This is a genomic window from Roseibaca calidilacus (assembly GCF_001517585.1).
Lineage (GTDB): Bacteria > Pseudomonadota > Alphaproteobacteria > Rhodobacterales > Rhodobacteraceae > Roseinatronobacter > Roseinatronobacter calidilacus.
The window spans coordinates 2525204-2579619 of sequence record NZ_FBYC01000004.1 but is presented as its reverse complement, the minus strand read 5'-3'; the positions used below and the strand labels follow the sequence as shown (position 1 = coordinate 2579619).

Genomic DNA, 54416 nt, shown 5'->3' with positions numbered 1-54416 from the left:
TTCAATGCGGAAGCGTTCGGCCCCGCCCAACAGGTTGCGGTGCAGCCAGAAACCGCTCAGCTTGACGCCGCGTTCGGTGTCATACTCCAGCCCGGCCCCGATTCGGCGGGGCGGCGCTTCGACCACCGCGGCAGAAATGTCGAGCGTGCCGTCGGGGTTCGCCGTTTCGGCCTGGCGCATGGCGACAGAAGAAAACGTGCCGGTGGCGCGCAACCGTTCGGTGGCGCGATCCACATCATCGGGGCTGAACACCTCTCCAGTCGGCAGGCCCGCGATTTCGACAATGCGGTCCGCGCGCACGGCTTTTTGCCCCTCTGGCCGCAGCGCCCCGAAGCGCAGGCGCGGCCCGGGGGTAAGCGTGATCGCGACATCCAACGCCTGCGCGCCATGGTTGGCGGTAATCGTCTGCCCGGTTGGCGCGGCCTTGGCGTGGCCCTGCGCGCGCCATTGGTCCAGCGCAGTGGCGGTGGCTGCGCGAATGACGGTGCTGCGCGCTGGTTCACCTGCGGCAAAATCGCCCGGAAGCTCTGTTCCGTCAGCCAGCGGCGCGATCTGCGCGCGCCCGAAAGCGAAGGCCGGACCCGGAACCATGGTTATCGCGATTTCGCCAATCTGGTCTGGTGGCGCCAGTGGCGAGATATCGGCCGCCTCGCGCCCGTCGATCTGGACAGAAATTTGCGGCGCGTAATAGCCCGCCTCGTAGAACACGCCGATCAACCGCCCGTATTCGGCGCGTGCGGTCGCAAACAATTCCAGCGGGTCACCAACGCCCTGTGAATCGGCCTGCGCGATAAGCGATGCACGCCGCAAGCTTTGCTCCAGCGCCGGATTATCACCCACAAGGCGAAACTGGAATGTCTCTAGCGCAGCCGCCGGGCTGGCCAGCGCACAGATCACCGCCAGAACCGTTCCGGCCCCGCATGCAGGGCGCATTGCTATACCCGATTTTCCAAGGGTCACCCAAACCACCGCTATACTGGAAATTCTTTTGCTTTTTATCGGAGTGTCGCAGATCGGGCATGGGCCGACAACTCGAAACTCGGACAAGGTGGCGTGATCTCGCGCAAAGGGTGGGCGCTATTGTCGGACAGGGGCTTGGGTGCTATGTCGCAGCAAAACTTGACATTCCCTCATGCAAGGAGCTTGGGCTTATGGCGCAAGACTACATTGTCCGCGATATCTCGCTGGCCGAATTTGGCCGCAAGGAACTGGATATTGCCGAAACCGAAATGCCGGGCCTGATGGCGCTGCGCGAAGAGTTTGGCGCAGCCAAGCCTTTGAGCGGCGCGCGCATTGTCGGGTCGTTGCACATGACGATCCAAACTGCCGTGCTGATCGAAACCCTGACCGCGCTGGGCGCGGATGTGCGCTGGGCATCTTGCAACATCTATTCCACGCAGGACCACGCAGCGGCAGCCATTGCCGCAGGAGGCACGCCGGTTTTCGCCATAAAGGGCCAGACGCTGGAAGAGCATTGGGATTACCTTGACCGTTCCTTCCAGTTCCCCGAAGGCGCGAATATGATCTTGGATGATGGCGGCGATGCCACGCTCTATGTGCTGCTGGGCGCGCGCGCCGAAGCGGGCGAAGAGATCATCCCCGTGCCACAATCCGAGGAAGAAGCCGTCATCAAGGCGCAAATCAAGAAGCGCATGGAACAAAGCCCCGGCTGGTTCACCAAAACGCGCGACGCGATCAAGGGTGTGTCCGAAGAAACCACCACCGGCGTGCACCGCCTGTATGACCTGCACAAGCAGGGCCAACTGCCCTTCCCTGCGATCAACGTCAACGACAGCGTGACCAAGTCGAAATTCGACAACAAGTATGGGTGCAAGGAAAGCCTTGTCGACGGTATCCGCCGCGCGACCGACACGATGATGGCCGGCAAGGTCGCCGTGGTCTGCGGCTATGGCGATGTGGGCAAAGGTTCCGCCGCCAGCTTGCGCGGCGCAGGTGCCCGCGTGAAAGTGACCGAAATCGACCCCATTTGCGCGCTGCAAGCCGCAATGGACGGGTTCGAGGTGACGACGCTGGAAGACGTGGTTTCGACCGCCGACATCTTCATCACCACCACCGGCAACAGGGACGTGATCCGCATCGAGCATATGCGCGATATGAAGGACATGGCTATTGTCGGCAATATCGGCCATTTCGACAATGAAATTCAGGTCGCGGCCCTGAAAAACCACAAATGGACCAACATCAAGGACCAGGTGGACATGATCGAGATGCCCTCTGGCAACCGCATGATCCTGCTGTCCCAAGGCCGCCTGCTGAACCTTGGCAACGCCACGGGGCACCCGTCTTTCGTGATGTCCGCATCCTTCACCAATCAGGTTCTGGCGCAGATCGAACTGTGGACCAAGGGCGAAGACTACCAGCCCGGCGTTTACCTGCTGCCCAAGCACTTGGATGAGAAGGTCGCGCGCCTGCATCTGGACCGCATTGGCGTGAAGCTGACGGAACTGAAGCCCGAACAGGCCGAGTATATTGGCGTTACGGTCGAAGGCCCGTTCAAGCCGGAACATTACCGCTACTGACAATGTCTGCCCCTTGGCACCAGTTGTCAGGGGGCAGCCCAATGCCTTGACCCGGCGCAGCCCTTGCGCTAACGACACGCACAGCGCGGGCGTTGTGTAATGGTAAGACCTCAGCCTTCCAAGCTGATGATACGGGTTCGATTCCCGTCGCCCGCTCCATCCTCTCCTCTTGCCAATCGCGCCTGTTCGGCATTTGCTGGTGTCTTACCCAGTGAAAGGTGCGCCCATGTCCGTCATTCCAATGCCCCGCGCGGGCGAAGTCAGCGAGTTCCTTGAAAACGGCGCGCCCAAGGCGATACGCGAAGCGGTCGAGGACGCCCGCAAACGCGACACGCTGGCAGGCGACTACCCCTATCCGCGCTGGATGAACAAGGGGGATTACAAGGACGCGCTAAAACCCCTGCAACTGGAATTGATGAAGCTGCAACATTGGCTGACCGCCAGCAGCGCGCGCGTGGTCGTGGTGTTCGAAGGGCGCGATACGGCGGGCAAGGGCGGGTGCATAAACCGCATCGCGGATGTGATGAGCCACCGCATCTTGCGGGTAGAGGCGCTGCCCAAGCCCACCGACCGCGAAGCCCGCGAATGGTATTTCCAGCGCTATGTCGCGCGCCTGCCCGCAGGCGGCGAAATGGTGCTGTTCGACCGTAGCTGGTATAACCGCGCCGTGGTCGAACATGTGTTCGGCTTTTGCACGCCCGCCCAGCGCGCGGCGTTTTTCGACCAATTGCCGGGGTTTGAAAACCTGCTGGTGCAGGACGGTATCCATTTCATCAAGATTTGGCTGAATGTCAGCCGCGCCGAACAGGTGCGCCGCCTTCTGGCGCGCGAGGATGACCCGATGAAGCACTGGAAACTGTCCGGGCTGGACGTGAAGGGCTTGGCCAAATGGGACAGCTACACCCATGCCATTGCCCAGACCTTTGAACGCAGCCACAGCGCGGCGGCACCTTGGACCGTCATCCGCTCAGAGGACAAGTATCGCGCCCGTTTGGCCGTGTTGCAGCATATCCTTGGGCAAATCCCCTATACAGACAAAGATCAGATCGCAGCCCCCGACCCTGCCATCTGCGGCACCCCTGCACTATGGCAGCCCGAACTTTGGGACGACGGAACCTGACCAAACCGAAGGGGCTGTCATCAAACATTCATTAGACTGAATCATATAATTCCGTTATTCAGGAATTATGGAACATAACGACGCAACTCAGGCTTTTGCCACCCTTGGCCAAACTGGCCGCTTGTCGGTTTTCCGGCTGCTCATGCGCTTTGCCCCCCAAGGCGTGCGCCCGACCGATATTGCTCAAAGCCTTGGCCTGAAGCCCAACACGCTGTCGCATTACCTGTCCGACCTGACCGCAAGCGGGCTTGTCGCGCAACGGCGCGAAGGCCGGGCGCTATATTACGCGGTCAATCTGCAAAATGCCCATGCACTTGTGTCTTATCTTGTCCTTGATCTGGGGCGCGCGCGCCCCGACCTTTTTCCAACCGAAAGGCCCGCTCCCATGTCTGATACCGCCTTCAAAGTGCTCTTTATTTGCTCGGGCAATTCCGCCCGCTCCATCTTTGCCGAAGCGCTGATGCGCGACCTTGGCAATGGCCGGTTCACAGCCTTTTCGGCCGGTCTGCACCCCAATTCGCAACTGAACCCTTTCGCGCTTGAAGTGCTGAAGCGCAACGGCCATGCGACCGATGGGATGCGCTCCAAGCATATCTCGGAATTCCAGACCGCCGAAGCCCCGGTGATGGATTTCGTCTTCACCGTCTGCGACACCTCTGCCGCCGAAGAATGCCCGCCTTGGCCGGGCCAGCCCATCACCGGGCATTGGGGGCTGCCTGACCCGGTCAAGGCCACCGGCACCGACGCTGAAAAGGCGCTTGTCTTTGCGCAGACCTATGGCGCACTGCGCCGCCGGATCGCGGCCTTTGTCGAATTGCCCATCGCCAGCCTGTCGCGCCTGTCGCTGCAAGCGCAGATCGACCAGCTTGGGCAGGATGCCGCTGAAAAGGATCGCAGCCAATGATCCGAATCGCGCTTAACGGCCTGGGCCGCATCGGCAAACTCGCGCTGCGCGACCTGATCGATACCGGCGCGGGCGGCCAGATCGTGCTGCTGAATGACCCGGTGGGCGACGCGGAGCAACACGCGCTGTTGATGGAATTCGACAGCGTGCATGGCCGCTGGCCAACCCCGGTTGGCCATGCCGCCGACAGCCTTACGCTGGGCGGCCAGACCATTCGTCTGACGCATGAAAAAACCATCGAAGCCCTGCCGCTGGCAGAGCTTGGCGTCGATCTGGTCATCGACTGCACCGGGGTTTTCAAGACAGAGGAAAAGCTTGCCCCCTATTTCGCAGCAGGCGTCAAGAAAGTGGTCGTCAGCGCCCCGGTCAAGGATGGCGGCGCGCTGAACCTTGTTTATGGCGTGAACCATGATCTGTATGATTCCAGCCAGCACCGCATTATCACGGCGGCAAGCTGCACCACCAACTGCCTTGCCCCGGTGGTCAAGGTCATCCACGAACACCTTGGCATCAAGCACGGCTCGATCACCACGATCCATGACGTGACGAACACGCAAACCATGGTTGACCGCCCCGCCAAGGACATGCGGCGCGCGCGCTCTGCACTGACCAATCTTATTCCCACCACCACGGGCAGCGCCACCGCGATCACGCTTATCTACCCGGAACTGAAGGGGCGGTTGAACGGCCATGCCGTGCGCGTGCCGCTTCTGAATGCCTCGCTCACCGATTGCGTGTTCGAGGTTGAGCGCCCGACAACTGCGCAAGAGGTCAACGACCTGTTCAAAGCCGCCGCCGATGGTCCGCTGCACGGCATCCTCGGCTATGAGGATCGCCCGCTTGTTTCTTCGGACTTCCTCAACGACCCGCGGTCATCCATTGTCGATGCGCTGTCCACGATGGTGGTGAACGGCACGCAGGTCAAGATTTACGCTTGGTATGACAATGAATGGGGCTATGCCTGCCGCTTGGCCGACATCACCCGCATGGTCGCGCAAAGCCTCTGACCTTTACATCCTAGCAAAACCTCTTGGGGAGGCGCGCTTGGCGCGCGCGGGGCAAGCCCCCCTCCCCATCGGCCAAAAGGTGCCCCATGACTGCCAAAGCCAACCCGCTCCGCGCCTATGCCGCCGTCACGGCGGCCTATTGGGCCTTCATGCTCTCGGACGGCGCGTTGCGCATGCTGGTGCTGTTGCATTTCAACACCCTTGGCTTCACGCCGGTGCAGCTGGCTTGGCTGTTCCTGCTATACGAGGTGGCGGGCATCGTGACGAACTTGGCCGCCGGGTGGCTGGCCGCGCGCTTCGGGCTGGCGGCAACGCTTTACGCAGGGCTAAGTTTGCAGATCGTGGCGTTGGCGGCGCTGGCGCAGCTAGACCCGAACTGGACAATCACGCTATCGGTCATTTTTGTTATGCTGGTGCAAGGCGCATCGGGCGTGGCGAAAGACCTGTCCAAGATGTCCTCAAAATCGGCGGTCAAGCTGCTGGCCCCGTCTGAAAACAACGGCCTGTTCCGCTGGGTTGCGGCGCTGACCGGGTCGAAGAACGCGGTAAAGGGGCTGGGGTTCCTGCTGGGTGCCGCACTTTTGGCAACGGCGGGGTTCGAAACCGCAATCTGGTCCATGGCGGCGGTTCTGGCGGTCATCCTTGTGGCCATCGTCCTGTTCCTGCCTGCTGGCCTGCCGGGGCGGATGAAGGCCTCTGACAGTTGGTCGGGCTGGCGGTCGAAAGACGAGCGCGTGAACAAGCTGTCACTGGCGCGCATGTTCCTGTTCGGCGCGCGCGATGTGTGGTTCGTCGTGGGCATCCCGATTTATTTTCAGGCCGTTCTGTCGGACGGCACCGCCGAAGGACGGCGCGAAGCGTTCTTTCTGGTTGGCGGGTTCATGGCGCTGTGGATTATCGCTTATGGCGCAGTGCAAGCCTTCGCGCCAAAGTTTCTAGGCGGCCCGAACCAATCCGAACAGGCAATCACCGCCAAGGCCATTTTCTGGGCCGGGCTTTTGGTGCCAATCCCCTTCGCGCTGGCGCTGGCGGTCTGGTTGGCGGGCAGCCCGGCACCTTGGCTATCTGCGACGCTCGTTGCCGGGTTGCTGCTGTTCGGGTTCGTCTTTGCGATAAATTCGGCGGTGCATTCCTACCTGATCCTAGCCTTCGGCGCGGCAGAGCGGATCACCCGCGACGTGGGGTTCTACTACATGGCCAATGCCAGCGGGCGGCTGGTGGGAACCGCGCTGTCAGGGGTCAGCTACCAATTGGGTGGGCTATCGCTTTGCCTTGCGACCGCCGGGGTCATGGCGCTGGCCAGCTGGCGTGCCGCAAGGCGGCTGTCCGAAGAATAGGCCGCAACCAAAGGGCGCAACGCCACCCGCGCGCGCAGACGCTGGCCCAGCAAATACATGCCCGCGATCTTGCGGTGCAGAAACAACATCTCTGCGGGCGGGACGTGCCAGAAATCGCGCGCCTGGCCGAGGGCTTGCCCCTCGCGCAGGATGTCTTCGATCAGCGTGGCATTGCCGAAATCATAGGGTTCATCCTGCCGCAATGGCCCGCTGGCGCGCATGGCCAGATCGACAATCAGGTCGCGGCGGGCAGGCGGCACATCGCCCCGGAAATAGCCGATTCGCTGCATCAAGGCTGACATGGCGTCACGGTCTTGCGCCAGCAGGGCGCGCAGCAGGGCGCGGTAATTCTGCGCATCCACTGATGCAATGTCGCGGGTCGCGCCGAAATCCAAAAGCACAATCCGCCCATCCGGCGCCAGCCGGTAATTGGCAAAATTCGGGTCAGTCTGCATCTGGCCCAATTCGAACAATTCGTGCAGCGTTAGCCAGACAAGCTGCGCCATGGCGCGATCGCGGGTGGTTTGGGGGTGATCGGCCAGCGCATCAATGGGCTGACTGTCGATGAACTCCATCGCCAGAACCTGCGGGGTGGTCAGATCGTCCCAGACCTGCGGCACGATGAAATCTTCGCCCAGCGCGGCCCGAAAACGGGTCAGCGCCCGCGCCTCGCGCATATAGTCGGCCTCGTCATGCAATTGCGCGCGCGCGGCAGCCAGAAAGGGCGCGATATCGACATCGCGGGGCAAGACACCGGGCAGACGCATAAGGCGGCCCAAAGTGGCAATATCGCTGTCTATGCTGCGCGCGATGCCGGGAAACTGCACCTTGATCGCCAAATCGCGCCCGTCGCGTGTAACCGCGCGGTGCACCTGCCCGATAGAGGCCGCCGCCAAAGGCCGCACCTCGAACCGCTGGAAGCGGGCCAGCCAGTCCGGCCCCCAAGCCCGCGCCAGAACCTGTTTAAGCTGCGCAGGCGGCATGGGCGGCGCATTGGCCTGAAGCTGCGCCAAGGGCGCGCTGAATTCGGGCGGCAGCGCCAGACCGCTATCCATGGACAGCATTTGCCCCAGCTTCATCGCCGCGCCGCGCAGGGCCGACAAACCACCGGCCACCCGCAGCGCATTGGCCGGCGTCAGCGCCGCGCGCCCCAGATCGGCCCCCTGCCCGCGCAAGACCTGATTTGCCAAGCCCATGACCGTTGCCCCGGCGAAGCCCGACGCAACCTGGCCCACCCGAAGTGAGCGGGCAAAGGCAGATTCAGGAACGGGGCGCGCGCGGTCAGTCATGGGGAGTGAGATGGCGCATACCGCCCGAATGTCGAGCAAGACGTTTTCAAATTGTGCTGCGCAAGAGATGCTTTAGGGGGCTTTGCCCCCGTCGCGCTGCCGCGCGACTCCCCCAGGATATTTATGCAAGGATGAACCCAAGAAAAAACCCCCGGCCAAACTGGCGAGGGGTTTTGAAAAGTGGCGCGGTTGACGGGGCTCGAACCCGCGACCCCCGGCGTGACAGGCCGGTACTCTAACCAACTGAGCTACAACCGCGCGATAGGGGGCAATTACGCAATGGCGCGCGCGGCGTCAAGCGCAAAGCCACGGGTTTTTTGCAGCAATGTCACGATTTCTGGCCAAAGGCGCGCCGAAAGCTAAGGCCGCCCAGAACGGCAAGATAAATCAGGTCCGCCACCACCAGCGTGACCCATGTGCGCAAAAACAGCAGCCCTACGAAAGCGCTCGCGCCAACCAGCACCCAAATGGCATGGCGGCGCGCAATGCGGATGGCCTTGAGCGAGGGTGTGGGCAGACGAGAGATCATCAGCAGGCCCACCGCACCCAGATAAAGCGCAACAAGCACGGGAAAGCGGGACGGCTCCAGCCAGCCCGCCAAGCCCAGATAGACCGGCAGCAGGCCAAGCATTGCGCCCGCCGGGGCCGGAACCCCGATGAAATGGCGGATCATGCCGCCATCTGGTGCGCTGCGCGACAGGTTGAACCGTGCCAGCCGCAAACAGGCGCAAACCGCAAAGGTCAGCACAAAGACCCAGCCAAAGCCCGCCGCCTGACCATTCAAGGCATAACCATAGACCAGAATACCCGGCGCCACGCCGAAGCTGACGAAATCGGCAAAGCTGTCCAACTCGGCCCCGAAACTGCTGGCCGCATTCAGCTTGCGGGCCAAAAGCCCATCCAACCCGTCCAGAATGGCGGCAACGATGATAAGCGCTGCCGCAAGTTCATAGCGTTCGGAAAACGTGTAGCGAATCGCGCTCAGCCCCGCGCACATGCCCAGAATCGTGACCACGTTGGGCACAAGCTGGACCAGCGAAAGGCTGTCGCGCCGCATTAGCGCACACCCGCCATGCGGCGCGGTTCTGTGCTGGTCAGGTCAGCAATCACGGTTTCCGCCGAGATCATGGTCTGCCCCAGCGCGACCAAGGGCTCCACCCCGTCCGGCAGGTACACATCCACACGAGAGCCGAAGCGAATCATCCCGAAACGCTCGCCCGTCTGCATCTGCTGGCCTTCCTGCACTTCGCACAATATGCGCCGCGCCACGAGACCGGCGATCTGCACCACGGCAATCTTGCGCCCATCGGCCAGTTCCACCGCCAGACCGTTGCGTTCATTATCGACCGACGCTTTGTCCAGCGACGCATTCAGGAACTTGCCGGGGCGGTAGGCGATCTTGGTGATGCGCCCGGCAATCGGCACGCGGTTTACATGGCAGTTGAACACATTCATGAAGACCGACACGCGGGTCATTGGCTTGTCGCCCATCTCCAGCTCTGCGGGCGGCACGGCGGGTTCAATCAGCGAAATCACGCCATCGGCGGGGCTGACCAGCAGGCCCTCGCGCAGGGGCGTCTGGCGGTCCGGGTCGCGGAAAAAGTAATAACACCACACCGTCAGACCCAACCCGATCCAGCCCAAAGGCTCCCAGAACAGGAACAGCGCCACCGTGACGACACCGAAAACAGCAAGGAACTTGTGGCCCTCGCGGTGAATGGGTTTAACAACGGTCGAAAGCATGTCGGCAGCCATATCGGGCCTTTCCTATATCGGGTCTATATCGCCCTGCGCACGCAAAGCGTGGAAGTCAGCAACAAACGCCTCCAGCCGGGTTTCGGCAATGGCCGCGCGCAACCCGGCCATCAGGCGTTGGTAATAGCGCAGGTTATGCCATGTCAGCAGCATTCCCGCGATCATTTCATCCAGCCGCACAACATGGTGCAGGTAGGCGCGGCTGTATTTGGTGCAGGCGGGGCAATCACAGCCCTCTTCCAACGGCCGCCCGTCATCCCGGTGGCGCGCGTTGCGCAGGTTGACCGATCCGCGTGCGGTCCAGGCTTGCCCGGTGCGGCCCGACCGCGTGGGCAAAACGCAATCGAACATGTCCACGCCACGCTGCACCGCGCCGACAATATCATCGGGCTTGCCCACGCCCATCAGATAGCGCGGCTTGTCGTCGTGCAACTGGCCGGGGGCGTAATCCAGCACATCAAACATCAGCTCTTGCCCCTCGCCCACGGCCAGACCGCCAATCGCGTAGCCGTCAAAGCCAATGCCGCGCAGCGCCTCGGCACTCTCTGCGCGCAAGTCGGGGTAAACTGACCCCTGCTGAATCCCGAACAGCGCATAGCCGGGACGGTCACCAAAAGCCTCGCGCGAGCGCTTTGCCCAGCGCATCGACAATTCCATTGATTGCCGCGCGACAAGCTCATCGGCCGGAAAGGGGGTGCACTCATCAAAGGCCATGACAATGTCGGACCCTAACAGGCGCTGGATCTCCATCGACCGCTCTGGCGTCAGCATGTGGCGCGACCCGTCAACATGGCTGGAAAACTGCACGCCCTCTTCCGTCAGCTTGCGCAGGTTGGCCAAGCTCATTACCTGAAAGCCACCGGAATCCGTCAGGATGGGCCGATCCCAGTTCATAAACCGGTGCAGCCCGCCCAAGGCAGCGATGCGTTCGGCACTGGGGCGCAACATCAGGTGATAGGTGTTGCCCAGCAAAATATCGGCACCCGTCTGGCGCACCTGTTCGGGCATCATGCCTTTTACGGTTGCAGCAGTGCCCACGGGCATGAACGCAGGCGTGCGGATTTCGCCGCGCGGCGTGTCGATCCGACCTTGCCGCGCGCGACCGTCCCGCGCCTCTATCTGGAATGCAAATTTCATGGGCCAACGCTTTGCCGCAAAACCCATGCTTTGCCAAGCGAAAGCGCATCGGCTTCATCCTTGCGCGAATATCTTGGCCCTGCATGGCGCAGCCACGCGGCAGCGAAGCCCCCGGCACGGCCTAACGCATACGCCGCAGGTAAACGTAATAGGCGCCGCCACCGCCATGGCGCGCATGCGCTTCGCGTATTTCCAAAACGCAACCGGCCAAGGGCGCCATGCGCAGCCATTGCGGCACGTCATGTTTCAGCGCGCCCCGTCTGCGCGGGATCGGGCCATCATCATCGGCCTGCCGACCTTTGCCGGTAATCACCAGAACCAGCCGCAACCCATTCGCCTGCGCGCGCAGGATGAACCCGTTAAGCGCAGCATGGGCTTGCGCCAGCGTCATGCCGTGCAGATCAATTCGGGCCTCGGGCTGCAATTTGCCGCGCGTCATGCGCTGAAAGCGGCGCTTGTCCATAGCGACAGGCGCGTCGGCCAGCGCATCGGACAATGGGCGTGTCAGGTCATGGCCGGGGGCGGCACCGCTGCCTGTAGGGCGCAACACGCGCCGCGGTCCAGCCGTGTCAGGCACAGCTTTCGGTGGCGGTGCATCCGGCGGCGCTGGTTTTGGGTCGAACAGATGGGCAAAATCGGTTCGCAGAGGTCGCGCAGTCTGGGCAACCCGCGACCACAGTTCTTTATCTTCGGGGCTGAGCGCAGGACGCTTCTTGCGCGACATGCGCCCCTCCTTCCATCGGGTCAGTCGCCGGTGGCGACCAGTTTCCAGTTCGGACTATCCGATGTCATGTCACGCGCAAAGGTCCAGACATCTTTCTGCGTCTTGACCGTGTTCGGGTCGCCGTCGACAATCTCTCCGCTGTCCGTTTTGCGCACAACCTGCGTCAACTCTCCGACAAAGCGCAGGGTGATTTCGCCTTCCTTGCTGTCCTCGTCAAAGGTCGCTTCCAAAATCTCGATCTCGCGCAGCCCGATGAAAGAGGCATCCACCACCAGCCCTTCGCGCTCGCGCATCTGCACGACCTCGTCGAAGCTGTTGAACACATCGCGCGACAAGAAGGGCAGGATCGATTCCATATCGGCGGATTCGAATGCCATCAGGATCATTTCATACGCGCCGCGCGCGCCTTGCATGAAATCGCCAACCCCGAAATTCGGGTCAACGGCCTTCATGCGTGCCAACGCTTTTGCGCTGTCAGACCCTTCCTTCACATAATCAGTGATGTCCGTATCCGGTCCGCCCTCAATCACCTCGAAGGCCGGCTTGCGCCCTGTCGGGCTTGCGGGGGCATCGCGCTTGACAGGTGTTTTTTCGAACCCGTCGCGGGTGCCCAAAACGGCACGCAACCGCAAAATCAGAAACACGGCGATGCCTGCAAGGACAAGTAATTGAATCACGGCGGGGTCCATTGTTACCTCTGCCAAGGGTTGGTATGGCTATGTCCGTCCCTATGTAAGGTGCCGATACGGGCAAGTCCACCTTAAGCGGCCCGATCCTTTGGGAAAGAGGAAAAGACATGCCGATCCTGCTGGCCTTTCTGGCGATTCCGCTGCTTGAAATCGTGTTATTCGTGCAGTTGGGCGGCGCTCTGGGCGTTCTGGGCACGCTGCTTGAAATTTTCGCGAGCGGTGCCTTGGGCGTGTTCCTGATGCGGTTGGAACCCTATCGCAACGCCGCCGACATACGGTCCGCACTTGCACAAGACCGCAGCCCCGCAAGCCCCATGGCGCATTCTGCCTTGCGCATGATCGGGGCGCTTTTGCTGGTAATCCCGGGGTTTTTCACCGATGCGCTGGGCCTTTTGCTGCTGATCCCGGCGGTGCGGGTGCTTGCCCTGCGCCGCGTGGTCATCCAGACCCGCCCGGCCCCACGGGATGACATTATCGACGGTGATTATACGGCAGAACCCGATGAAGCCCCAAATCCCGACCGCTTGCCGCCACGGCGCGGCCCGACCCAATACCGGGATTGAGGCGCAGGAAGCCTGCTGCTACATAGCTTCGCAACCAACATATCCTTCAGTTAGAGAGCATAGACATGACCGAGACCGAAACAGCCAACCAAGGCAACGGCGCCGCAGAACAGGCCCCCAAGGTGAACATGCGCATTCTGGCGCAATACATGCGCGACCTGTCCTTCGAAAACGTGGCTGCGCAGAAAAAGCTGCAAGGTGCCAATGTGCAGCCCGATATTCAGGTTCAGGTTAGCCTAGATGCGCAAAAGCGCGACGCAGAAAACCAGTATGACGTCGCCACCAAGTTCAAGATTACATCCAAGAACAAGACCGACAACCAGACCCTGTTCCTTGTAGAACTGGATTATGTCGGTGTGTTCCTTGTCGAAGGCGTGCCGCAAGAACAATTGCACCCGTTCTTGCTGATCGAATGCCCGCGCATGATCTTCCCCTTCGCGCGGCGCATTATTTCCGACGTAACCCGCGACGGCGGCTTCCCGCCGCTGAATTTGGACACGGTCGATTTTCTGGCGCTTTACCGTCAGGAATTGCAGCGCCAAGCCGCCGCACAAGCGGCAAACCCTGCGCCCGTGCCGAACTAATCAGGCCCGGCGGGCGCCCATGGCGCCCGCTGCCCCTATCCTAGCCGTAACGCTTCCAGACGGCGGCATCCCCCAGCTTGGCGACAAAAGCGGCGTGAGCGTCTGCCTCTGCGGCTGTCAGCCGGGGCGCAAGCGGGGTAGGGCGTTTGGGCAAAACAGCCCGCGTGACCGCGCCCTCGGCATTGGTGGGTTCCGATGTCAGCGCAAAATCGGGCTGCGCGCCGCCCAACAATTCCAGATACACCTCTGCAAGAATTTCGCTGTCCAGAAGCGCGCCGTGCAGCGTGCGCGATGAATTGTCTATCCCGAAGCGGCGGCACAGCGCATCCAGCGACGCGGGCGAGCCGGGGAATTTCTTGCGCGCAATTGCAAGCGTATCAACCGCGCGGTCCCATGGCAGCGTTGGCAAGCCCATGCGCCCCAATTCGAAATTCAGAAATTTCATGTCGAAGGCGGCGTTATGGATGACCAGTTTCGCATCGCCTATGAAATCAAGAAACTTCTGGCCGACCGCCGCGAATACCGGCTTGTCACGCAAGGTCACTTCACCGTCGCGCGCGGGGCGGGGGGTCGCCAACAGGTCGGGGCCAATGCCATGCACGCCAAACGCGCCATCAGGCATATCGCGTTCTGGGTTGATATAGACGTGAAAACTCTGCCCCGTGGGCCGCAGGTTCACGATTTCCAGCGCCCCGATTTCGACAATCCGGTCGCCCTGTTCCGGCTCAAACCCGGTGGTTTCGGTATCCAGAACGATTTCACGCATGTTCCGCCCCCAGCTTTGCCACCAGATCTTGCACAGCCGTGCGCGTTCTGTCCATATCCAGTGTTTCGATCACGAAATCGGCGCGGGCGCGCTTTTCGGCATCGGGCATCTGCCGCGACAGGATACGGTCGAATTGCGCAGCATCCATTCCGGGCCGCGCCAGCACGCGGGCGCGCTGCACATCGGGCGGGGCGGTCACGACCAGCACGCCATCCACATCGGCCCCGGTTTCATACAAAAGCGGAATGTCCAGAACCACCAAGGGCGCATCGGCCTGCGCGATGAACGCCGCCCTGTCGGCGGCAACCAACGGGTGCACCGCCGCTTCCAGTTGCGACAGCGCATCCGGGTCGCGGGCGATCCAGTCTTTCAGCGCCGCGCGGTCAATCTGGCCATCCTGCACCGCCGCAGGGCAAAGCGCGCCGACAGGGCCGACCGCCGCGCCCTGATACAGGCGGTGCACGGCGGCATCGGCATCCCAGACCGGCACACCAGCTTCGCGAAACATTTGCGCCGTGGTGGATTTGCCCATTCCGATGGACCCGGTCAGCCCCAGCCGATAGGTCATGCCAGCACCGCCGCGCGCAGGGCGTCCGTCACCTCTGGCCTTGTGCCGAACCAGCGCTCAAACCCCGGCACGGCCTGATGCAGCAGCATTCCCAGACCATCGACCACCGCGCAGCCTTGCGCGCGGGCTTGTGCCAAAAGTGGCGTTTTCAGCGGCGCATACACAATATCCGTGACCAAGGCCGACGCGGGCAGGGTGGTAAGATCAATCTCCAGATCCGGTTGTCCCCGCATCCCCAAAGATGTTGTGTTCACGAGGCAGGCCATCTGTGGCAACAACCGCTCCCGGTCTTGCCATGGCAGGGTATTGACCCCGAACTCTGCCGCTAAGGCGTCGGCCCGCGCAGTGGTGCGGTTGGTCAGGTAAATCTGCGGCACACCGGCATCTTGCAAGGCCACGATCACCGCGCGGGCCGCGCCGCCCGCACCCAGCACCAATGCCGGACCGCCCGAAGGCTGCCAGCCCGGCGCATTCTGGCGCAGATTGGCCATGAACCCGTAAGCATCTGTATTATCTGCCTGAATACGCCCATCCGCGCCAAAGGTCAGCGTATTCGCCGCGCCGATCCGTCGCGCCGTTTCGGTCACGTCATCGGCCAGCGCAAGCGCGGCTTCCTTATGCGGCACAGTCACATTCGCGCCCACGAACCCCATACGCGGCATGGCGCGCAACATATCGGCAAGATCATCCGCTTCGACATGCAGCGGCACATAGTGCCCGGCCAGGCCGTATTGGCGCAACCATGTCCCGTGCAAGATGGGCGAACGGCTATGCCCGACAGGGCATCCGATAACGCCAGCCAAAGGTATTTTCATCCGTCAATCTCTCCACGCAGGGCAAGATAGTTCAACAATTCCAGAAGCGGCAACCCAAGGATGGTAAAGTAATCTCCTGTCACTTGGGCAAACAGGCGCACACCTTCGGCTTCCAGCTTGTAGCCCCCGACCGATTCGGCGATATCGGGCCAGTTCCGGGCAACGTACTCATCTAGGTATGTATCGCTGAACTGCCGCATGGTCAGCCGCGCAACGCCCACATGCCGCCAGACAGGTTCGCCGTTTTCATACAGCACCGCCGCCGATAGCAGCTGATGGGTCTGGCCGCGCAATGCGCGCAACTGGTCATGGGCCTGATCGGCCGTCACGGGCTTTTCGAAAATCCGCCCCTTCAGCGACAAAACCTGATCGCACCCCAGAACCAAACCAGCGTGGCGGCCGGAAACCTTGCGCGCCTTGCCCTCTGCCAGCGCATCGGCAATGTCGCGCGGTTGCGCCGCTTCGGCCAGAAGCGCGTCACGGATCGCGCCTTCGTCTATCCGCGCGGGTTGCACCTGAACCGCAACACCCGCGCGGCGCAACATCTCGGCCCGGATGGCAGAGGCAGACGCCAGAACAAGACCCATGTGGATATCCTTGTGCACAGAACCGGGCGAAGCCGGGTGTAAAATGGGCATGACCCCCGCAACTGGCAAGGTGCTGGCATGTTCCCACAAATCTTGCAAGTTCAGGGCACAGGTTATCCACCTGTTGGCGGCACAAACCGGCGGTTGTGGATAAAATGCACCCGCGCTGCCCAGATACGGCGTGTTCTTTTTTTGATCTTTTGTTTTTCTCTTATTTACATATAGTTAACAAGGGTGAAACAAGATCGCAGACTGCGCCCGGCTGTGGATATCACTGTGGGCAAACCTGTAATCCCCATATCCACAGGCTCTATCTACATCATCATTTCCTTTATTCTTTTCTTTTTATATAGAAGGGTCGAAAGGGGCCAAACATGCTCGCCACGCTTTACCCATGGATCAAAGCCCTGCACATCATGGCTGTAATTAGCTGGATGGCAGGTCTGTTCTACTTGCCACGCTTGTTCGTCTACCATGTTGAACGCGGCGCCAGCGCAGAGATGAGCGCAACCTTCAAGGTCATGGAAGACAAGCTTCTGCGGGTTATCATGAACCCGGCCATGATCGTGGCTTGGGCGACAGGGCTGACTATGGCGGCCATGCCTTGGGTATTGGACACTGGTGCGATCTGGCCATACTCGAAATTCGCGGCATTGATCGCGATGACATGGTTTCACATGTGGTGCGCCAAGCGCCGTCGCATCTTTGAAGCTGACGGCAACACCCTGACGGGCCGCCAATACCGCATGATGAACGAAGTTCCGACGCTTATGATGGTGATTATCGTCATCTCTGTCGTGGTGAAGATCTAGACATGATTGACTTCATGCTGCCATTGCGGTAACGCCAAAGTGCTCTGCCGTCCGGCGGAATGCGCTTCCGGTGACACATCGTGACCTTTGACTGACCCGTAATGCCTGCGGGCGAACTGGATTTTTCATGCTCGACACTGACCTTGACCAAATCGAACGGCTGAACCTGTCCGATCTGAAGGCGAAAAGCCCCGCAGAACTGTTGGCCCTCGCCGAAGAGCTGGAGATCGAGAACGCGCCCTCCATGCGCAAGGGCGAGATGATGTTCTCTATCCTGAAGGAACGCGCAGAGGAGGGGTGGGAGGTTTCCGGCGAAGGTGTGCTGGAAGTGCTGCAAGATGGTTTCGGCTTTTTGCGCGCGCCCGAGGCGAACTATCTGCCCGGCCCCGATGACATCTATGTCTCTCCCGATATGATCCGGCAGTATTCGCTGCGCACGGGCGACACGATCGAAGGCGTCATTCAGGCTCCGTCAGAAAATGAACGATATTTTGCGATTACCAAGGTCACGCAGATCAATTTCGATGACCCGGCCAAGTCGCGCCATAAGGTGCATTTCGATAACCTGACGCCGCTTTACCCGGATGAACGTCTGTGGATGGAAACCGACGACCCCGCCACCAAGGACCGTTCTGCCCGGATTATCGACCTTGTGTCGCCCTTGGGTAAAGGCCAGCGCGCGCTGATCGTGGCCCCGCCGCGCACGGGTAAAACCGTGTTGTTGCAGAACATTGCCCACAGCATCGCCAAGAACCACCCTGAATGTTACCTGATCGTGCTGTTGATTGACGAACGCCCGGAAGAGGTGACGGATATGCAGCGCTCGGTGAAGGGGGAGGTGATCGCTTCGACCTTCGACGAACCCGCCACACGCCATGTGGCCGTGGCAGAGATGGTCATCGAAAAAGCCAAGCGCCTTGTAGAACACAAGCGCGATGTGGTGATCTTGCTCGACTCTATCACGCGCCTTGGGCGCGCCTTTAACACCGTTGTGCCGTCGTCGGGCAAAGTGCTGACCGGCGGTGTGGATGCGAACGCCCTGCAACGCCCCAAGCGGTTCTTTGGCGCGGCGCGCAATATCGAAGAAGGTGGGTCGCTGTCGATCATCGCAACCGCGCTTATCGATACCGGCTCTCGCATGGATGAAGTGATCTTCGAAGAATTCAAGGGCACCGGTAACTCTGAAATCGTGCTGGACCGCAAGGTCGCCGACAAGCGCGTGTTCCCGGCCATGGATATTCTGAAATCCGGCACCCGCAAAGAAGACTTGCTGATCGACAAGAACGATCTGCAAAAAACCTTTGTTCTGCGCCGCATTCTGAACCCGATGGGCACCACAGACGCCATCGAATTCCTGATTTCCAAGCTGAAACAGACGAAGACGAACAGCGATTTCTTCGATTCGATGAACGCCTAAGGCCATGGACACGATTTTCGCGCTGGCCTCGGCCCGTGGAAAATCGGGCATTGCTGTTATCCGCATATCCGGCCCGCGCGCGCATGATGTTGCGCGCGCCATGGCAGGCCCGCTGCCACCCCTGCGCGAAGCGGGGTTGCGCATGTTGCGCGACGGCGAAGGCGAACGGCTGGATTCGGCGCTTGTCCTGTGTTTCGCGCGCGGGGCCAGCTTTACAGGCGAAGATGTGGCTGAATTGATGGTCCATGGCAGCATGGCGACCGTTGCCGCGGTGGAACGCTGCCTAGCCACGGATTACGGTTTGCGGCTGGCTCAGCCCGGCGAATTCACCCGCCGCGCGCTGGACAATGGCATGATGGACCTGACCCAGGTCGAGGCGCTGAGCGATCTGCTAGAGGCAGAAACCGAAAGCCAACGCCGCCAGGCGCTGCGTGTGCTGGACGGTGCCATTGGGCGCGTTGTTGCTGGCTGGCGGGCGCATTTGGTCAAGGCGGCTGCGCTGGTCGAAACATCAATCGATTTTGTCGAGGAAGATGTCGGCAATTTTGATGCGCTGATCCTGTCTGAACTGCGCGCCGTTGTGGTGCAGCTGCAAGACGAACTGGCGGGCGGGCGCGCGCGTGAACGCGTGCAATCGGGGTTCGAAGTGGCCTTGGTTGGGCCAGTGAATGCCGGAAAATCTAGCCTTCTCAACGCTTTGGCTGGTCGGGACGCGGCGATCACTTCCGACATTGCCGGCACGACCCGCGATGTTCTGGAAGTGCGTATGGATGTCGGGGGCTTTGCCGTGACCTTTCTGGACACTGCCGGACTGCGTGAGACGACAGAGCAGGTCGAAGCCATCGGCATAGCGCGGGGCAGGGCACGCGCAGAGCAGGCGGATTTGCGGATTATCCTGCACCCTGCCGACGACCCTTCGGCCCCAACAACCCTGTCCGACCAAGATATTGTCGTCCGCAGCAAGGCGGACCTGACAGGCAGCACAGATGGAATTTCGGCGCATACCGGGCAAGGGTTGGATTGGCTGTTGGCGCAGATTACCGAACGGCTTTCCAACATGACGGCGCGCGACGGGGTTACTATTCGTCAACGCCACCATCAGGCCATGCAACAGGCGCTTGTCGCGCTGTCCGACGCGATTGATAAAATCACCCAACAGGATTATATCGCAGAACTGGTGGCGGCGGATATTCGTCTTGCGATTAATGCGCTTGATTCGCTGATTGGCGCGGTCGATGTTGAAGATGTTTTGGGTGATATCTTCAGCAGCTTTTGCATCGGCAAGTAGGAGTGTTTCACGTGAAACAATTTGACGTAATCGTTGTTGGCGGCGGTCATGCTGGTGTGGAAGCGGCATTGGCCGCAGCCCGCATGGGCGCAGCGACCGCTTTGGTTACGTTCCGCAAAGATGACCTTGGCGTGATGTCATGCAACCCGGCCTTTGGCGGTTTGGGTAAGGGCCATCTTGTGCGTGAAATTGACGCGCTTGATGGTGCTATGGGGCGCGCCGCCGATTATGCGGCGATCCAGTATCGCTTGTTGAACCGGTCCAAAGGTCCGGCCGTTCAAGGGCCGCGCGTGCAGGCCGACCGCGCCCGCTACCGCCACGCAATCAGCCGTATCGTGGCTGACCAGCCCAACCTGTCGGTAATCGAGGCTGAGGTGACCGCCTTGGACGTGAAATCCGGCAAGGTTGTCGGTGTTCAGCTTGGCTCTGACAGTGCCTTGAGTGCGAAAGCCGTGGTGCTGACAACCGGCACGTTTCTGGGCGGCAAGGTCTTTATCGGCGATCATAGCTTTGCTGCGGGCCGTATGGGCAATGCGGCATCGACCGTTTTGGCCAAGCAATTGCGCGGGCTTGATTTGCCGATGGGGCGCTTGAAGACCGGGACACCACCGCGTTTGCGGGGGTCCAGCATTGATTGGGACTGTTTGGAACAGCAACCGGGTGATGATGACCCGGCCTATATGTCTTTCCTGACACAGCAGACAATCGCGCCGCAGATTTCCTGCGCGATTACCCATACCAATGAAAACACGCACCAAATTGTGCGCGAGAACCTGTCGCGTTCTGCAATGTATGGTGGCCATATAGAAGGTGTCGGGCCACGGTATTGCCCTTCGATAGAGGACAAGATCACCCGATTTGCCGATAAGGAGTCGCATCAGATCTTCTTGGAACCCGAAGGGTTGGACGATGATACGGTTTATCCCAACGGCATTTCGACATCGCTTCCGGCAGAGGTGCAGGAAGCATATGTCCGCACCATTCGGGGGTTGGAGCACGTTGAAATCCTGCAACCGGGCTATGCGATTGAATATGACTATATCGACCCGCGCGCGCTGGATCTGACATTGCAATTGTCGGCCATGCCCGGATTGTTCTTGGCCGGTCAGATTAACGGAACGACAGGGTATGAAGAGGCGGGCGCCCAAGGGCTTGTTGCCGGACTGAATGCGGCAAGCTTGGCTTTGGAGCAAGACGCACTGAAGTTTAGCCGCGCAGATAGCTATATTGGTGTGATGATCGATGATCTGACAGCGCGCGGTGTGTCAGAGCCGTATCGCATGTTCACGTCGCGTGCCGAATACCGTCTGTCCTTGCGCGCAGATAATGCGGATCAACGGCTTACGCCGCTTGGCTTGGCGCATGGCTGTATTAGTGAGGAGCGGCGCGCTGCGTTTCAGGAAAAGAACGCACGCCTCGAATCTGCCAGAGAGGCCTTGCGTGCCCACAGCTATACCCCCGCGCAGTTGCGGCGCGCTGGCTACAAGATTAGCGAGGACGGCACCCGTCGCACCGCGCTTGACCTGTTGGGGCTGCCGGGCTTTGGCTTTGACGTGCTAGAGGTTCTGGAGCCGGAACTGTCAGCGATTGACGCCGAGACGCGCACCCAGCTTGGTCGAGAGATGATCTACGCTGCCTATTTGCAACGGCAGGAAAACCAGATTGCGTCCCTCCGCGCGGATGAGGCCCGGGCGATCCCCGATGGTATAGATTATCGCACAATCAATGGGTTGTCGCGGGAGCTGGCCGAGAAGTTGTCGCGCGCAAGGCCCAAAACAATGGCGCAGGCCGGCAGAATAGACGGAATGACGCCAGCAGCCTTGGTGCTTGTGTTGGCGCGTGTGCAGTCCCTTCCCAGCCGGGCTAGGGCATGAATCTGCATTCAGCCAGCAGCAATGTTTCACGTGAAACATTGGATAGGCTGCATGCCTATGCTGACCTTGTGCGCCGCTGGAACCCACGGATAAACCTTGTTGCAGCGTCAACCTTGAGTGATCTTTGGGAACGGCATGTTGTTGATTCCATGCAGGTTTTCGACCATGCGGACCGCACTGCAACCACATGGGCTGATCTTGGCTCTGGCGGTGGCTTGCCCGGTATTGTCTGTGCGATTCTTGCGTTAGAGTTGATGCCGGATTGCAGCTTTACGCTGGTTGAAAGCGACAAACGAAAAGCCGCCTTTTTGCTTGTGTGCAAACAGGAATTCGCCCTGAACCTGACCGTGCGCATAGAACGCGCGGAACGGCTTGCCCCGCTTTCTGCTCAGATTGTAAGCGCCCGCGCGCTGGCGCCGTTGCCGCAGCTTTTACCTCTTGTGGCCCGCCACATTGCCCCGGGCGGGTGCGCTTTGTTGCCAAAAGGCAAAAACCACGCGGCAGAGCTTGAAGCGGCGCGCGCAGAGTGGCATTTTCAAGTGACAAGTCATGTTAGCACGACCGATGCATCGGCGCGCATTTTAGCCTTGAAGGATATCCAACGTGTCTAGCCAGCCGAAAACGCGGGTCATTGCGATTGCGAATCAGAAAGGCGGGGTTGGCAAAACCACAACCGCAATCAACCTTGCCGCGGCCTTGGCGGAAGCGGGGCTGAAGACATTGCTGATCGACATTGACCCGCAGGGCAACGCGTCTACCGGGTTGGGGATAGAGGGCAGCACGCGGCGGCACACCACCTATGACCTGATCTTTGGCGATGTGCCAGCGGCAGAAATCATGCGGCAGATTGGGGAAAGCCCGCTTTGGGTGGTGCCTGCGACAACGGATTTGTCCTCTGCGGATATAGAGCTGATGTCGCGCGCGCGGCGCACTTACCTGCTGCAAGACGCGCTGCGCCAACCGGCGATCACCTCGGCAGATTTTGACTATATTCTGATCGACTGCCCACCTTCGCTGAATTTGCTGACCGTCAATGCCATGGTTGCGGCGCACTCCGTGCTAGTGCCTTTGCAGGCAGAGTTTTTTGCGCTGGAAGGGCTGTCGCAGCTTATGCTCAGCATCCGGGAATTGCGGGAAACCGCCAATGCCAATTTGCGGATAGAGGGTATCTTGCTGACCATGTATGACCGCCGTAACAACCTTGCGCAGCAGGTTGAAGCAGATGCGCGCGATAATTTGGGCGATCTGGTGCTGCAAACCATGATCCCGCGCAATGTGCGGGTGTCCGAAGCGCCCTCTTACGCCATTCCGGTGTTGCAATATGATCCGCAGTCAAAAGGCGCGGTCGCGTATAGAGAGCTTGCTGTCGAGTTGATGACAAAGCATGGCAAGCGCCAACAAGAAGGGGCGGCGTTGTAATGGATCGAAAAGCAGAAAAACGCGGTGGCTTGGGGCGCGGATTGTCGGCGCTTATGGCCGATGTTGCCTTGGAACAGCAGGCCAGCGCTGCCGCGGTTGGCCCAATCGTGACCTTGCCGGTCGAATCGCTTGTGCCAAACCCGGACCAGCCACGGCGGTATTTTGACGAAACGGCCTTGGCAGAACTGGCAGCCTCAATCCGCGAGAAGGGCGTGATCCAGCCTTTGGTGGTGCGGAAAAAGGGCGAATCCTACGAGATTGTCGCGGGTGAGCGGCGTTGGCGCGCGGCGCAGCGCGCGCAGGTGCATGAATTGCCGGTTGTTGTGCGCGAGTTTACAGACACGGAAGTGCTGGAAATTGCGATTATCGAAAACATACAGCGCGCTGATCTGAATGCTGTGGAAGAGGCGCAGGGCTACCGTGCGCTGATCGAACGCTTTGGGCACACGCAGGAAAAACTGGCAGAGGTGCTTGGCAAAAGCCGTTCCTACATTGCCAACCTTTTGCGTTTGTTGAACCTGCCGGAAGAGGTGCAAGCCCTTGTTCGTGATGGAAAATTGAGTGCAGGCCACGCGCGCGCGCTGGTTACGGCGGATGATGCCGGCGCTTTGGCGCGCAAGGTCGTGGCAGAGGGTTTGTCGGTCCGTCAGGTGGAAGCCCTGATGAAGCGCCCCGCCAGTGGTGACAAGGCAAAGCCGCGCCCGAAAGGTAAGGATAGCGACACGCAGGCGTTGGAAAATGACCTGTCTGCCGCTTTGGGCATGAAGGTTTCGATCGAATATGATGGCGGCGGCAAGGGTCGGGTGATGGTTGCTTACAAGAATATGGACCAGTTGGATAAGCTCTGTTCCATCCTTGGAACGCCTAGGTAAGCAATTCGCGCAACACGCCATTCAGCACCGCGCGCCCGTGTGGCGTGGCGGTCAGGCGGTTTTCATGGACCGTGACAAGCCCCTGTTCTGCCAGCGAATCGATTCGCGCTTGGGGCAGTGCTGCACCGTTCAGCCGGGTGAAGCGGTCCATATCTAGCCCTTCGTTTAGCCGCAGCCCCATCATAATGTGTTCAAGCGCTTGCTCTTCTGGGGGGATCGCCTCTCGCGCGGCCTCTCCGCAGGCTTGGCTATTCACTTGGTTCAGCCATGTATTCGGCATCAGCGGCGTCTGTGTGGCCCAGCGGGTGCCGTGCAGCGTTAGCCGCCCATGCGCGCCGGGGCCAATTCCGGCATAGTCGCCGTAGCGCCAATAGATCAGATTATGGCGCGACTGTGCGCCGGGCTTTGCGTGGTTCGAGACCTCATAGGCGAGCAGGCCGTGCCGGTCGCAAATGTCTTGCGTGGCCAGATACATATCGGCGGCAATATCATCATCCGGCAGGCCGTGCAGCCCGCCCTTGGCGGCCCGCGCGCCAAAGGCCGTTCCCGGCTCTATCGTCAGTTGGTAAAGCGACAGATGGTCGACGGCCATGGATAGGGCTTCAGTCAGCTCTTGCTCCCATGCCGCAAGGGTCTGGTATTGCCGCGCATAGATCAGATCGAAGCTGACACGCGCAAAGGCGTCGCGCGCAATGTCGAAGGCTTTGCGGCCCTCTGCGACCGAATGCATGCGGCCAAGACGCTTTAGGTCCGCATCATTAAGCGCTTGAATTCCCACAGAAACCCGGTTGACCCCGCCCTGCGCATAGGCGCGGAAGCGGCCCGCTTCCACCGATGTGGGGTTGGCTTCTAGCGTCACTTCCAGATCATTCGCGGCAGGCCAGCGGGCGCGGGCGCGGTCAATGATTGCGGCGACCAGTTCGGGGTTCATCAGCGATGGCGTGCCACCGCCGAAAAAGATGGTGTTCAGAACCCGCGGGCCGGTTTCCGCCGCAAGGCGGTCAATTTCTGACAGGTAGGCGCGCGCCCATGCAGATTGGTCCACATGGGCGCTGACATGGCTGTTGAAGTCGCAATAGGGGCATTTAGCCTGGCAGAAGGGCCAATGAACATACAGGCCGAAGCCGCCATTCTGCCAGTCATCCATCATCAGCCCTTGAAGGCCGTGACTTCGATTTCGATCAGCATTTCCGGCTTTATCAACCCCGCGATGACCATTGTCGCGGCAGGGCGGATGTCGCCCATCGCTTCGCCCAAGGCAGGCAGCAGGTCGTCCAGAAGCGCGGCATCGGTCAGGGTGTATTGCACGCGCACCACGTCATCCATGGAAAAGCCGCCCTCGGCCAGTGCCTTGGCGATGGTGGCAAAGCAGTTGCGCGCTTGGTCGGCGACGGATTCGGGCATGGTCATGGTGGCATAATCGTAGCCGGTCACGCCGCTGACAAAGCACCAATCGCCTTTTACGACGGCGCGGGAATAACCCATGGTTTTTTCGAACGGGGAACCTGTAGAGATGCGTTTCACGTGAAACAGGCTTTCATTAGGGCAGCAATGGCTTTGCCGCGGTGGGAGAGGAGGTTCTTCTCATCTGCCGACATTTCGGCAAAAGTGCGGGTTTCAAAGGCGGGCTGGAACATGGGGTCATAGCCGTGCCCATCCTGTCCACGGCGGGGCCAGACCAATTGGCCGGCCGCATGGCCTTCGACGACTTCGTCATGCCCGTCGGGCCAAGCCAGAACCAGCGTGCAGCAAAAGCGGGCCTGCCACGGTTGGGGGGCACCTGCGGCGATCAGCTTGGCATGGGTTTTTTCCATGGCCATGGAAAAATTGCGCCCGGTCGGGGTTTCGGCCCAATCGGCAGTGTAGACGCCGGGCGCACCATCCAGCGCCATCACTTCCAACCCGGAATCGTCGGCCAGCGCGGGCAGGCCGGTGGCCTTGGCCGCCGCATGGGCCTTGATGCGGGCATTGCCAACAAAGGTGGTTTCCGTTTCTTCGGGCTCCGGCAGGTTATGCTCTGCCGCAGAGGTCACGGTTATGCCCAAAGGCGTCATGATCTGGCGAAACTCTTCCAGCTTGCCCGCGTTATGCGTGGCAATCAGAAGCGTTTTTTCGGTGAACTGCCTCATGCAATTGCGGCTTTCTGCGCGGCGACCAGCGCGCCCACGCCCTTTTCAGCCAGGTTCAGAAGCTGGTCCATTTCCGAACGGCTGAAGGTCGCGCCCTCTGCGCTCATCTGCACTTCGACCATGCGACCGCTGCCCAGCAGGATGAAATTGCCATCCACACCGGCAGTGCTGTCTTCGGCATAATCCAGATCCAGCACGGGCTGGCCCGCATAAATACCACAGCTGACCGCCGCCAGATGGTCGGTGATCGGATCGCTGACCACATCGCCCGCTTTCAGCAGCTTGTTCACGGCCAGACGCAGCGCGACCCAGCCGCCGGTAATGGCGGCGCAGCGGGTGCCGCCATCGGCTTGGATGACATCGCAATCAATGGTGATCTGACGCTCGCCCAGTGCTGAACGATCTACGCAAGCGCGCAAAGACCGCCCGATAAGGCGTTGAATTTCCACGGTGCGGCCCTGTTGCTTGCCAGATGCTGCCTCGCGCCGCATGCGGGTGTTGGTGGAGCGCGGCAACATGCCGTATTCCGCCGTCACCCAGCCCAAGCCGGTGTTGCGCAGGAAGGGCGGCGTGCGATCTTCCAAGGAAGCCGTGCACAGAACCTTGGTGTTGCCCATCGAAATCAGGCACGATCCTTCGGCGTGCATGGTCACATTGGTTTCGATTGAAATTTCGCGGATCGTGTCTAGATCTCGACCAGAGGGGCGCATCACATGTCCTTTCATGGGGTTGCCCTCGGATACAAGGCGGGCACGGCGCAATGCAAGCTGTTTGGGCTTGAAAAAGCGGTGATTTTACAGTGCTGTCAGGCTGTTCCGCCCAAGGGGTTAATAGAATGTCGGACCCACGCGACACCGCGAAACTGTTGGCAGAGATGAACGACCGCTCGCGCGAGGTGTTTCGCCGCGTGGTAGAATCTTATCTGGAAACGGGCGGGCCTGTCGGCTCGCGCACGCTGACACGGGGCCTGAGCGAGAAAGTGTCTGCCGCGACCGTCAGGAACGTGATGCAAGACCTTGAATTTCTTGGATTAGTGGACAGTCCGCATGTGTCTGCGGGGCGCGTGCCAACCAATCTGGGATTGCGGGTGTTTGTGGATTCGCTGCTGGAAGTGTCGCCCTTGGATGAAGGCGACCGCGCCAAGCTGGACCAGACCATGGGCAGCAACGAGCGTGACATGGGCACGATGCTAGAACAGATCGGCGGTGCGCTAAGCGGGGTGACGCAGGGCGCTTCGCTGGTTTTGTCGCCCAAGCATGAAGCGGCGATCAAGCATATCGATTTCGTCAGCTTGTCGGCGGACCGTGCATTGGTCATTCTGGTGTTCACCGATGGCCATGTCGAAAACCGCATTTTCACACCGCCACGGGGGATGACCCCGTCAGCCATGCGCGAGGCGGCAAATTACCTGAATTCCATGACCGAAGGGGCCAGCGTGACGCAGCTTCTGGCGCGGTTCCGGCGTGAGTTGGCGCAGAACCGCCGCGAGATAGACACGCTTGCGCAAACGCTGGTGGAACAGGGTCTGGCGGTTTGGGAAAACGAGGGCGAGCCGCAAGAGCGCCTGATCGTGCGCGGCCGCTCGAACCTGCTGGATGACGCCAGCGCCGAGGATTTTGACCGCATCCGCACCCTGTTCGACGATCTGGAACGCAAGCGCGACATTACCGAATTTCTGGAACTGACTGAACAGGGCGACGGGGTGCGCATTTTTATTGGCGCAGAGAACCGGCTTTTTTCGCTGACGGGTTCAACTTTGGTTGTTTCTCCTTATATGAACACGGACCGAAAGATCATTGGCGCGGTCGGGGTGATCGGCCCGAAACGGCTGAACTATGGACGAATCGTGCCGATTGTGGATTACACCGCGCAACTTGTCGGGCGCTTGCTGACAGACACACACCGCGCAGATTGAGGAAGACGATGGCAGAGCCAGAACAAACGCATATTGACGACACCGAGGAAGCGGCACTCGACGCGGCAGAGGGCTTTGACCCGGTTGCAGAACTGGAAGCGCGACTTGCGCAGGCCGAAGCCGAGCGCGACGAGATGCGTGACCGCATGATCCGCGCCTTGGCGGAGGCCGAAAACAGCCGCAAACGCGCCGAGAAAGACCGTCGCGATGCCCAGCTTTATGGCGGGTCCAAGATCGCGCGCGACATGCTGCCGGTCTATGACAACCTTGCCCGCGCGCTGAATGCCGCCACCGAAGAAACCCGCGCGGCCGCCGGTGGGTTGGTCGAAGGGGTGGAACTGACCCTGCGCGAGCTGACCGCCATTTTGCAAAAACATGGGGTTACGCGCATTTGCCCAGAGGTTGGCGACCGTTTTGACCCGCATTTGCATCAGGCCATGTTCGAAGCCCCTGTGCCCGATTACAAGGCAGGGCAGATCATTCAGGTCATGGCCGAAGGCTTTATGCTGCATGACCAGCTTCTGCGCCCGGCGCATGTGGGTGTTTCGTCTACCCCTGCCTAATTCTTAAACTGCCCAATTTATAACCAAACCCAACGCGCGCCGCCTGTTTCTTGTGCAAACAGGCGGCGCGTTTTGGTCTGCGGCGGGGTCACCCCTGTGCTGGGCGGTGCAGCCTTTATCCATGGGTCGGGTAAAGGGGGCGCCATGCTTGATTCCGGGCAACAGGTGAAGATGCAGCGCAGCGCGGGCGATGCCCGTGTGGCATTCGCCGGCGCGCGGCTTGGCCAGTTGCGGCAGGTTGGGTCGGCCAAGGCGCAATTGCCGCGCATTTCGGGCGCGCCGGAAGTGGTGTTTCTGAACACCTCTGGCGGGCTGACCAGCGGCGACCGGCTGGATTACGCCGTCACGCTGACAGATGGTGCCCGTGTCACCGCCACCACCCAAACCGCCGAACGCGCTTATCGTGCCAATGCTGGCCCCGCCCATGTGCGGGTTGCCCATGATGTGGGCGCGGGCTGCTGGCTGGATTGGTTGCCGCAGGAAACCATTCTGTTCGACCGCAGCGATCTGGACCGCGACACGCATATCCGCCTTGCCCCAGATGCCGGGTGCCTGCTGCTGGAAAGCGTTGTTCTGGGCCGCGCCGCCATGGGCGAGGAGGTGCGCGCGCTGCATTTGCGCGACCACCGCCGCATCACGCGCGGCGGGGTGCCGGTGTTTCTGGAACCCATGGTGTTGGACACGGCCATGTTGGCCCATCCCGGCCAAAGCGCGATCTTGGGCGGCGCGCGCGCCTTTGCAACGCTGGTTTTATGCGCGCAAGGGGCCGGCGACGCGCTTGGCCCCGTGCGGGCCGCGCTGTCGCATGGCACGCAAGCTGCCGCCAGCGCCTATGACGGCAAGCTGGTGATCCGCCTGCTGGCTGCCGATGGCTGGCCCCTGCGCCGTCAGATCCTGTCTTTGCTGCATGTGTTGCGGCGCGGTGCCCCGCCGCCGCGTGTGTGGCAGATGTAACCTGCCGAGGAACCGATGAACCTGTCCCCCCGTGAAAAAGACAAGCTGCTGATTTCCATGGCCGCGATGGTTGCCCGCAACCGCCACGCGCGCGGCGTAAAGCTGAACCACCCCGAAGCGGTGGCGCTGATTTCCGATTTCGTGGTCGAAGGGGCGCGCGACGGTCGTTCTGTGGCCGAGCTGATGGAAGCGGGCGCGCATGTCATCCGCCGCGAGGATTGCATGGAAGGGATCGCAGAGATGATCCATTCGATTCAGGTCGAAGCGACCTTTCCCGACGGCACCAAGCTTGTGACCGTCCATCACCCCATTCGCTAAATAGGAGCGCCCCGTATGAAAATGTCCCGAACGATTGCCTTTGCCGCACCCCTCTTGCTTGCCAGCCCCGCCTTTGCGCATCCGGGCCATGGGAATGAAGGCTCTTTCCTGTCCGGCTTCCTGCATCCAATTGGGGGGCTTGACCATGTTCTTGCCATGGTTGCGGTTGGTCTTTGGGCCGTGGTGCTGGGCGGGCGCGCGCTGTGGGCCTTGCCTGCTGCTTTCGTGGGGGCAATGGTGGTTGGGTTCGTGCTGTCACTGGCCGGGCTGCCCTTGCCGCTGGTTGAACCGATGATCCTTGCGTCAATCCTTGCCTTGGGCGGGTTGACCGCGCTTGCCCGCCCTGTCGCTTTGCCCGTGGCGGCGGCGATTGTCGGCGCTTTGGCGCTGTTCCATGGCCATGCGCATGGGTCCGAAATGGCGGGGGCGAGCGCGCTGGCCTATCTTGCCGGGTTTGCCAGCGCGACCGCGCTGCTGCATGGCACGGGCGTGGCCTTTGGCGTTCTGGCCGCGCGCCCCCTTGGGCTGATCGCCACGCGTGTGGCTGGTGGTCTGATCGCGCTGGGCGGCGCGGCGTTGGTTATAGGGGGCTGATGCATGATCCCCGGAGAGGTCTTTGCAGCGCCCGGCACGATCATCCTGAATGCGGGGGCAGAGGCGATCACGCTAAGCGTGGCCAATACCGGCGACCGCCCCATTCAGGTGGGCAGCCATTACCATTTTGCCGAAACCAACCCCGGCTTGCAGTTCGACCGCGAAGCCGCCACCGGCTACCGGCTGGATATTGCCGCAGGCACCGCCGTGCGGTTTGAACCCGGCCAGACCCGCGATGTGCAGCTTGTGCCCTATGGTGGGGACCGCGTGGTCTATGGATTTAACCAAAAGATCATGGGGGCGCTTTGACATGCCAGCCAGCATAGACCGCAGCACCTATGCCGACATGTTCGGCCCCACCACGGGCGACAAGGTGCGGCTGGCCGATACCGATCTGATCATAGAGGTCGAGCGCGACCTGACCATCTATGGTGAAGAGGTCAAGTTCGGTGGCGGCAAGGTTATCCGCGACGGGATGGGCCAAAGCCAGCGCACTCGCGCCCAAGGGGCGGTGGATACGGTTATTACCAATGCGCTGATCGTGGACCATTCCGGCATATACAAGGCAGATGTGGGCCTGCGTGATGGGCTGATTGCCGCCATCGGCAAAGCAGGCAACCCCGACACGCAACCGGGTGTGACCATCGTGATCGGGCCGGGCACCGAAGTGATCGCGGGCGAGGGCAAGATCCTGACCGCAGGCGGCATGGATGCGCATATCCATTTCATCTGCCCGCAGCAGATAGAGGACGCGCTGGCATCCGGTATCACCACCATGCTGGGCGGTGGCACCGGCCCTGCGCATGGGACGCTCGCCACCACCTGCACGCCGGGGCCGTGGCATATTGGCCGGATGCTGCAAGCGTTCGAGGCGTTTCCGATGAACTTGGCCCTTGCCGGAAAGGGCAACGCGGCGCTGCCTGCCGCTTTGGAAGAACAGGTGTGCGCCGGGGCCTGCGCCATGAAACTGCACGAGGATTGGGGCACCACCCCCGCCGCCATCGACTGTTGTCTAAGCGTGGCCGACGCGATGGATGTGCAGGTCATGATTCATACCGATACGCTGAACGAATCGGGTTTTGTCGAAAACACTCTGGCGGCGATCAACGGGCGCACGATCCATGCGTTTCACACCGAAGGGGCAGGGGGCGGCCATGCGCCGGACATTCTGAAAGTGGTCAGCTCGCAGAACGTCATCCCGTCCTCGACCAACCCGACGCGGCCCTATACGGGCAACACGATCGAAGAACATTTGGATATGCTGATGGTGTGCCACCATCTGGACAACAAGGTGCCCGAAGACGTGGCCTTTGCCGAAAGCCGCATTCGGCGCGAGACGATTGCCGCTGAAGATATCCTGCACGACATGGGCGCGATGTCGATCATCAGTTCGGACAGTCAGGCCATGGGGCGTGTGGGCGAGGTGATTATTCGCACATGGCAAACCGCCGATAAAATGCGCAAACAGCGCGGGCGGTTGCCCGAGGAAACGGGCGACAATGACAATCTGCGCGTGCGCCGCTATGTGGCGAAATACACCATCAACCCGGCCATTGCGCATGGCGTGTCGGAACATATCGGGTCGGTCACGGTCGGCAAACGTGCCGATCTGTGCCTGTGGAATTTCGCCTTCTTTGGCGCGAAGCCCGAAATGGTGCTGATGGGCGGTGTCATTGTTTCGGCTCAGATGGGCGATCCGAACGGGTCCATCCCCGCGCAGCCCTTTTACACCCGCAACATGTGGGGCGCCTATGGGCGGTCGCGGTTGAACAGCGCGGTCACATTCGTGTCCGGCGCGGCGCTGGCCGATGGGATCCGGGGCAGGCTGGGTCTGGAAAAGCAGCTTCTGGCGGTTAGCGGCACGCGCAATATTGGCAAATCCGACATGGTGCTGAACGCGGCCACACCCCAGATAGATGTTCACCCGGAAACCTACGAAGTGCGCGCCGATGGCGAGCTGTTGACATGCGAGCCCGCCCGCGAATTGCCGCTGGCGCAGCGCTATTTCTTGTTCTGAGGGGCCATGATGGACGATTACCCGAATGCCGTGCGCATCCACAGCCATGTGCACCATGCCTGCGATACGGTCGCGCTGGATTATGAAGGCCGCTTCTTGCGCCGCAAGCGCTTGGTCGCGGCTTCTGGCCGGGGCTTTCTGGTGGATCTGCCAGAGGTGACGAACCTGACGGGCGTTGAAGCCTTTGTGTTGGAAGACGGGCGCGAGATTGCGGTGCAGGCCGCGCCCGAACCCGTGCTGGTGGTGCGCGGCGATCTGGCGCGGCTGGCATGGCATATCGGCAACCGGCACACGCCCTGCCAGATTGCCGCCGATTGCCTTGTGATCCGGCAAGACCATGTGCTGGAAGCAATGCTGGCCAAGCTGGGCGCGGATGTCAGCCGCGACACGCGGCCTTTCACCCCCGAAGGCGGCGCTTATGGCATGGGCCGCACGATGGGGCATAGCCACGGGCATGACCATGACCATGCACATGACCACCACCCCTGACGCAACGGCGCTGCTGTCGCTGGTGCAATGGTTGTCCCCGGCCTTTCCGACCGGGGCGTTTGCCTATTCGCACGGGCTGGAACAGGCGGTCAGCGTGGGGGACGTGGCTGACGCCAAGGCATTTGGCGCTTGGCTGTCGGCCATTCTGGACCACGGCACCGGCTGGAATGACGCGGTGCTTTTGGCCTGCGCGTTGCGGCCCGGTTCAGATTTCGACTTGTTAAACCAAACCGCCCGCGCGCTGGCAGGCAGCGCCGAACGGTTGCAAGAGACGACCGAGCAGGGCGCGGCCTTTGCCATGGCGCGCGGGCAGATGGGGCAGGCGGATGCCGTGGCCGAAGCCTTGCCCGTGGCCGTGGGCCGCGCGGCAGGTGCGCTGGGATTGCCTGCGCAAACCGTCATCGCGGTGTATTTGCACGCATTCGCCAGCAACCTGACCTCTGCCGCGGTGCGTTTCGTGCCCTTGGGGCAGGCGGCGGGGCAAAAGGTGCTGGCGGCGCAACACGCCCGCATTGCTGCCTTGTCACAGCGCGCGGCGGGCGCGACACTCGACACCTTGGCAAGCGGTGCGTTTCGCGCTGAATTGCACGCCATGGCGCATGAAACTCTGGATGTAAGGATATTCAAGACATGAGCAACGGACCTTTGCGCGTGGGTATCGGCGGCCCGGTGGGCGTGGGCAAGACGACGCTGACAGAACATCTGTGCCGCGCCCTTGCCGGGCGCTGTTCGATGGCCGTGGTGACGAATGACATCTACACCCGCGAGGATGCGGAGGCGCTGATGCGCGCGCAGGTGCTGCCCGCCGAACGCATTCGCGGGGTCGAAACCGGTGGCTGCCCGCATACCGCGATCCGCGAGGATGCGTCGATCAACCTGTCGGCCATTGCCGATCTGACAGCGCAGTTTCCCGATCTGGATCTGGTCTTGATCGAATCTGGCGGCGACAATCTGGCGGCGACCTTTAGCCCCGAACTGGCTGACCTGACGATCTATGTGATCGACACTGCCGCCGGGCAGGACATACCGCGCAAGCGTGGGCCGGGGGTGACGCGCTCTGACATGCTGGTGGTGAACAAGACCGACCTTGCCCCCCATGTCGGTGTTGACCGCGACCTGCTGGAATCTGACACCCGCGCCGCCCGTGGCGCGCGCCCCTATGTAATGGCGGAGCTGCGACAGGGACGCGGGGTTGATGCCATCGTGGCCTTTTTGGAACGCGAAGGCGGGTTGCGCTTGGCGCCGTGCGCGGCCTGACGGTTCAGGCTACGGCGGTGGCCCGCGCTGTGACAACCTTGTTGCGGCCCGAATGTTTGGCACGCAGCAGCGCCCTGTCGGACCCTTCCAGCAATTGGTTCAACATCTCTCCGGCCAGCGGGTGTTCGGGCGCGCGGTGCACAGAAACGCCGATAGATGCGGTTACACGCAGCCGCAGATCGGAATTGCGCAACTGAAACGGGGCATCGCCAATCCGGGCGCGCAGCCGTTCGGCAACCTCTCTGGCCGTGGCAAGGTCCGTGTTGGGCATGGCCAGCAAGAATTCCTCGCCCCCGTAGCGGCACAGGATGTCAGATTTCCGCAGGTCTTGCTGCATGCGCCGGGCGACCTGCTGCAAAATGTCATCGCCCGCATTATGGCCGTGCCGATCGTTGATTTCCTTGAAATGGTCAAGGTCGATCAAAAGCAAGGCGAAGCTGTCGCTATCGGGGGTGATGGCGCGGTCCAGTTGCATGAGCGCGTGGTTGCGATTGTGCAAGCCAGTCAGCGGGTCGAAGGCGGCAAGGCCAAGCTGGCGTTCCAGCGTGCGGCGCTGGGCATCGGCCAATTGCTTGTGGGCAATGACCTTTTCCAGCCGCAGCCGGGTTTCCGCGCGGTCCAGCGGCAAGGTCAGGACATCTGCCGCGCCCAGATCAAGCGCCATTGCGCCATTGGCACGGTCCGAGGGCGGCAGGATAAGGCAAATCTCGGCATGGCGTGTGGCGGCGCGTGAACGCAATTCGGCAATCACATGCAGGCCTGCATGCTCCAGCGCGTCGGGCGACAGGATGAACAGATCGGGGACTTGGCTTTGCGCGTCAAGCCGCAGCGCGTCTGGAACGGTCGCGGCGGTCAGCCGGGCCTCTGGCCAGATGGCCGACACTGTAGAGCGCCAGACGGCGAAGGTGTTCGGCTGGCCGGTCAAAAGCGCAAGATGGGGCTGCGGCGCAAACAGACCGGCCGGATCGGCAAGCCCGGCTTGCAAGGCGGTATTCGGGTGGCGGCGCCATTCGTCACGATGCGCGACACTGCGCAACAGGCTGCGGATGCGGCCCAGCAAATACGCCTCGTCCAGCGGTTTTGCCAGAAAATCATCTGCGCCGGCGGCCAATGCGCCAAGGCGATGCGCATGATCGGCCGTCGCGGAAAACAGGATGACGGGGATGTCGCGTGTTACCGGGTCGGCCCGCAAAGCTTGGCATACGGCCAGCCCGTCCATGTCGGGCATGTGATAGTCCAGCAACACAAGATCCGGCTTTTCATTGCGCGCAAGTTCTAGCGCTGCGCGGCCGCCGCTGGCCGTGATCGCGTGGTAGCAGGCAGACATCAGTTTGCCCCGCAGAACCGTCCGATTCAGCGATAAATCATCTACAATTAGAATTCGCCCTGCCATTTACTCATATTCCGATGTTAAATTACTATGGCGGAGGATAGCGCCGAATTGGTTAACAAACCCTTTAAGTTTTGGGTCGATTGCTACGGGTGGCAGATGCAGACAGTGCAAGCACAGGATATCGCAACAGAAGTTTTGCTCTGGCTATGCGCGCAGGAAGATCTTCTGGGTGTGTTCTTGGCGGCGACGGGTGCCGATGTCGATGCGTTGCGCGCCGCATTGCAGGGGGGCGCGCCCGATGCCGGGCTTGGTGGGGCCGCGCTTGATTTCGTGATGATGCGCGACGAAACGGCGCTTGAGGCCGCCGCCGCATTGGACCTGCCGCCAGAGCGTCTGACCATGGCACATGCTGTGTTGACGGGTGATGCGGGCATGCATTGGACCTGAGACCCTTGACTTTGCGCGGCGCAAAAGGTGTATCGCGCAGGCCAGAGCAAGGAAGGGTTTCCCATGCACGCCTATCGCAGCCATACCTGCGCCGATTTGACCGCCGCCAATGTGGGTGACACAGTTCGCCTGTCGGGTTGGGTGCATCGTATCCGCGATCATGGCGGCGTGTTGTTTATTGACCTGCGCGACCATTACGGCATCACGCAGGTGCTGGCCGATAGCGACAGCCCGGCCTTTGCCGCCATCGAAAAGCTGCGCGCGGAATATTGCGTGCGCATTGACGGCGTGGTGAAGGCGCGCGATGCGTCCTTGGTCAACACCAAGCTGAAAACCGGCGCGATAGAGGTGTATGCCCGCGACATGGTGGTTCTGGGTGCCGCCGATGACCTGCCGTTGCCGGTGTTTGGCGAACCCGACTACCCCGAAGAAACGCGGCTGTCCTACCGTTTTCTGGACCTGCGGCGCGAGACGATGCAGCGCAACATGGTGCTGCGCTCGGACGTGGTGGCCGAAATGCGCCGTCGCATGTGGGATCAGAATTTCCGCGAGTTTCAGACGCCGATCATCACCGCATCCAGCCCCGAAGGCGCGCGCGATTTCCTTGTGCCCTCGCGCCTGCACCCCGGCAAGTTCTACGCGCTGCCGCAAGCGCCGCAGCAGTTCAAACAGCTTATCATGGTGTCGGGCTATGATCGCTACTTCCAGATCGCGCCCTGTTTCCGCGATGAAGACCCGCGCGCTGACCGCTCGCCCACCGATTTTTACCAGCTTGATCTGGAAATGAGCTTTGTCGAGCAGGATGATGTATTCGCCGCTATTGGCCCTGTGCTGCAAGGCGTGTTCGAAAAGTTCGGCGGCGGTGCCAAGGTCGATGCTTGCGCCGACTGGCCGCAAATTCCCTATGCAGAGGCGCTGCTGAAATACGGCACTGACAAGCCCGATCTGCGCAACCCGATTGAAATGCAGGTCGTGTCCGAGCATTTCCGCGGCTCCGGTTTCGCGATTTTCGCCAAGCTGTTGGAAAATGACGGGACAGAGATTCGCGCCATTCCCGCGCCCGGTGGCGGCAGCCGCAAGTTCTGCGACCGGATGAACGCTTTCGCGCAGGCACAGGGCTTGCCGGGGATGGGATATATTTTCTGGCGCGCGGGAGATGACGGGCTGGAAGCCGCTGGTCCCTTGGCCAAGAATATCGGCCCGGAACGGACAGAAGCCATCCGCCAGCAGTTGGGTCTTGGCGAGGGCGATGCGGCCTTCTTCCTCGGTGGCAAGCCCGCGCAATTCGAGGGTGTGGCCGGGAAAGCGCGTGACGAGATCGGGCGCGAGTTGAAGTTGATCGACGAGAACCGCTTCGCCTTCGCCTGGATCGTCGATTTCCCGATGTACGAGGAAACCGACGATGGACGCGTCGATTTCAGCCATAACCCGTTTTCCATGCCGCAAGGCGGGATGGATGCGCTGTCGGGCGACCCGCTGGCGGTCAAGGGCTACCAGTATGATCTGGCCTGCAACGGGTATGAGCTGCTGTCGGGCGCGATCCGCAACCACAAGCCGGAAATCATGTATCGCGCGTTTGAAATCGCGGGCTACCCGAATTCCGAAGTGGACAAGCGCTTTGGCGGCATGGTCAAGGCGTTTAAATACGGCGCGCCCCCGCATGGTGGCTGCGCGGCTGGGATTGACCGCATCGTGATGTTGCTGGCGGGCGAAGCGAATATCCGTCAGGTCATCATGTTCCCGATGAACCAGCGCGCCGAGGATTTGCTGCTGAACGCGCCATCCGACCCCACGAACGAGCAGTTGCGCGATCTGGGTCTGCGCTTGGCCCCGAAAGACTAAACGCGCAAATTTGCGGCACAGGCGGGCAGTTTCACGGTGGTGAGGCTGCCCGTTTTGCGTAGCCTTCCCCGTCAGATCAGGGGCAGTGCCCGCAAGCGGTTGCGCAGCAGCGTCGTGATTTCTGCGCGATCGCCTGTTTGCGCTGCGTGTTCCAGCGCGGTATCGCCCGTCATGCAGGCCAGTTGTGCGATGAATTGCCCGGCATAAGCAGGTCGCGCATTCACGCCATTCAGCAGGTCGAGTGCCAGATACAGATCGTCGCGCAGCGCGGCATGTGTTGGCGGCTGTGCGCCCTTTATTGCGGGGCGCAGCCCGAGAAAGACCGGGGCCAGCATCTGCGCAAATTGCGCCCCCGTGCCGAAGGGTTTGGGCAAGAAGCGGTCGGCCCCGGCAAGAAGCGCGTCTTCTTCCCTGTCTGGGTCGCCAGAGGTGGCGATGATTAGCTTGGTTCTAGGCAGTCGCCGCGCCATTTCGGAAATCAGGTCCAGCCCAGAGCCATCGGGCAGGCCAAGGTCGATGATCGCGGCATCTGGCGTGTATAGCGCGATATGCCGCCGCGCGCTGAGCAGGCAATCGGCCCGGCGCAAGCGCCCTGCGGCGCCCCGAAACAGCAGACGGATGTAATCGGCGGTCAAACGGCTGTCTTCCACCAGCAGCAGCGTGCCGCCGCGTTGATGCGGCTGCACGGGTGCCAGTTGCGGGGCAACGGTGGTCGATTCGGTATTCATGGCATCCCTCCATGGCAGGGGCTTATTCAAGCGCGGATAGCCTAAGATCGAGTTAAACGGCCGGGGGTTGCGGCGTGCTGTCGCTTCGGATTGGCTTGCCATGGGGGGCGAGCATGCCGCATATGTGGGAAAACGGAGGACACCCCATGATCGGACGCCTGAACCATGTCGCCATTGCTGTGCCCGATTTGCAGGCCGCAGCGGAGCAGTATCGCAATACCTTGGGTGCCGAAGTGGGCGCGCCGCAGGACGAACCCGACCATGGCGTGACGGTAGTGTTCATCACCCTGCCGAATACCAAGATTGAACTGTTATACCCATTGGGAGAGGACAGCCCGATTCAGGGCTTTCTGGACAAGAACCCGGCGGGCGGTATCCACCACATCTGCTACGAGGTCGAGGATATTCTGGCCGCGCGCGACAAGCTGAAGGCGACCGGCGCGCGTGTTCTGGGCACCGGAGAGCCGAAGATCGGCGCGCATGGCAAGCCGGTTCTGTTCCTGCACCCCAAGGATTTTAACGGCTGCCTGGTCGAGTTGGAGCAAGTCTGATGAGCATCATGTCGGCCATCGTGCTATACGCCATGCTGTGGTTTCTGACCCTGTTCATCGTGCTGCCCTTGCGCACGCGCACGCAAGGAGAGGCTGGCGATGTCGTGCCGGGCACGCATTCCTCTGCCCCTGAAAACGCGCAAATGGCAAAGACCGCGCGAATTACCACCTATTGGGCGACCGGCGCTTTCGTGGTGATTTCGGGAATAATCCTGTCGGGCGTGGTCAGCATGAATGTTGTCGAAACCTTCATAGATGTTCGGTAGCCGACGACCCCGGTTTGCGGCCCTGAACCCGATGATACATATGGGTGAAGGCTGCGGCACCCACCACCGGCATCAGCAGGTTGAGGATGGGGATGGACAGCGGCACCGCCAGCCACATCCCAGCAAACCATAGCCGCCAGCGGTGGCGCTGTTGCAGGGCGCGGGCCTCTGCCGCCGGGTGGCGGCGCAGGGCGACCATGGTGAAATATTCGCGCGCCAGCAGCCACGCGTTGATGCCCCAGAACACCACGAAACCCAAGCCCCCCGAAAACACGAATACTACCATGCCCAGCAGGTTCAGCGCGACCAGCAGGCCGAAATAGCGCAGCGAATCGGTCAGTGCCGTGGCAAGGGGCACTGGCGTTGGAGCGGGCAGGCCTGGGTAGTATTTGAGCTCAACCGCGTTGGCCACGTCTTCAAGGAATAGCCCGGTAAAGGCAGAGGCGACCGGCACCATCAAGAACACCGACAGCCCCAGCATGACCAGAAGCGACCCGATAGAGAGCAGTGTTTGCAGGCCCGACACCTCTCCTGCCAAGGGCAGTGTCAGGGTGCCGGGGACGAATATCTGCACTGCCAGCAATACCAGCGCATACATGGCAAACAAAAGCGCCACCGCGAGCGCAACGCCAAACCAGATGACCCGGCGAAACTGCGGGTCGCGCAACTGGCCAATGGCATGGGCGTAAGAGGATAGGATCACGCCTGCACCCATTGCGTGATCGCGTCCATGTCCGGGCGCGGACGGTCGGGGGGCGCGCTGTCTGCCGTGCCGATATGGATGAAGCCCGCGACCCATTCTTGCGGCGCCAGACCAAGGATTTCGGTCATAAGCGCATGGTCATGCGCGGGCCAGCCGGTCAGCCAATTCGCGCCCCACCCGGTGGCCAAGGCCGCATTCACCAGCCCAAGACAGACCGCGCCCACGGACAGGGTCTGTTCCAGTTCTGGGATCTTCTCGGATGGTTTGGGGCTGGCGATGACGGCCACGCAAACCGGGCTGTCCAAAAAGGCGCGGGCGGGTTTTTCGCCCTCTAGCCCCTTGTTATGTGCGTAATTCATGATCTGTTGGGCAACCCGTGCGCCTGCGGGCTGTTGCAGCACGACAAAGCGCCACGGTTCCAGCTTGCCATGGTCAGGCACGCGCGCGGCGGCTTGCAACAGGGGTTCCAGCGCCGCACGGTCAGGGCCGGGGGCGCGCATCAGCTTGGCCGGGCGCGAGCGGCGCGTTAGCATAAATTGCAAGACGGGGTTTTGGGGGTCGGTCATGGGCGCTCCTGCCTTCGGGTGCCCAAGATGTATGCCGCTTTGGCCGTGGAAAAAAGGGGACACGGTTTTTTCTGGGCGGTCGCAGGCGATGTGGTAGAAGGCGGGTATGAAATGGACTGTCCTGATCTTGCCTCTGGTGCTGACCGCCTGTGCCGCGCCATCGCCCTGCGCCCAGCGTCTGGCCGAGGTGACAGCAGAGATTGTCGAGCGCGAGCGTGCCCTCGCGCGCGGCTACCGCATACGCCCGGCGCAGGATGGCAAGACAGTGCTGCGGCTGTGCGATTTGCCCGAATTGCTGTGCACCGACCATGTGCAACAGCCGCGCGCGGCGCGGCGCGTGCCGGTCGATGCTAGCGCGGAACAGGCCGCAGTGCAGCGCCTGCGCGCCGAACAGGCCAGCCTGCGCTGGCAGGGGGACATGTGCTTATAATGCGGGACGGCGAATGACGGTTTATTGCTACGGCTCAATCAATCAGGACCACATCTACACCTTGCCCCACAGGCTGGCCCCGGGCGAAACGCTGGCTGCGGCCAGCTACCGGGTGGAACTGGGCGGCAAGGGCGCAAACCAGTCCGTCGCCGCGGCGCGGGCGGGGGCGAAGGTGCGCCATATCGGGGCCGTTGGCGCTGGCGGGGCCGAAGCGGTGCTTGCGGCATACGGGGTCGATGTTTCGGGCGTGCAGCTGGTGTCAGAGGCCACGGGCCACGCCATTATCCTGCTGGAACCGGGGGGCGAAAACAGCATTGTCATCCATCCCGGCGCGAACCATGCGATTGACCTTGCGCAGGCCAAGGCCGCACTGGACGGGGCAGATGTGGGCGATCTGCTGCTGATCCAGAATGAAACTGCGCATGTGGCCCAGATTGCCGAATATGCAATGGGTCTGGGGATGGAGGTTGTCTATTCCGCCGCCCCGTTTGATGCCGCTGCCGCGCAAGCCGTGCTGGCCTTCACCAATATTCTGGTTCTGAACGCGGTAGAGGCTGCGCAATTGAAAGATGTGCTTGGCCTGCCGTTCGAGGATTTGCCGGTAGAGACCGTAATCGTGACCAAGGGTGCCGAGGGCGCCTGCTGGCACGCTCGCGGCACGCCGGAAATTCATGCGCCCGCCATGGCCAAGCAGGTGCTGGACACCACTGGCGCGGGCGATTGCTTTACCGGCGCTTTGGCCGCCGCGCTGGATGCGGCCATGTCGCCGCCAGATGCGATGCGCTTTGCCTCTGCTGCGGCCGGGTTGCAAGTGGGGCGCGCAGGCACAGCCGGGGCCATGCCCACACGCGCAGAGATAGACGCCGCGCTAGCCTAGCCGCCCACGAACGGCGCGTCGCTGCCCCAGATGCGGCGCACCTGCGCGTCGCGTCCGCAAGCCTCGCGGTAGTTCTTGTAGGCATCCTTGCGGGCGATCCAGCCAAAGCGGGTCAGGGTGCGTTCCTCGCTATTGGCGTAATTCTGGTGGAATTCCTCTGCCTCGTAGAACGTGGCCATATCGCGCACCGGCGTGACGATCGATTTGCCCAGTTCCGCCTCTGCTGCGGCAATGGCGGCCTGCGCGATGGGCTGCTGGTCGGGCGTGGCAAAAATGGCGGTGGAATACTGCATTCCCCGGTCGCAGAACTGGCCGCCCGCATCGAACGGGTCGATCGAGCGTAGGAACAGGTCCAGCACCTGCCGATAGGTGATCTGGCCCGCGTCAAAGGTGATCTGCGTCACCTCCAGATGGTCGGTGCGCCCGCTGGCGACCTCTTTGTATTCCGGGTTGGGCTGGCTGCCGCCCGCAAAACCCACGCGCACATCCGTCACGCCATCGACGCGGCGGAAATCGGATTCCACGCACCAAAAACACCCGCCCGCGACCAGCGCGGTCTGGGTCTGCGCCATGGCAGGCAGGGCGGTGAAGAACGCTGCAATCAGCGTGGCGAAAAGGGTGGTCAGCCGCATGTGGGGGCCTCCGATGGTTGAGGGACGTTTTAAGATATTACGCGCAAGAGGTGGGATGTGTTTCATGTGGGGCGTCACGATGGCGTGAGGGTTGCACCATTGAAGTGGAACAAGCACTGAGGAACTTTTGTAGACTGGCGCTATTGCTTCTGACATCAATAAGTGGAGTGGTGGGAATTTGCCTGCTAGAGGAAATATTGCATTTGATCCGAATTACAGAAACCGATCTCATTGAACTCGCAGCTGCACGCAGGCCAGAGTTAGAGGTAGGCACGGTCCCTCACGAAGTTAGAAAATATCTAGGATGTTCACGTGATACTGTTTTTCTTTCTAGCGAGTCATTGAAACACATAATTCAAAAGCATGGTGATCACATTACTCATGCTGATATTCAGCTTATTCCTATAATCTTATTCTCTGGTGTTTGGCTCAGTGACGATCGTAACACTCACGCAGTTGCAACCTTCTTATTTGAGGGCCGACGCTACAAGTTGGTCCTGAAAGTTACTGTAGATCGAAGACGGACTTATGTTAAAACGCTTCACCGAACATCACCAAGACAAACTAAATCCCTGCTGTCCAAGGCCAAACGAATCAGAGACGGCTGGTATGAGTAGCCATGCGGTGGGGCCTGCCTGGAACCCCACAATGCGCTCCCACCCGCTGGTGGTGCTACGGCCGGCAGAATATCACCGTGTCGCGCATGGCTCTATAGCATTGGGCAGCGGCCTAAATGCCTATTAATTGTATAACTCTGTGGAAAACTTGTCAACGCCCAATTTAAAATATCAGATAGATTCCAATATCTTAGCTAAGCCATTGAAAGAATCCAACTTTCTTGGCTGCACATCTCAGATGTATGGAGTGATAGCGGACCATGCACGGTGCAGCCCTGTCTTTACTGGCTTTACAACCGCTCACCCCATCATCTCCATCACCCTGCGCAGCGCGGGCCTTGCGAACATGCGGTCCAGATAGGCGGTCAGGCGGTCTTCCTGCACCGGGAATTTCGCGATGCGGGCCCATTGCCCGCAATGCGTCAGGATCACATCGGGCACGGTCATCCGGTCGCCCATCAGGAACGGCCCATCGCCCATGCGCTGCACCAGTGTTTTCTGGCTGTTGGTGAATTCCCAGATCAACGATTGCTTGATCGCGGATTGGCGCAGTTCTTCGGGCAATACGAAGGAATGCCGCGCGGCCATCCACAGCGCTGCATCGAATTCATCCAGCAGAAACTGGGTCAGGCTGTCTTGGCGCGCGCGGTCGAGTGTGCCCGCCGGAAAGGTCAGGTCGCCATGCTTGTCGGCCAGATACTGGATGATCGCGGTCGAATCGGTGATCGGCGTGCCATCTTCGATCAGGACCGGCACTTTGCCCGCCGGGTTGAAGCTGACCACCCCTTCGGATTGCGGTGCGGCGGGGATGTGTTTGTAACCCAGCCCAAGCTCCTCTAGCACCCAGAGCACGCGTGTTGCGCGGCTGTTGGCCTTGCCGATGACGGTATACATCGCGACTCTCCTACCGGCGCGCCATCATCGCCAGACGGATCAGCGCGCGTTCCATTACCGCCATGCTGGGCGCGTTGGAGGATGAGCGCAAGGTCAGATCGGCCTCTGTCAGCGTGGCAAGCGCGGCCTCGCAGCGCACCAGCCCCCAGCCTTGGGCCTGCCGCAACAGACGGTCGCGGCGTGGGCCGAAAATGGGCGGCTTCATGCGTTGAATACCCGCCGAAGGGCCGCCGGGATCGCAATTCATGGCGTGCAGGCTGCGGAAATGGCGCATGGCCATAATGGCCAGCGTGACCGCTGCCACCCCTTGGGCGTGCAGCCGCACCATCAGCGGACCAATCTTGGCCGATTCGCCCTCTGCCACGGCATGCAGCAGGTCATCCACCGCGGCTTCGTGGCTGGCGGGGGCCAGATCGGCAACCTCTGCCGGGGTCAGAGGGGTGGCATCACCATGCTTATACAGCGCAATTTTCTGCAAGGTCTGGCGAAAATCGCCGGGGTCCAGCAGGCGTGACAGTGCCGTCAGGTCGCGCATGGCATCGGGGCTGATGTCGCTCAGGCCCGCGCGGGTCAGTTCGGCCTCGATCTCTTGCTGGGTGGGCGGGTCGTCATAGATGGCCACGGCCCCGGCGGCTTTTGCCCCTTCGAACAGCTTGCGCAGTTTCGAACTGGCTTTCAACGCGCCCGCCGTCGCCACGATCTGCGCGTCGCCCGGCCGCCATTCCGACAGCGCGGCCTGAACAGCTTCGGCGCCCTGATCGGTCACGCTGTCCAGAAACACCACGCGCGGGCCGGGGAAAAACCCCTGCGCTTTGACCGCGTCCAGCAATTGTGCCGCATCGCGCCGCAACTCTGCCCCGGCCATTCGGTCCAGCCGCATTTCGCCTTCGCCTTGCGGGCCGATGGTGGCGGCGATCAGCTCCTGCCGTTTCAGCGCCACGCGCATCGCGTCTTGGCCATAGATCAGCACGCCCGACAGCGCAGGGTCGGGCTTGGCGACAAGCCGCGCGAAATCGCGAGGGCTAAGCTTCATTCCGCCATGGCAGCCAGCAGGCGTGTGGCGACCTGATCGGCCAGAATGCGCATCAGCCGTTCCTCTGCATCCTCTCGGGCGCGCTGGGTGGCAAGCTGGTTGTCGGTGGTGGAATAATTCGTCACATTGCGCAGGTTGCCAGAGGCGACGGTTTCGCCGCTGGCCGTGTCGGTCAGCGCGTAGTCAATACGGCCCAGAAGCGCGATCCGGGTTGCCCCCACGCCGACCACGCTGGCCGCGCCACGTTCTGACGTGGTGATGGTATAGGACAGCGCATAGCGCACGGTCTGGGGCCGGCCCAACCGCTCTTCCAGCGCGCCGACAAAGGCAAAGCCCAGCGAATCGGTCGGGTCATCGGCCCGCACCTGCCCGCGCAGCGCCGCACCCGGCCCGCCGGGGGCATAGGCCGGGGTAAAGCCGCAGCCTGCCAGCGCCAATGCGCCCAAAAGGAAAGCCCGTCTGTCAGACAACCACATTCACGATCCGCCCCGGCACCACGATCAGCTTGCGCGGCGGGTTGCCCGCCAGCGCCTTGACGACAGCATCATCCGCAAGGGCGAGTTTTTCAACCTCTTCCTTCGGCGTGTCGGGCGCGATGGTGATCTCGGACCGCCGTTTGCCGTTGATCTGGATAGGCAGGGTCACGGAATCGGCCACCAGCATGGCGGGGTCGGCCTTGGGCCAGGCGGCTTGCGCCACAAGCCCTGTGCCGCCCAGACGTGCCCAGATATCTTCGGCCAGATGCGGCACCATGGGGGCCATCAGTTGCGCGAGGGTTTTCATGGCCGCCACTTGCGCGGTGCCCGATGCCTGCGATTTCGACAGCGTGTTGGTGAAGGCGTAAAGCTCGGCAATCGCCTTGTTGAAGGCGAAGTTTTCCACCGCTTTCGTGACGGCATCAATCGCGCGGTGCATGGCGCGCAAAAGGACAGTGTCGGCGTCCGAGGGTTGGCCGATTTCCATGGCGGCTACCTTGTCGCAGAGCGTCCAGACACGGTTCAGGTGCTTATAGGTCGCTTCTGCCCCGGCGCTGGTCCATTCCACATCGCGTTCGGGCGGTGAGTCGGACAGCATGAACCACCGCGCGGTGTCGGCCCCGAAAGCGCTGATGATGTTGACCGGGTCCACCACGTTTTTCTTGGATTTCGACATCTTGGCGGAGGGGATGACGCGCACGGGTTCACCTGTGGCTTTCAGTTTCCCGTCCTCAACATCTTCCGGCAGGTGATAGACCGCGCGGCCCTTGGCGTCGGTGGTTGTGTAAATCTCGTGCGTCACCATCCCTTGCGTGAACAGCGCATCAAACGGTTCTTTCGCGCTTTCCGGCAAATGTCTGGTTTTCACCATCGCGCGGGCGAAGAAGCGGGAATACAGAAGGTGCAGGATCGCGTGTTCGATGCCGCCGATATACTGGTCGACATTCATCCAGTATTCCGCATCCTCGGCATTGGTCGGCGTCGCGGCGCGGGGGGACGTGAAGCGCGCGTAATACCATGACGAATCGACGAATGTATCCATCGTGTCGGTTTCGCGGCGTGCGGGGGCACCGCAAGACGGGCAAGCGCAATCGCGCCATGTTGGGTGGCGGTCCAGCGGGTTGCCGGGTTGGTCGAAGGACACGTCATCGGGCAGACGAACCGGCAGGTTTTCCTTGCGCTCTGGCACCACGCCGCACGCATCGCAATGCACCACGGGAATCGGGCAGCCCCAATAGCGCTGGCGGCTCAGCCCCCAGTCGCGCAGGCGGTATTGCGTCACGCCATGGCCCACGCCACGCGATTCGCAAAAGGCAATCGCCGCTTCGACTGCGTCGGCCCCGGTTTGCACCTCTTCCCCCGCGAAGCCGCGGATATAGCGCACCTTCTCGGTCTTCGGTGGCACGAAGGCGGTCGCCTCTACCGGCGTGTCATCTTCCAGCCCGACAAACACATCCGGGTGCGGCAACCCGTATTTATTGGCGAAATCCAGATCGCGCTGGTCATGCGCCGGACAGCCGAAGATCGCGCCGGTGCCGTAATCCATCAAGATGAAATTGGCGATATAGACCGGCAATTCCCAAGCATCATCGAACGGGTGGCGCACGCGGATACCGGTGTCGAAGCCCTTTTTCTCAGCCTTTTCCAAGGCTTCCTCTGTGGTGCCGATCTTGCGGCAATCGGCCACGAAGGCTGCCACCTCGGCGCTGTGCCGTTCCAGATACTTGGCCAGCGGATGATCCGGCGAGATGCCGACGAAACTTGCCCCCATCAGCGTGTCGGGGCGGGTGGTATACACCTCTATCCGGTCAAAGCCTTCGGGGGCATCCACCGTGGAAAAGGCAAATTGCAGCCCGCGCGACTGGCCAATCCAGTTGCGCTGCATCAGCCGCACCTTTTCGGGCCAGTCCGCCAGCCCGTCAATCGCCTCTAGCAATTCGGCGCTGTAATCGGAAATCTTGAAGAACCATTGCGTCAGCTCGCGGCGTTCCACCTCTGCGCCGGACCGCCAGCCCTTGCCGTCAATCACCTGCTCATTGGCCAGAACCGTCATATCCACCGGGTCCCAGTTCACCACGGCGTTCTTGCGGTAGACCAGCCCCTCGGCCAGCATGTCGATGAACATCGCCTGCTGTTGGCCGTAATACTCCGGGTCGCAGGTGGCGAATTCGCGGCTCCAGTCAATCGACAAGCCCAAGGGCTTCATCTGGTCGCGCATCACCTCAATATTGCCATAGGTCCAGTCCTTGGGGTGGCCGCCCTGCTCCATGGCGGCGTTTTCCGCAGGCATACCGAAGGCGTCCCACCCCATCGGGTGCAGCACCGAAAACCCCTGCGCGGCCTTATACCGCGCCACCACATCGCCCATCGTGTAATTGCGCACATGCCCCATATGAATGCGCCCGGACGGGTAGGGGAACATCTCCAGCACATAATATTTCGGCTTGGCGGGGTCGCGGCGGGCGGTGAACACCTCTGCCTGCTCCCATGCGGTTTGCCATTTCTGTTCCAACGCTTGCGGCTGGTAACGCGCGTCTGTGGCTTGGGACATGTCACTTCCTTGGGGCTGAACGCAAAATGCCGGGCGCGACCGACCCGGCATCTGTAGCGTTGTGTTTGGCGAAGGTCCAGAATCTACAGGTTGCGGTCTTGAATGCGCAACTGGCGCGCGCGGGTCAGAATGGCGTCTTCCACGGCGCGAATCGTCTCGCGGCTGGCGGGGCCGCCGCGCGTCATGATGGCCACGTTCAGCGAACGTGCATCCAGCGCCGGGTCATTCACCAGCACGGCGGCACGGTAGGCGCGGCCCCCGCCCGGCGGTGTGCCATAGCCCGTGACGATCACGCCCGAAAACGGGTCGACCGATTGCACCGGCAGGAAATCCAGCACCTCTAGCGAGGCATTCCACAAATACTTGTTTACCTCGACCGTGGTAGAGGGCGGCTGCGCGTTCGAAAACAGGTCCCAGATGGTGGAGCTGTCTGCATTACCCCGGCGTTCGCGCGCGTCCTCGTGTATCTCGGCTGCCGCTTCGCGTGACCGCTCGCCGCCGCTTAGGAAATTGCCAAAGCCGAACCCGCCACTGCACCCGGACAAGACCAGTGCCGCACCCAAAAGAATGCCCCCGCGCGAAATGCCGTTCCAACCCATTGCAATGCCCCTATATAGCGTTGCCCTTCTGTAGCCCGTTCGAAAGCATGGAACAAGGCCTGAGCAAGCTGGCAGCATCGCTGCGCTTGGCCGATTGCGTGACAATTCTGCATCATTTCGGGCGCATTGGCCCAAGGGCTGGCGCTTGCGCTTGAAAAAACAGGGCGAAAGGATGAAACAGGCTCAGACCTCGCCGCTATGGTGAGGCGAGGAACACCTAAGACAACGAGGGTAACAAAATGAAAAAGCTTCTTCTTGCTTCGACCGCACTGGTCATGTCGGCAGGCGTTGCAGCTGCAGAGGTTGCACTGTCCGGTTCGGCACAGATGGGTATCGTTTACGACAGCAGTGCAACCGACGAACTGTCCTTCAACACTGAAATGGGCGTCACTTTCACCATGTCCGGTGAAACCGATGGCGGTCTGGCTTTCGGCGCAAAATTTGGCGCTAAAGATGCTGTCGATGCAGACAGTGGCGAAGCTGGCACCGTGTTCATCTCCGGCGAATTCGGCAAACTGTCGATGGGTGACGTTGACAGCGCAGCTGACGCGATCGTCGGCCAGATTGACGGCGTTGGCCTGACCGGTCTGGAGGATCTGAACGAGATCGAATACATTGGCATCGGCACCGCACCGGGCGCTCTGTATGAATACAGCATCGACGGTTTCAGCATTGCTGCAGGCATCGGCCAGATCGACGAAAGCGACCGCGTGATCAGCATCGCAGCTGGTTACTCCTTTGAAGGCTTCACCGTGGGTCTGGGCTACGAAGACGAAGACGGCGGCCCCGATCAAGTGTCCATCTCGGCCGCTTACAGCATGGACATGCTGACCGTGAAAGCGATCTACGCTGACCACAGCACTGACGGCGACTCCTACGGTCTGTCGGTCTCCGGCTCGTTCGACGCAACCACCGTCACCGCTTTCGCATCTCGCGACACCGACGAAGATACAAACTTCGGCGTGGGCGCTGCCTACGATCTGGGCGGCGGTGCTGAACTGGTCGGCGGCATCGCGCGCGACGGTACTGCTGACGCCACCCTCGCCGATTTCGGTCTGTCCTTCAAGTTCTAATCCAACCCGGATTGAACGTCGGAAAGAGCGGGCCTTGCGCCCGCTCTTTTCTTTTTTGACCGTCTTGCCCTTTTCGCCGCTTACGCTTTGCCCTACTCTTTCCGCCACGCTTGGAAAAAGGTGTGAAACCGTATGGCGCAAAAGCTTTGTCTTCTTCTGCTTGTCACGCTCGGCCTTGCCGCGTGCGAAACCACATCTGCCGCGCTGGATGGCGTGGGTGGCGTGTTCATCGGTGCCAGTGACGATGTGCGCAGCTTGGCCCGCTGATATGCGTAAAGCGGCGTTCCTCTTGCCCCTGTTTCTGCTTCCTGCGGCACATGCCGACACGCCCGGCCTGTCCATGCGGGGCGAAACGCGCATGGGCGTGGTCTGGGACCGGCCCGCCGCCGCACCGGGCAGCGACCGCGCCGAAGCGCGGCTCTATGCCCGCACCGAACTCAAGCTGAAATTCGTGGGCGAAACCGATGGCGGGTTGCGTTTCGGGGCAGAGCTGGACCTCGACAAACTCGGCTCTGACACATCCAACCCGCGCCGCGGCCAAAGCGTGTTCATCGGAAACTGAAGGCTCGCTATGTCATTGCAGGATATCCAATCGCGAATCGCTGCCGCAGAGGCGCAGGCAGGCCGCGCCCCCGGCGCTGTCAGCCTGATCGCGGTGTCCAAGGTGCAACCCGACGCGCGTGTGCGCGCGGTGTTGGAAGCCGGACATCGTGTCTTTGGCGAAAACCGCGTGCAGGAAGCGGCGGGCAAATGGCCCGGCTTCCGCGACACCTTCGGCCCGGTCGAATTGCACCTGTTGGGGCCGTTGCAAACCAACAAGGCGCGCCAGGCGATGGAGCTGTTCGACATCATCCATTCCGTGGATCGTCCCAAACTTGCCCGCACCCTTGCGCGTCTGGCGCAGGAACTTGGCCATTGTCCCGGCCTGTTCGTGCAGGTCAACACCGGGGCAGAGCCGCAAAAGGCCGGCATTCTGCCAGCCGATGCCGATGCCATGATCGCCGAATGCCGCGCCCTTGACCTGCCCTTGCTGGGCCTGATGTGCATTCCCCCGGTGGACGAAGACGCGTCCGCGCATTTCCAGATGCTTGCGGATATCGCCACCCGCAACGGTCTGACAGGCCTGTCCATGGGCATGTCGGACGATTTCGAAACCGCAATCGCCCATGGTGCCACCCATGTGCGCGTCGGCTCTGCCATTTTCGGCGCCCGACACTCTGCCTGACCTGCCCCTTTTCATCCTTGCAAAAATATCCTGGGGTGAATGGTCCCGCAGGGACCAGAGGGGCAAAGCCCCTGATAAACCCCCGGCTACCCCAGATAGGCCCGCAATTCGGGTGGCGGATTGTCCAGCAACTGCCCGGTCCCTTGCGGCGGGTGTGCCACTCCCTCTGCCACCAGCACGGTCTGGTCGCAGATCGCCCGCGCATCGGCCACGTCATGGCTGACCATCAGCAGCGTCGCGCCGGTCTTGGCCACGATCTGGGCCACCAATGCCAGCATGTCGGCTTTCAGCGCCGGGCCAAGCGCGGCGAAAGGCTCGTCCAGCAATACGATTGGCCGCGCGCGAATCAGCGTGCGCGCCAGTGCAACGCGGCTGTGTTGCCCGCCCGACAGTTCTGCCGGGCGCCGCATTTCCATCCCCGCAAGGCCGACATGGGCCAGCGCATCTGATACCTGTGCGCGCTCGCGCGGCGACAGCCGCAGCCCCGGTTTCAGCCCCAAGGCGACATTGTCGAAAACGCTCAGATGCGGGAACAGGTTGTTATCCTGAAACAGGATCGACACGGGCCTCGCGCCGGGGTCTTGCGGCAGGGCTGCGCCCCGCCACGCGATCTTCCCGGCATGCGGCACGAACCCGGCAATCGCCCCCAGAAGTGTCGATTTTCCGGCCCCTGACGGCCCGATGACCGCGACATGCGCGCCTTGCGGCACGGCAAAATCCGCGCGCAGGTGAAACCCGCCTTGCTGGATCGTCACGTTCTCAAGCCGCAGCATTGGTGCGCCCCCATCTGTCGAATGCCCAGAACAGCGCAAGGCTGCAAAGCAACAGCAACAGCGCCGCGCCTGCCGCGTCATCCTGTCGGTAAGCCTGCATCAGGCGGTAAAGCTGCATGGGCAGCGTGGCGCGTTCGGCATCGGCAAACAGCAAGATCACGCCAAGGTCGCCCATCGACAAGGCCGCGGTCAACCCGGCGGCAAAGCCCAGCGGGCGGCGCAGGCGCGGCAGTGTCACCAGCCGCAACCGTGCCCCCCCGTGCAAGCCCAGCGATGCCGCCAGCCGCCCTTGCGTGGCGTGGCTGTCGCGCAAGGCAGGCAGGATCAGCCGCAGCGCAAAGGGCAGCGCCAGCCCGGCATTGACCAGCATGGTCACCGCCAGCGCCATGTCGCGCGGGTCGGCCACGGGGCGCAGCATCAGGAACAGCCCCGTGCCGATAACCAAGGGCGACGCCGCCAGCGCCGCCAGCCCCAGCCATTCAAGGCCCATCGCGCCCGCACGCGGCAGGGCAAGGATGGCATGGGCCAGCACAAGCGCGAAGCCGATGGTCAGTGCTGTGGCCCCCAGCGCCACCCAAAGCGAGCGTATGGTCGCGTGCCAGACAGGTGCAGGCAGGCTGGCCAGATGCGGCGCGCCGCGCAGCACGATCAGCGCCAGCGGCACCAGCAGGAACAGCGCGGCAAGCGTGACAAGCAGGCTATCGCCCCACGCGGCATGGGAGCGATAGTCCATGCGCGGCAGCGGGCGGTCCAGACCGCCGCCCATGCCAGAGGGCAGCGCGACGCGCAGCGCCAGCACGCCAGCGCCAAGGCAGAGCGCGAATTGCAGCAAGGCCAGCGCAGCGGCGCGGCCCATGTCGAAATCGAAGCGGAACGCTTGGTAGATGGCCAGTTCAACAGTTGTTGCACGCGGCCCGCCGCCCAGCGCCAGCGCCACCGCAAAGCTGGTCAGACAGATCAGGAACACCAGCAGGAACGCGCCGGGCGCAAGCTCTCGCAACATCGGCACTTCCAGATGGCGCAACCGGTCGGCAGGCGAAAACCCAAGCGAAACTGCCAGCCGCACCCGTTCCGCCGGGATTGCCGCCCAGCCTTGCAGGATGATCCGGGTGGCCAGTGGCAGGTTGTAGAACACATGCGCCAGAACCACACCATGCAGCCCGTAGATGTTGACCGGCCCCAATCCGACCAGCGCCAGCGCATCGTTCACCAGCCCAGAGCGGCCAAACACCGCCAGCAGGCCCAGCACCGCGACCAGCGTGGGCAGGATGAAGGGTGCGCCCATCAGCGTTATCAGCAGGCCACGCCCTACGAATTGGCGCCGTGCCAAGGCGCGGGCGACCGGAATCGCCAGCACAACCGACAAAAGCGCAGACAGAAACGCTTGCAGCAGCGTAAAACGCACGGCGGCCCAATCCGCCGCGCGCAAGCCTGTCAGCCCTTCGGCGCGCAAGGCGACTGCCCCCAGCGCGCCGAAATTCAACGCCAGCAACCACAGCGCCACGACACTTGCCATGGCAAGGGTCATGGTGCGGGCGCTTGTCACCGGGTCATGCCTTGCAACCACAAGTCCAATGCTGGGCCACGGCGCTTTTCTGCCTTGGCCTCGTCATACCGAATGGGCGTTTCGGGGAAGGGCAGGTCGCGCATCACCTCTGGCCAGTCCGCGCGCGGCAGGGCCGACGGGTAGGACCAGTTGGCATAGGCGATCATCTGCTGGAACTCTGCCGACAGGACATAGGCCATGAAATCGGCGGCAAGATCCGGCTGCGCCGCGCCAGAAAGGATTCCCGCCACCTCGGCGGTCAGGTAATGCCCCTCCTCGAAAATGGCGGCGGCCTTGCTGTCATCCTCTTCGGCCACGATGTGATAGACGGGCGATGTGGCGTAGCTCATGACCATGTCGGCCTCGCCCTCGGTGAACAGGCCGTAAGCTTCGGACCATCCGGCGGTGACGGTCACGGTCTGCCGCGACAGGGCTGCCCAGACCTCTGCCGCGTCCTCGCCATACAGTTGGTCCACCCAAAGCAGCAGCGCCAGCCCTGCACCGGATGACCGCGGGTCTTGCCACACAAGCGAGATATCCTCGCGGGTCAGCAATTCGGCAAAGCTGGTGGGCGGGTTTTCGACGCGGGTCTTGTCATAGACCCAGGCGTTATAGCCCCAGTTGAAGGGCAGGAAGGTCTCGTCCTCCCAGTCGATCGGCAGGGTCAGCGCGTCCAGCGGCTGGCCATGCGGCACGAACAGCCCGGTTTCGCGGGCGCGCAAGGTGGTGTCGGTGTTCAGCCCGATAACCACGTCGCCTTCCAGCCGCGCGCCTTCCAGTTGCAGCCGCGACATGACATCGCCGGTGCGAAACTCCAGCGTGCAGCCGTTGCAGCGGGCCTCAAAACCCTCCTTTATGGCGGGGCCAGGGCCCCATTCGGACCCGAAATAATCGGGCGCAATGACGGTCAATGTCTGGGCTTGGGCGGATGCTGCCAAGCCAAGGAATGCC

62 protein-coding genes and 2 tRNA genes (2 of these 64 running past the window's edge) are annotated in these 54416 nt (G+C 61.7%); 35 read left to right on the top strand and 29 right to left on the bottom strand.

The features are described from left to right. Positions 1-933: the 5' portion of an autotransporter assembly complex protein TamA gene (locus AWT76_RS16210; RefSeq protein WP_072247345.1), read on the bottom strand. Its footprint begins 858 nt before the window's first position; the window shows 933 of its 1791 coding nt (coding positions 1-933); the start codon lies at positions 931-933; the stop codon falls past the left edge of the window. Positions 934-1151: 218 nt separating this feature from the next. Between AWT76_RS16210 and ahcY the strand changes: the two genes are divergently transcribed. The 6 genes from ahcY to arsJ all read left to right on the top strand — a co-directional run bounded on the left by ahcY (position 1152) and on the right by arsJ (position 6908). Next, positions 1152-2540 carry an adenosylhomocysteinase gene (ahcY, locus tag AWT76_RS16205; RefSeq protein WP_072247343.1) on the top strand — a complete coding sequence of 463 codons (1389 nt, stop codon included), beginning with the start codon at positions 1152-1154 and terminating at the stop codon, positions 2538-2540. An 85-nt stretch (positions 2541-2625) separates the two neighbouring features. Next, positions 2626-2699 (top strand) — tRNA-Gly (locus AWT76_RS16200). A gap of 67 nt (positions 2700-2766) precedes the next feature. Then, complete coding sequence (gene ppk2 / locus AWT76_RS16195; protein ID WP_342667181.1) at positions 2767-3660, top strand: polyphosphate kinase 2; 894 nt, start codon at positions 2767-2769, stop codon at positions 3658-3660. Between the two features lie 67 nt (positions 3661-3727). After that, positions 3728-4564: an arsenate reductase/protein-tyrosine-phosphatase family protein gene (locus AWT76_RS16190; protein WP_072247341.1), complete on the top strand. Its 837-nt coding sequence runs from the start codon at positions 3728-3730 to the stop codon at positions 4562-4564. Then, a complete protein-coding gene (locus AWT76_RS16185) occupies positions 4561-5571 on the top strand; it encodes an ArsJ-associated glyceraldehyde-3-phosphate dehydrogenase (RefSeq protein ID WP_072247340.1) in 1011 nt (336 codons plus the stop codon). Before AWT76_RS16190 ends, AWT76_RS16185 begins: the two co-directional genes overlap by 4 nt. Positions 5572-5657: 86 nt before the next feature. Continuing rightward, positions 5658-6908, top strand: a complete 1251-nt coding sequence (gene arsJ, locus AWT76_RS16180; RefSeq protein ID WP_072247338.1) for an organoarsenical effux MFS transporter ArsJ — start codon at positions 5658-5660, stop codon at positions 6906-6908. Here the strand turns inward: arsJ and AWT76_RS16175 are convergent. The 7 genes from AWT76_RS16175 to AWT76_RS16145 all read right to left on the bottom strand — a co-directional run bounded on the left by AWT76_RS16175 (position 6815) and on the right by AWT76_RS16145 (position 12502). Continuing rightward, positions 6815-8197 carry an ABC1 kinase family protein gene (locus AWT76_RS16175; RefSeq protein ID WP_072247336.1) on the bottom strand — a complete coding sequence of 461 codons (1383 nt, stop codon included), beginning with the start codon at positions 8195-8197 and terminating at the stop codon, positions 6815-6817. The two genes, arsJ and AWT76_RS16175, sit on opposite strands and share 94 nt — an antisense overlap. Before the next feature lie 181 nt (positions 8198-8378). After that, a tRNA-Asp gene (locus tag AWT76_RS16170) sits at positions 8379-8455 on the bottom strand. A 70-nt stretch (positions 8456-8525) separates the two neighbouring features. Beyond that, on the bottom strand, positions 8526-9254 hold the full coding sequence (gene pssA / locus AWT76_RS16165; protein ID WP_072247334.1) for a CDP-diacylglycerol--serine O-phosphatidyltransferase: 729 nt from the start codon (positions 9252-9254) through the stop codon (positions 8526-8528). After that, positions 9254-9952: a phosphatidylserine decarboxylase gene (locus AWT76_RS16160; RefSeq protein ID WP_072247332.1), complete on the bottom strand. Its 699-nt coding sequence runs from the start codon at positions 9950-9952 to the stop codon at positions 9254-9256. The genes pssA and AWT76_RS16160 overlap by 1 nt, the downstream gene beginning before the upstream one ends. A 12-nt stretch (positions 9953-9964) precedes the next feature. Next, on the bottom strand, positions 9965-11089 hold the full coding sequence (gene tgt / locus AWT76_RS16155; RefSeq protein WP_141655984.1) for a tRNA guanosine(34) transglycosylase Tgt: 1125 nt from the start codon (positions 11087-11089) through the stop codon (positions 9965-9967). Positions 11090-11210: 121 nt separating this feature from the next. Beyond that, positions 11211-11813, bottom strand: a complete 603-nt coding sequence (locus AWT76_RS16150) for a Smr/MutS family protein (RefSeq protein ID WP_072247328.1) — start codon at positions 11811-11813, stop codon at positions 11211-11213. A gap of 20 nt (positions 11814-11833) precedes the next feature. After that, positions 11834-12502 (bottom strand): Tim44/TimA family putative adaptor protein, encoded by a 669-nt coding sequence (locus tag AWT76_RS16145; protein WP_072247326.1) that lies wholly within the window; start codon positions 12500-12502, stop codon positions 11834-11836. A gap of 107 nt (positions 12503-12609) precedes the next feature. Between AWT76_RS16145 and AWT76_RS16140 the strand changes: the two genes are divergently transcribed. Beyond that, a complete protein-coding gene (locus tag AWT76_RS16140) occupies positions 12610-13065 on the top strand; it encodes an FxsA family protein (protein WP_072247325.1) in 456 nt (151 codons plus the stop codon). A gap of 65 nt (positions 13066-13130) precedes the next feature. Next, a complete protein-coding gene (secB, locus tag AWT76_RS16135) occupies positions 13131-13649 on the top strand; it encodes a protein-export chaperone SecB (protein ID WP_072247323.1) in 519 nt (172 codons plus the stop codon). Between the two features lie 40 nt (positions 13650-13689). Here the strand turns inward: secB and dnaQ are convergent, their stop codons facing one another. From dnaQ to AWT76_RS16115, 4 genes are read right to left on the bottom strand one after another with little or no spacing between them, the layout of a single operon-like run. Continuing rightward, on the bottom strand, positions 13690-14415 hold the full coding sequence (dnaQ, locus tag AWT76_RS16130; protein WP_072247322.1) for a DNA polymerase III subunit epsilon: 726 nt from the start codon (positions 14413-14415) through the stop codon (positions 13690-13692). Next, the gene (gene coaE / locus AWT76_RS16125; RefSeq protein ID WP_072247320.1) at positions 14408-14983 is read right to left on the bottom strand and encodes a dephospho-CoA kinase; all 576 of its coding nucleotides are present in this window, start codon (positions 14981-14983) and stop codon (positions 14408-14410) included. The genes dnaQ and coaE overlap by 8 nt, the downstream gene beginning before the upstream one ends. Beyond that, the gene (locus AWT76_RS16120) at positions 14980-15798 is read right to left on the bottom strand and encodes a shikimate dehydrogenase (protein WP_072247318.1); all 819 of its coding nucleotides are present in this window, start codon (positions 15796-15798) and stop codon (positions 14980-14982) included. Before AWT76_RS16120 ends, coaE begins: the two co-directional genes overlap by 4 nt. Further along, on the bottom strand, positions 15795-16385 hold the full coding sequence (locus tag AWT76_RS16115; protein WP_072247316.1) for a Maf family protein: 591 nt from the start codon (positions 16383-16385) through the stop codon (positions 15795-15797). Before AWT76_RS16115 ends, AWT76_RS16120 begins: the two co-directional genes overlap by 4 nt. A gap of 374 nt (positions 16386-16759) precedes the next feature. Between AWT76_RS16115 and hemJ the strand changes: the two genes are divergently transcribed. The 7 genes from hemJ (at position 16760) to AWT76_RS16080 (ending at position 24067) form a co-directional block, all read left to right on the top strand. Beyond that, positions 16760-17197, top strand: coding sequence for a protoporphyrinogen oxidase HemJ (gene hemJ, locus AWT76_RS16110; protein WP_072247314.1), 438 nt, complete (start codon positions 16760-16762; stop codon positions 17195-17197). Positions 17198-17324: 127 nt separating this feature from the next. Further along, entirely contained in the window at positions 17325-18614 is a 1290-nt protein-coding gene (gene rho, locus AWT76_RS16105; RefSeq protein WP_072247312.1) for a transcription termination factor Rho, read from the top strand. A gap of 4 nt (positions 18615-18618) precedes the next feature. Continuing rightward, positions 18619-19902, top strand: coding sequence for a tRNA uridine-5-carboxymethylaminomethyl(34) synthesis GTPase MnmE (mnmE, locus tag AWT76_RS16100; protein WP_072247311.1), 1284 nt, complete (start codon positions 18619-18621; stop codon positions 19900-19902). 2 nt (positions 19903-19904) lie between these two features. Further along, positions 19905-21776, top strand: a complete 1872-nt coding sequence (gene mnmG, locus AWT76_RS16095) for a tRNA uridine-5-carboxymethylaminomethyl(34) synthesis enzyme MnmG (RefSeq protein ID WP_176699418.1) — start codon at positions 19905-19907, stop codon at positions 21774-21776. Beyond that, the gene (gene rsmG / locus AWT76_RS16090) at positions 21773-22387 is read left to right on the top strand and encodes a 16S rRNA (guanine(527)-N(7))-methyltransferase RsmG (RefSeq protein ID WP_072247309.1); all 615 of its coding nucleotides are present in this window, start codon (positions 21773-21775) and stop codon (positions 22385-22387) included. Before mnmG ends, rsmG begins: the two co-directional genes overlap by 4 nt. After that, positions 22371-23195 (top strand): ParA family protein, encoded by an 825-nt coding sequence (locus AWT76_RS16085; protein ID WP_072247307.1) that lies wholly within the window; start codon positions 22371-22373, stop codon positions 23193-23195. Before rsmG ends, AWT76_RS16085 begins: the two co-directional genes overlap by 17 nt. Continuing rightward, complete coding sequence (locus tag AWT76_RS16080; RefSeq protein ID WP_072247305.1) at positions 23195-24067, top strand: ParB/RepB/Spo0J family partition protein; 873 nt, start codon at positions 23195-23197, stop codon at positions 24065-24067. Before AWT76_RS16085 ends, AWT76_RS16080 begins: the two co-directional genes overlap by 1 nt. Here the strand turns inward: AWT76_RS16080 and hemW are convergent. From hemW to rph, 4 genes are read right to left on the bottom strand one after another with little or no spacing between them, the layout of a single operon-like run. Beyond that, on the bottom strand, positions 24060-25214 hold the full coding sequence (gene hemW, locus AWT76_RS16075; protein ID WP_072247788.1) for a radical SAM family heme chaperone HemW: 1155 nt from the start codon (positions 25212-25214) through the stop codon (positions 24060-24062). The two genes, AWT76_RS16080 and hemW, sit on opposite strands and share 8 nt — an antisense overlap. A 2-nt stretch (positions 25215-25216) precedes the next feature. After that, complete coding sequence (locus tag AWT76_RS16070; protein WP_072247304.1) at positions 25217-25591, bottom strand: RidA family protein; 375 nt, start codon at positions 25589-25591, stop codon at positions 25217-25219. Beyond that, the gene (gene rdgB, locus AWT76_RS16065) at positions 25588-26196 is read right to left on the bottom strand and encodes an RdgB/HAM1 family non-canonical purine NTP pyrophosphatase (RefSeq protein WP_072247303.1); all 609 of its coding nucleotides are present in this window, start codon (positions 26194-26196) and stop codon (positions 25588-25590) included. Before rdgB ends, AWT76_RS16070 begins: the two co-directional genes overlap by 4 nt. Further along, positions 26193-26906: a ribonuclease PH gene (gene rph / locus AWT76_RS16060; protein ID WP_072247301.1), complete on the bottom strand. Its 714-nt coding sequence runs from the start codon at positions 26904-26906 to the stop codon at positions 26193-26195. The genes rdgB and rph overlap by 4 nt, the downstream gene beginning before the upstream one ends. Positions 26907-27031: 125 nt before the next feature. Here rph and hrcA point away from each other — a divergent pair, with 125 nt between their 5' ends. The 10 genes from hrcA (at position 27032) to ureG (ending at position 34303) form a co-directional block, all read left to right on the top strand. Further along, the gene (gene hrcA, locus AWT76_RS16055) at positions 27032-28111 is read left to right on the top strand and encodes a heat-inducible transcriptional repressor HrcA (RefSeq protein WP_072247299.1); all 1080 of its coding nucleotides are present in this window, start codon (positions 27032-27034) and stop codon (positions 28109-28111) included. A gap of 8 nt (positions 28112-28119) precedes the next feature. Continuing rightward, entirely contained in the window at positions 28120-28674 is a 555-nt protein-coding gene (locus AWT76_RS16050) for a nucleotide exchange factor GrpE (protein ID WP_072247297.1), read from the top strand. A 144-nt stretch (positions 28675-28818) separates the two neighbouring features. Then, the gene (locus AWT76_RS16045; RefSeq protein ID WP_072247787.1) at positions 28819-29628 is read left to right on the top strand and encodes an urease accessory protein UreD; all 810 of its coding nucleotides are present in this window, start codon (positions 28819-28821) and stop codon (positions 29626-29628) included. 15 nt (positions 29629-29643) lie between these two features. Beyond that, positions 29644-29946: an urease subunit gamma gene (locus AWT76_RS16040; RefSeq protein WP_072247294.1), complete on the top strand. Its 303-nt coding sequence runs from the start codon at positions 29644-29646 to the stop codon at positions 29944-29946. Positions 29947-29961: 15 nt separating this feature from the next. After that, positions 29962-30540: a HupE/UreJ family protein gene (locus tag AWT76_RS16035; protein WP_072247292.1), complete on the top strand. Its 579-nt coding sequence runs from the start codon at positions 29962-29964 to the stop codon at positions 30538-30540. A gap of 3 nt (positions 30541-30543) precedes the next feature. After that, positions 30544-30849: an urease subunit beta gene (locus AWT76_RS16030; RefSeq protein WP_072247290.1), complete on the top strand. Its 306-nt coding sequence runs from the start codon at positions 30544-30546 to the stop codon at positions 30847-30849. Between the two features lies 1 nt (position 30850). Then, positions 30851-32557 (top strand): urease subunit alpha, encoded by a 1707-nt coding sequence (ureC, locus tag AWT76_RS16025; RefSeq protein WP_072247288.1) that lies wholly within the window; start codon positions 30851-30853, stop codon positions 32555-32557. 9 nt (positions 32558-32566) lie between these two features. Then, the gene (locus AWT76_RS16020) at positions 32567-33046 is read left to right on the top strand and encodes an urease accessory protein UreE (protein WP_072247785.1); all 480 of its coding nucleotides are present in this window, start codon (positions 32567-32569) and stop codon (positions 33044-33046) included. Then, on the top strand, positions 33030-33680 hold the full coding sequence (locus AWT76_RS16015) for an urease accessory protein UreF (protein WP_141656025.1): 651 nt from the start codon (positions 33030-33032) through the stop codon (positions 33678-33680). The genes AWT76_RS16020 and AWT76_RS16015 overlap by 17 nt, the downstream gene beginning before the upstream one ends. Beyond that, on the top strand, positions 33677-34303 hold the full coding sequence (gene ureG, locus AWT76_RS16010; RefSeq protein WP_072247287.1) for an urease accessory protein UreG: 627 nt from the start codon (positions 33677-33679) through the stop codon (positions 34301-34303). The genes AWT76_RS16015 and ureG overlap by 4 nt, the downstream gene beginning before the upstream one ends. Before the next feature lie 4 nt (positions 34304-34307). Here the strand turns inward: ureG and AWT76_RS16005 are convergent, their stop codons facing one another. Continuing rightward, complete coding sequence (locus AWT76_RS16005) at positions 34308-35696, bottom strand: diguanylate cyclase (protein WP_072247286.1); 1389 nt, start codon at positions 35694-35696, stop codon at positions 34308-34310. 96 nt (positions 35697-35792) lie between these two features. On the opposite strand from AWT76_RS16005, the gene AWT76_RS16000 reads away from it, so the two are divergent. Both AWT76_RS16000 and aspS read left to right on the top strand, forming a co-directional pair. Beyond that, positions 35793-36083 (top strand): DUF3572 family protein, encoded by a 291-nt coding sequence (locus AWT76_RS16000; RefSeq protein ID WP_072247784.1) that lies wholly within the window; start codon positions 35793-35795, stop codon positions 36081-36083. 63 nt (positions 36084-36146) lie between these two features. After that, on the top strand, positions 36147-37925 hold the full coding sequence (aspS, locus tag AWT76_RS15995) for an aspartate--tRNA ligase (protein ID WP_072247284.1): 1779 nt from the start codon (positions 36147-36149) through the stop codon (positions 37923-37925). Positions 37926-37996: 71 nt separating this feature from the next. On the opposite strand, the gene AWT76_RS15990 is transcribed toward aspS, so the two are convergent. After that, entirely contained in the window at positions 37997-38653 is a 657-nt protein-coding gene (locus tag AWT76_RS15990) for a response regulator (RefSeq protein ID WP_072247282.1), read from the bottom strand. Between the two features lie 146 nt (positions 38654-38799). Here AWT76_RS15990 and mce point away from each other — a divergent pair, with 146 nt between their 5' ends. Further along, positions 38800-39204 carry a methylmalonyl-CoA epimerase gene (gene mce / locus AWT76_RS15985; RefSeq protein WP_072247280.1) on the top strand — a complete coding sequence of 135 codons (405 nt, stop codon included), beginning with the start codon at positions 38800-38802 and terminating at the stop codon, positions 39202-39204. Then, the gene (locus tag AWT76_RS15980) at positions 39204-39470 is read left to right on the top strand and encodes a DUF1467 family protein (RefSeq protein WP_072247279.1); all 267 of its coding nucleotides are present in this window, start codon (positions 39204-39206) and stop codon (positions 39468-39470) included. The genes mce and AWT76_RS15980 overlap by 1 nt, the downstream gene beginning before the upstream one ends. Here the strand turns inward: AWT76_RS15980 and AWT76_RS15975 are convergent. Both AWT76_RS15975 and AWT76_RS15970 read right to left on the bottom strand, forming a co-directional pair. Next, positions 39454-40173, bottom strand: a complete 720-nt coding sequence (locus tag AWT76_RS15975; protein WP_245638831.1) for an EI24 domain-containing protein — start codon at positions 40171-40173, stop codon at positions 39454-39456. The two genes, AWT76_RS15980 and AWT76_RS15975, sit on opposite strands and share 17 nt — an antisense overlap. Beyond that, positions 40170-40739, bottom strand: a complete 570-nt coding sequence (locus tag AWT76_RS15970) for a nitroreductase family protein (protein WP_072247277.1) — start codon at positions 40737-40739, stop codon at positions 40170-40172. The genes AWT76_RS15975 and AWT76_RS15970 overlap by 4 nt, the downstream gene beginning before the upstream one ends. Positions 40740-40845: 106 nt before the next feature. Here AWT76_RS15970 and AWT76_RS15965 point away from each other — a divergent pair, with 106 nt between their 5' ends. After that, positions 40846-41169: a hypothetical protein gene (locus AWT76_RS15965; RefSeq protein WP_072247275.1), complete on the top strand. Its 324-nt coding sequence runs from the start codon at positions 40846-40848 to the stop codon at positions 41167-41169. Between the two features lie 13 nt (positions 41170-41182). Continuing rightward, positions 41183-42046 (top strand): PfkB family carbohydrate kinase, encoded by an 864-nt coding sequence (locus AWT76_RS15960; RefSeq protein WP_072247273.1) that lies wholly within the window; start codon positions 41183-41185, stop codon positions 42044-42046. Here the strand turns inward: AWT76_RS15960 and msrA are convergent. The 6 genes from msrA to AWT76_RS15930 all read right to left on the bottom strand — a co-directional run bounded on the left by msrA (position 42043) and on the right by AWT76_RS15930 (position 48848). Next, complete coding sequence (gene msrA / locus AWT76_RS15955) at positions 42043-42678, bottom strand: peptide-methionine (S)-S-oxide reductase MsrA (protein WP_072247272.1); 636 nt, start codon at positions 42676-42678, stop codon at positions 42043-42045. The two genes, AWT76_RS15960 and msrA, sit on opposite strands and share 4 nt — an antisense overlap. A 917-nt stretch (positions 42679-43595) precedes the next feature. Next, positions 43596-44189: a glutathione S-transferase family protein gene (locus tag AWT76_RS15950; RefSeq protein WP_072247270.1), complete on the bottom strand. Its 594-nt coding sequence runs from the start codon at positions 44187-44189 to the stop codon at positions 43596-43598. A 10-nt stretch (positions 44190-44199) separates the two neighbouring features. Beyond that, positions 44200-45222, bottom strand: coding sequence for a DNA polymerase III subunit delta (gene holA / locus AWT76_RS15945; protein WP_072247268.1), 1023 nt, complete (start codon positions 45220-45222; stop codon positions 44200-44202). Next, positions 45219-45698, bottom strand: coding sequence for an LPS assembly lipoprotein LptE (gene lptE, locus AWT76_RS15940; protein ID WP_072247266.1), 480 nt, complete (start codon positions 45696-45698; stop codon positions 45219-45221). Before lptE ends, holA begins: the two co-directional genes overlap by 4 nt. Further along, positions 45685-48249, bottom strand: coding sequence for a leucine--tRNA ligase (leuS, locus tag AWT76_RS15935; RefSeq protein WP_072247265.1), 2565 nt, complete (start codon positions 48247-48249; stop codon positions 45685-45687). The genes lptE and leuS overlap by 14 nt, the downstream gene beginning before the upstream one ends. Before the next feature lie 83 nt (positions 48250-48332). After that, positions 48333-48848: a DUF3576 domain-containing protein gene (locus tag AWT76_RS15930; RefSeq protein WP_072247264.1), complete on the bottom strand. Its 516-nt coding sequence runs from the start codon at positions 48846-48848 to the stop codon at positions 48333-48335. Between the two features lie 239 nt (positions 48849-49087). On the opposite strand from AWT76_RS15930, the gene AWT76_RS15925 reads away from it, so the two are divergent. From AWT76_RS15925 to AWT76_RS15915, 4 genes are all read left to right on the top strand, one after another. After that, positions 49088-49921, top strand: a complete 834-nt coding sequence (locus AWT76_RS15925; RefSeq protein WP_072247262.1) for a porin — start codon at positions 49088-49090, stop codon at positions 49919-49921. Between the two features lie 132 nt (positions 49922-50053). Continuing rightward, the gene (locus AWT76_RS17210; RefSeq protein WP_281179115.1) at positions 50054-50188 is read left to right on the top strand and encodes a hypothetical protein; all 135 of its coding nucleotides are present in this window, start codon (positions 50054-50056) and stop codon (positions 50186-50188) included. Between the two features lie 22 nt (positions 50189-50210). After that, on the top strand, positions 50211-50483 hold the full coding sequence (locus AWT76_RS15920; protein ID WP_141655982.1) for a porin: 273 nt from the start codon (positions 50211-50213) through the stop codon (positions 50481-50483). Positions 50484-50492: 9 nt separating this feature from the next. Then, positions 50493-51146: a YggS family pyridoxal phosphate-dependent enzyme gene (locus AWT76_RS15915; RefSeq protein ID WP_072247258.1), complete on the top strand. Its 654-nt coding sequence runs from the start codon at positions 50493-50495 to the stop codon at positions 51144-51146. A gap of 86 nt (positions 51147-51232) precedes the next feature. Here the strand turns inward: AWT76_RS15915 and AWT76_RS15910 are convergent, their stop codons facing one another. The 3 genes in view from AWT76_RS15910 to AWT76_RS15900 are tightly spaced (at most 14 nt apart) and all read right to left on the bottom strand, a layout consistent with a single transcriptional unit that may run on beyond the window. Next, on the bottom strand, positions 51233-51919 hold the full coding sequence (locus AWT76_RS15910) for a thiamine ABC transporter ATP-binding protein (protein WP_072247256.1): 687 nt from the start codon (positions 51917-51919) through the stop codon (positions 51233-51235). Beyond that, on the bottom strand, positions 51906-53447 hold the full coding sequence (locus AWT76_RS15905) for a thiamine/thiamine pyrophosphate ABC transporter permease ThiP (RefSeq protein ID WP_072247782.1): 1542 nt from the start codon (positions 53445-53447) through the stop codon (positions 51906-51908). Before AWT76_RS15905 ends, AWT76_RS15910 begins: the two co-directional genes overlap by 14 nt. Positions 53448-53461: 14 nt before the next feature. Then, positions 53462-54416: the 3' portion of a thiamine ABC transporter substrate-binding protein gene (locus AWT76_RS15900; protein ID WP_072247254.1), read on the bottom strand. 23 nt of this gene lie beyond the right edge of the window; 955 of the gene's 978 nt are visible here — the last part of the coding sequence; its start codon lies off the right edge, out of view — the gene reads right to left on this strand; it ends in the stop codon at positions 53462-53464.

What these genes read in the sequence shown, in the direction of transcription:
- rho (WP_072247312.1), top strand. Translation starts at nt 17,325, where the DNA reads ATGCTCGACACTGACCTTGACCAAATCGAACGGCTGAACCTGTCCGAT.
- hemJ (WP_072247314.1), top strand. Translation starts at nt 16,760, where the DNA reads ATGCTCGCCACGCTTTACCCATGGATCAAAGCCCTGCACATCATGGCT.
- AWT76_RS16050 (WP_072247297.1), top strand. Translation starts at nt 28,120, where the DNA reads ATGGCAGAGCCAGAACAAACGCATATTGACGACACCGAGGAAGCGGCA.
- AWT76_RS16140 (WP_072247325.1), top strand. Translation starts at nt 12,610, where the DNA reads ATGCCGATCCTGCTGGCCTTTCTGGCGATTCCGCTGCTTGAAATCGTG.
- AWT76_RS15905 (WP_072247782.1), bottom strand. Translation starts at nt 53,447, where the DNA reads ATGACCCTTGCCATGGCAAGTGTCGTGGCGCTGTGGTTGCTGGCGTTG.
- arsJ (WP_072247338.1), top strand. Translation starts at nt 5,658, where the DNA reads ATGACTGCCAAAGCCAACCCGCTCCGCGCCTATGCCGCCGTCACGGCG.
- hemW (WP_072247788.1), bottom strand. Translation starts at nt 25,214, where the DNA reads ATGGATGACTGGCAGAATGGCGGCTTCGGCCTGTATGTTCATTGGCCC.
- AWT76_RS16045 (WP_072247787.1), top strand. Translation starts at nt 28,819, where the DNA reads ATGCTTGATTCCGGGCAACAGGTGAAGATGCAGCGCAGCGCGGGCGAT.
- mnmE (WP_072247311.1), top strand. Translation starts at nt 18,619, where the DNA reads ATGGACACGATTTTCGCGCTGGCCTCGGCCCGTGGAAAATCGGGCATT.
- AWT76_RS15965 (WP_072247275.1), top strand. Translation starts at nt 40,846, where the DNA reads ATGAAATGGACTGTCCTGATCTTGCCTCTGGTGCTGACCGCCTGTGCC.
- AWT76_RS16080 (WP_072247305.1), top strand. Translation starts at nt 23,195, where the DNA reads ATGGATCGAAAAGCAGAAAAACGCGGTGGCTTGGGGCGCGGATTGTCG.
- rsmG (WP_072247309.1), top strand. Translation starts at nt 21,773, where the DNA reads ATGAATCTGCATTCAGCCAGCAGCAATGTTTCACGTGAAACATTGGAT.
- AWT76_RS15925 (WP_072247262.1), top strand. Translation starts at nt 49,088, where the DNA reads ATGAAAAAGCTTCTTCTTGCTTCGACCGCACTGGTCATGTCGGCAGGC.
- AWT76_RS16150 (WP_072247328.1), bottom strand. Translation starts at nt 11,813, where the DNA reads ATGTCGCGCAAGAAGCGTCCTGCGCTCAGCCCCGAAGATAAAGAACTG.
- AWT76_RS16035 (WP_072247292.1), top strand. Translation starts at nt 29,962, where the DNA reads ATGAAAATGTCCCGAACGATTGCCTTTGCCGCACCCCTCTTGCTTGCC.
- AWT76_RS16160 (WP_072247332.1), bottom strand. Translation starts at nt 9,952, where the DNA reads ATGGCTGCCGACATGCTTTCGACCGTTGTTAAACCCATTCACCGCGAG.
- AWT76_RS15950 (WP_072247270.1), bottom strand. Translation starts at nt 44,189, where the DNA reads ATGTATACCGTCATCGGCAAGGCCAACAGCCGCGCAACACGCGTGCTC.
- AWT76_RS15915 (WP_072247258.1), top strand. Translation starts at nt 50,493, where the DNA reads ATGTCATTGCAGGATATCCAATCGCGAATCGCTGCCGCAGAGGCGCAG.
- AWT76_RS16040 (WP_072247294.1), top strand. Translation starts at nt 29,644, where the DNA reads ATGAACCTGTCCCCCCGTGAAAAAGACAAGCTGCTGATTTCCATGGCC.
- AWT76_RS15960 (WP_072247273.1), top strand. Translation starts at nt 41,183, where the DNA reads ATGACGGTTTATTGCTACGGCTCAATCAATCAGGACCACATCTACACC.
- tgt (WP_141655984.1), bottom strand. Translation starts at nt 11,089, where the DNA reads ATGAAATTTGCATTCCAGATAGAGGCGCGGGACGGTCGCGCGCGGCAA.
- AWT76_RS16005 (WP_072247286.1), bottom strand. Translation starts at nt 35,696, where the DNA reads ATGGCAGGGCGAATTCTAATTGTAGATGATTTATCGCTGAATCGGACG.
- aspS (WP_072247284.1), top strand. Translation starts at nt 36,147, where the DNA reads ATGCACGCCTATCGCAGCCATACCTGCGCCGATTTGACCGCCGCCAAT.
- leuS (WP_072247265.1), bottom strand. Translation starts at nt 48,249, where the DNA reads ATGTCCCAAGCCACAGACGCGCGTTACCAGCCGCAAGCGTTGGAACAG.
- AWT76_RS15990 (WP_072247282.1), bottom strand. Translation starts at nt 38,653, where the DNA reads ATGAATACCGAATCGACCACCGTTGCCCCGCAACTGGCACCCGTGCAG.
- dnaQ (WP_072247322.1), bottom strand. Translation starts at nt 14,415, where the DNA reads ATGCGTGAAATCGTTCTGGATACCGAAACCACCGGGTTTGAGCCGGAA.
- AWT76_RS15970 (WP_072247277.1), bottom strand. Translation starts at nt 40,739, where the DNA reads ATGACCGACCCCCAAAACCCCGTCTTGCAATTTATGCTAACGCGCCGC.
- rph (WP_072247301.1), bottom strand. Translation starts at nt 26,906, where the DNA reads ATGCGCCCCTCTGGTCGAGATCTAGACACGATCCGCGAAATTTCAATC.
- lptE (WP_072247266.1), bottom strand. Translation starts at nt 45,698, where the DNA reads ATGTGGTTGTCTGACAGACGGGCTTTCCTTTTGGGCGCATTGGCGCTG.
- ureG (WP_072247287.1), top strand. Translation starts at nt 33,677, where the DNA reads ATGAGCAACGGACCTTTGCGCGTGGGTATCGGCGGCCCGGTGGGCGTG.
- msrA (WP_072247272.1), bottom strand. Translation starts at nt 42,678, where the DNA reads ATGCGGCTGACCACCCTTTTCGCCACGCTGATTGCAGCGTTCTTCACC.
- AWT76_RS15980 (WP_072247279.1), top strand. Translation starts at nt 39,204, where the DNA reads ATGAGCATCATGTCGGCCATCGTGCTATACGCCATGCTGTGGTTTCTG.
- AWT76_RS15930 (WP_072247264.1), bottom strand. Translation starts at nt 48,848, where the DNA reads ATGGGTTGGAACGGCATTTCGCGCGGGGGCATTCTTTTGGGTGCGGCA.
- rdgB (WP_072247303.1), bottom strand. Translation starts at nt 26,196, where the DNA reads ATGAGGCAGTTCACCGAAAAAACGCTTCTGATTGCCACGCATAACGCG.
- ahcY (WP_072247343.1), top strand. Translation starts at nt 1,152, where the DNA reads ATGGCGCAAGACTACATTGTCCGCGATATCTCGCTGGCCGAATTTGGC.
- ureC (WP_072247288.1), top strand. Translation starts at nt 30,851, where the DNA reads ATGCCAGCCAGCATAGACCGCAGCACCTATGCCGACATGTTCGGCCCC.
- secB (WP_072247323.1), top strand. Translation starts at nt 13,131, where the DNA reads ATGACCGAGACCGAAACAGCCAACCAAGGCAACGGCGCCGCAGAACAG.
- pssA (WP_072247334.1), bottom strand. Translation starts at nt 9,254, where the DNA reads ATGCGGCGCGACAGCCTTTCGCTGGTCCAGCTTGTGCCCAACGTGGTC.
- AWT76_RS16175 (WP_072247336.1), bottom strand. Translation starts at nt 8,197, where the DNA reads ATGACTGACCGCGCGCGCCCCGTTCCTGAATCTGCCTTTGCCCGCTCA.
- AWT76_RS16185 (WP_072247340.1), top strand. Translation starts at nt 4,561, where the DNA reads ATGATCCGAATCGCGCTTAACGGCCTGGGCCGCATCGGCAAACTCGCG.
- holA (WP_072247268.1), bottom strand. Translation starts at nt 45,222, where the DNA reads ATGAAGCTTAGCCCTCGCGATTTCGCGCGGCTTGTCGCCAAGCCCGAC.
- AWT76_RS16190 (WP_072247341.1), top strand. Translation starts at nt 3,728, where the DNA reads ATGGAACATAACGACGCAACTCAGGCTTTTGCCACCCTTGGCCAAACT.
- AWT76_RS17210 (WP_281179115.1), top strand. Translation starts at nt 50,054, where the DNA reads ATGGCGCAAAAGCTTTGTCTTCTTCTGCTTGTCACGCTCGGCCTTGCC.
- AWT76_RS16000 (WP_072247784.1), top strand. Translation starts at nt 35,793, where the DNA reads ATGCAGACAGTGCAAGCACAGGATATCGCAACAGAAGTTTTGCTCTGG.
- ppk2 (WP_342667181.1), top strand. Translation starts at nt 2,767, where the DNA reads ATGTCCGTCATTCCAATGCCCCGCGCGGGCGAAGTCAGCGAGTTCCTT.
- AWT76_RS16015 (WP_141656025.1), top strand. Translation starts at nt 33,030, where the DNA reads ATGACCACCACCCCTGACGCAACGGCGCTGCTGTCGCTGGTGCAATGG.
- AWT76_RS16115 (WP_072247316.1), bottom strand. Translation starts at nt 16,385, where the DNA reads ATGGGTCTTGTTCTGGCGTCTGCCTCTGCCATCCGGGCCGAGATGTTG.
- AWT76_RS15910 (WP_072247256.1), bottom strand. Translation starts at nt 51,919, where the DNA reads ATGCTGCGGCTTGAGAACGTGACGATCCAGCAAGGCGGGTTTCACCTG.
- AWT76_RS16020 (WP_072247785.1), top strand. Translation starts at nt 32,567, where the DNA reads ATGGACGATTACCCGAATGCCGTGCGCATCCACAGCCATGTGCACCAT.
- AWT76_RS16030 (WP_072247290.1), top strand. Translation starts at nt 30,544, where the DNA reads ATGATCCCCGGAGAGGTCTTTGCAGCGCCCGGCACGATCATCCTGAAT.
- hrcA (WP_072247299.1), top strand. Translation starts at nt 27,032, where the DNA reads ATGTCGGACCCACGCGACACCGCGAAACTGTTGGCAGAGATGAACGAC.
- AWT76_RS16145 (WP_072247326.1), bottom strand. Translation starts at nt 12,502, where the DNA reads ATGGACCCCGCCGTGATTCAATTACTTGTCCTTGCAGGCATCGCCGTG.
- AWT76_RS16120 (WP_072247318.1), bottom strand. Translation starts at nt 15,798, where the DNA reads ATGAAAATACCTTTGGCTGGCGTTATCGGATGCCCTGTCGGGCATAGC.
- mce (WP_072247280.1), top strand. Translation starts at nt 38,800, where the DNA reads ATGATCGGACGCCTGAACCATGTCGCCATTGCTGTGCCCGATTTGCAG.
- coaE (WP_072247320.1), bottom strand. Translation starts at nt 14,983, where the DNA reads ATGACCTATCGGCTGGGGCTGACCGGGTCCATCGGAATGGGCAAATCC.